53 protein-coding genes (2 of these 53 only partly in view) are annotated in these 56,631 nt (G+C 71.9%); 29 read left to right on the forward strand and 24 right to left on the reverse strand.

All coding sequences use genetic code 11. The annotated features are described in order from the left end of the window. The 4 genes from ACH35V_RS37680 to deoC all read right to left on the reverse strand — a co-directional run. Positions 1–946, reverse strand: the 5' portion of a protein-coding gene (locus ACH35V_RS37680) for a hypothetical protein (RefSeq protein ID WP_395979661.1). It extends 2 nt beyond the left edge of the window; 946 of the gene's 948 nt are visible here — the first part of the coding sequence; it begins with the start codon at positions 944–946; its stop codon straddles the left edge of the window (only 1 of its three bases is visible, at position 1). 82 nt (positions 947–1,028) lie between these two features. Next, entirely contained in the window at positions 1,029–1,883 is an 855-nt protein-coding gene (locus tag ACH35V_RS37685) for an aldehyde dehydrogenase family protein (protein WP_395979662.1), read from the reverse strand. Then, on the reverse strand, positions 1,876–3,306 hold the full coding sequence (locus ACH35V_RS37690; protein WP_395979663.1) for an aldehyde dehydrogenase family protein: 1,431 nt from the start codon (positions 3,304–3,306) through the stop codon (positions 1,876–1,878). The genes ACH35V_RS37685 and ACH35V_RS37690 overlap by 8 nt, the downstream gene beginning before the upstream one ends. 2 nt (positions 3,307–3,308) lie before the next feature. Continuing rightward, positions 3,309–4,232, reverse strand: coding sequence for a deoxyribose-phosphate aldolase (deoC, locus tag ACH35V_RS37695; protein ID WP_395979721.1), 924 nt, complete (start codon positions 4,230–4,232; stop codon positions 3,309–3,311). 148 nt (positions 4,233–4,380) lie between these two features. Between deoC and ACH35V_RS37700 the strand changes: the two genes are divergently transcribed. Genes ACH35V_RS37700 through ACH35V_RS37710 form a run of 3 tightly spaced genes read left to right on the forward strand, consistent with a single transcriptional unit; the run spans position 4,381 to position 6,721 of the window. Then, a complete protein-coding gene (locus ACH35V_RS37700) occupies positions 4,381–4,785 on the forward strand; it encodes a GntR family transcriptional regulator (RefSeq protein ID WP_207934182.1) in 405 nt (134 codons plus the stop codon). Continuing rightward, positions 4,782–5,660 carry an ABC transporter ATP-binding protein gene (locus ACH35V_RS37705; RefSeq protein WP_395979664.1) on the forward strand — a complete coding sequence of 293 codons (879 nt, stop codon included), beginning with the start codon at positions 4,782–4,784 and terminating at the stop codon, positions 5,658–5,660. Before ACH35V_RS37700 ends, ACH35V_RS37705 begins: the two co-directional genes overlap by 4 nt. After that, entirely contained in the window at positions 5,657–6,721 is a 1,065-nt protein-coding gene (locus tag ACH35V_RS37710; protein WP_395979665.1) for an ABC transporter permease subunit, read from the forward strand. The genes ACH35V_RS37705 and ACH35V_RS37710 overlap by 4 nt, the downstream gene beginning before the upstream one ends. A gap of 55 nt (positions 6,722–6,776) precedes the next feature. On the opposite strand, the gene ACH35V_RS37715 is transcribed toward ACH35V_RS37710, so the two are convergent. Continuing rightward, complete coding sequence (locus tag ACH35V_RS37715; RefSeq protein ID WP_395979666.1) at positions 6,777–7,535, reverse strand: IclR family transcriptional regulator; 759 nt, start codon at positions 7,533–7,535, stop codon at positions 6,777–6,779. Positions 7,536–7,692: 157 nt separating this feature from the next. Between ACH35V_RS37715 and ACH35V_RS37720 the strand changes: the two genes are divergently transcribed. Continuing rightward, positions 7,693–9,657 carry an acyl-CoA dehydrogenase family protein gene (locus ACH35V_RS37720; RefSeq protein ID WP_395979667.1) on the forward strand — a complete coding sequence of 655 codons (1,965 nt, stop codon included), beginning with the start codon at positions 7,693–7,695 and terminating at the stop codon, positions 9,655–9,657. A 178-nt stretch (positions 9,658–9,835) separates the two neighbouring features. Beyond that, on the forward strand, positions 9,836–10,657 hold the full coding sequence (locus ACH35V_RS37725) for a class I SAM-dependent methyltransferase (RefSeq protein ID WP_395979668.1): 822 nt from the start codon (positions 9,836–9,838) through the stop codon (positions 10,655–10,657). 272 nt (positions 10,658–10,929) lie between these two features. Here ACH35V_RS37725 and ACH35V_RS37730 read toward each other — a convergent pair whose 3' ends face one another. Then, positions 10,930–13,842 carry a helix-turn-helix transcriptional regulator gene (locus ACH35V_RS37730; protein WP_395979669.1) on the reverse strand — a complete coding sequence of 971 codons (2,913 nt, stop codon included), beginning with the start codon at positions 13,840–13,842 and terminating at the stop codon, positions 10,930–10,932. 164 nt (positions 13,843–14,006) lie between these two features. Here ACH35V_RS37730 and ACH35V_RS37735 point away from each other — a divergent pair, with 164 nt between their 5' ends. Both ACH35V_RS37735 and ACH35V_RS37740 read left to right on the forward strand, forming a co-directional pair. Then, positions 14,007–15,716, forward strand: coding sequence for an LLM class flavin-dependent oxidoreductase (locus ACH35V_RS37735; protein ID WP_395979670.1), 1,710 nt, complete (start codon positions 14,007–14,009; stop codon positions 15,714–15,716). A 106-nt stretch (positions 15,717–15,822) separates the two neighbouring features. After that, positions 15,823–16,779, forward strand: a complete 957-nt coding sequence (locus ACH35V_RS37740) for a DUF1152 domain-containing protein (protein ID WP_395979671.1) — start codon at positions 15,823–15,825, stop codon at positions 16,777–16,779. Positions 16,780–16,783: 4 nt separating this feature from the next. On the opposite strand, the gene ACH35V_RS37745 is transcribed toward ACH35V_RS37740, so the two are convergent. Together ACH35V_RS37745 and ACH35V_RS37750 are read right to left on the reverse strand one after the other, a co-directional pair. Continuing rightward, positions 16,784–17,518, reverse strand: coding sequence for a hypothetical protein (locus tag ACH35V_RS37745; protein ID WP_395979672.1), 735 nt, complete (start codon positions 17,516–17,518; stop codon positions 16,784–16,786). A 214-nt stretch (positions 17,519–17,732) separates the two neighbouring features. Beyond that, positions 17,733–18,092, reverse strand: coding sequence for a MerR family transcriptional regulator (locus ACH35V_RS37750; protein ID WP_395979673.1), 360 nt, complete (start codon positions 18,090–18,092; stop codon positions 17,733–17,735). Between the two features lie 52 nt (positions 18,093–18,144). On the opposite strand from ACH35V_RS37750, the gene ACH35V_RS37755 reads away from it, so the two are divergent. From ACH35V_RS37755 to ACH35V_RS37780, 6 genes are all read left to right on the forward strand, one after another. Then, the gene (locus ACH35V_RS37755) at positions 18,145–18,978 is read left to right on the forward strand and encodes an NAD(P)-dependent oxidoreductase (RefSeq protein WP_395979674.1); all 834 of its coding nucleotides are present in this window, start codon (positions 18,145–18,147) and stop codon (positions 18,976–18,978) included. 206 nt (positions 18,979–19,184) lie between these two features. Beyond that, on the forward strand, positions 19,185–20,003 hold the full coding sequence (locus tag ACH35V_RS37760; protein WP_395979675.1) for an endonuclease/exonuclease/phosphatase family protein: 819 nt from the start codon (positions 19,185–19,187) through the stop codon (positions 20,001–20,003). A 41-nt stretch (positions 20,004–20,044) separates the two neighbouring features. Continuing rightward, positions 20,045–20,473, forward strand: a complete 429-nt coding sequence (locus ACH35V_RS37765) for a MerR family transcriptional regulator (protein ID WP_395979676.1) — start codon at positions 20,045–20,047, stop codon at positions 20,471–20,473. Between the two features lie 66 nt (positions 20,474–20,539). Continuing rightward, positions 20,540–20,908 carry an ArsR/SmtB family transcription factor gene (locus tag ACH35V_RS37770; RefSeq protein ID WP_395979677.1) on the forward strand — a complete coding sequence of 123 codons (369 nt, stop codon included), beginning with the start codon at positions 20,540–20,542 and terminating at the stop codon, positions 20,906–20,908. Continuing rightward, a complete protein-coding gene (locus tag ACH35V_RS37775) occupies positions 20,905–21,402 on the forward strand; it encodes an SRPBCC family protein (protein WP_395979678.1) in 498 nt (165 codons plus the stop codon). The genes ACH35V_RS37770 and ACH35V_RS37775 overlap by 4 nt, the downstream gene beginning before the upstream one ends. Before the next feature lie 169 nt (positions 21,403–21,571). Then, positions 21,572–22,168, forward strand: coding sequence for a GNAT family N-acetyltransferase (locus ACH35V_RS37780; protein WP_395979679.1), 597 nt, complete (start codon positions 21,572–21,574; stop codon positions 22,166–22,168). On the opposite strand, the gene ACH35V_RS37785 is transcribed toward ACH35V_RS37780, so the two are convergent. Further along, the gene (locus tag ACH35V_RS37785) at positions 22,149–22,706 is read right to left on the reverse strand and encodes a TIGR03086 family metal-binding protein (RefSeq protein WP_395979680.1); all 558 of its coding nucleotides are present in this window, start codon (positions 22,704–22,706) and stop codon (positions 22,149–22,151) included. The two genes, ACH35V_RS37780 and ACH35V_RS37785, sit on opposite strands and share 20 nt — an antisense overlap. 202 nt (positions 22,707–22,908) lie before the next feature. Between ACH35V_RS37785 and ACH35V_RS37790 the strand changes: the two genes are divergently transcribed. From ACH35V_RS37790 to ACH35V_RS37815, 6 genes are all read left to right on the forward strand, one after another. Continuing rightward, the gene (locus tag ACH35V_RS37790; protein WP_395979681.1) at positions 22,909–23,442 is read left to right on the forward strand and encodes a 2,4'-dihydroxyacetophenone dioxygenase family protein; all 534 of its coding nucleotides are present in this window, start codon (positions 22,909–22,911) and stop codon (positions 23,440–23,442) included. A 3-nt stretch (positions 23,443–23,445) separates the two neighbouring features. Continuing rightward, the gene (locus ACH35V_RS37795) at positions 23,446–24,711 is read left to right on the forward strand and encodes an MFS transporter (protein WP_395979682.1); all 1,266 of its coding nucleotides are present in this window, start codon (positions 23,446–23,448) and stop codon (positions 24,709–24,711) included. Next, entirely contained in the window at positions 24,708–25,724 is a 1,017-nt protein-coding gene (locus tag ACH35V_RS37800) for a 2,3-butanediol dehydrogenase (RefSeq protein ID WP_395979683.1), read from the forward strand. Before ACH35V_RS37795 ends, ACH35V_RS37800 begins: the two co-directional genes overlap by 4 nt. Next, complete coding sequence (locus ACH35V_RS37805) at positions 25,721–26,455, forward strand: SDR family NAD(P)-dependent oxidoreductase (RefSeq protein ID WP_395979684.1); 735 nt, start codon at positions 25,721–25,723, stop codon at positions 26,453–26,455. The genes ACH35V_RS37800 and ACH35V_RS37805 overlap by 4 nt, the downstream gene beginning before the upstream one ends. 57 nt (positions 26,456–26,512) lie before the next feature. Continuing rightward, the gene (locus ACH35V_RS37810; RefSeq protein WP_395979685.1) at positions 26,513–27,466 is read left to right on the forward strand and encodes a helix-turn-helix domain-containing protein; all 954 of its coding nucleotides are present in this window, start codon (positions 26,513–26,515) and stop codon (positions 27,464–27,466) included. Between the two features lie 94 nt (positions 27,467–27,560). Then, positions 27,561–28,055 carry a YcxB family protein gene (locus ACH35V_RS37815; RefSeq protein ID WP_395979686.1) on the forward strand — a complete coding sequence of 165 codons (495 nt, stop codon included), beginning with the start codon at positions 27,561–27,563 and terminating at the stop codon, positions 28,053–28,055. Positions 28,056–28,068: 13 nt separating this feature from the next. On the opposite strand, the gene ACH35V_RS37820 is transcribed toward ACH35V_RS37815, so the two are convergent. From ACH35V_RS37820 to ACH35V_RS37835, 4 genes are all read right to left on the reverse strand, one after another. Beyond that, a complete protein-coding gene (locus tag ACH35V_RS37820) occupies positions 28,069–28,845 on the reverse strand; it encodes an enoyl-CoA hydratase/isomerase family protein (protein WP_395979687.1) in 777 nt (258 codons plus the stop codon). Positions 28,846–29,008: 163 nt separating this feature from the next. Beyond that, complete coding sequence (locus tag ACH35V_RS37825) at positions 29,009–30,142, reverse strand: acetyl-CoA C-acetyltransferase (RefSeq protein WP_395979688.1); 1,134 nt, start codon at positions 30,140–30,142, stop codon at positions 29,009–29,011. Between the two features lie 104 nt (positions 30,143–30,246). Continuing rightward, complete coding sequence (locus ACH35V_RS37830; RefSeq protein ID WP_395979689.1) at positions 30,247–32,301, reverse strand: MFS transporter; 2,055 nt, start codon at positions 32,299–32,301, stop codon at positions 30,247–30,249. Positions 32,302–32,402: 101 nt separating this feature from the next. Continuing rightward, positions 32,403–32,822 carry a hypothetical protein gene (locus ACH35V_RS37835; RefSeq protein ID WP_395979690.1) on the reverse strand — a complete coding sequence of 140 codons (420 nt, stop codon included), beginning with the start codon at positions 32,820–32,822 and terminating at the stop codon, positions 32,403–32,405. A gap of 126 nt (positions 32,823–32,948) precedes the next feature. Here ACH35V_RS37835 and ACH35V_RS37840 point away from each other — a divergent pair, with 126 nt between their 5' ends. Then, positions 32,949–33,119, forward strand: coding sequence for a hypothetical protein (locus tag ACH35V_RS37840; protein ID WP_395979691.1), 171 nt, complete (start codon positions 32,949–32,951; stop codon positions 33,117–33,119). A 154-nt stretch (positions 33,120–33,273) separates the two neighbouring features. Beyond that, positions 33,274–34,128 (forward strand): class I SAM-dependent methyltransferase, encoded by an 855-nt coding sequence (locus ACH35V_RS37845; RefSeq protein ID WP_395979692.1) that lies wholly within the window; start codon positions 33,274–33,276, stop codon positions 34,126–34,128. A 4-nt stretch (positions 34,129–34,132) separates the two neighbouring features. Here ACH35V_RS37845 and ACH35V_RS37850 read toward each other — a convergent pair whose 3' ends face one another. The 3 genes from ACH35V_RS37850 to ACH35V_RS37860 form a co-directional block, all read right to left on the reverse strand. Next, entirely contained in the window at positions 34,133–35,128 is a 996-nt protein-coding gene (locus ACH35V_RS37850) for a zinc-dependent alcohol dehydrogenase family protein (protein ID WP_395979693.1), read from the reverse strand. A gap of 4 nt (positions 35,129–35,132) precedes the next feature. Further along, a complete protein-coding gene (locus ACH35V_RS37855; RefSeq protein WP_395979694.1) occupies positions 35,133–37,508 on the reverse strand; it encodes a SpoIIE family protein phosphatase in 2,376 nt (791 codons plus the stop codon). Positions 37,509–37,814: 306 nt separating this feature from the next. Then, a complete protein-coding gene (locus tag ACH35V_RS37860; protein ID WP_131969453.1) occupies positions 37,815–38,516 on the reverse strand; it encodes a metal-dependent transcriptional regulator in 702 nt (233 codons plus the stop codon). Positions 38,517–38,614: 98 nt separating this feature from the next. Between ACH35V_RS37860 and ACH35V_RS37865 the strand changes: the two genes are divergently transcribed. Then, the gene (locus tag ACH35V_RS37865; RefSeq protein WP_395979695.1) at positions 38,615–39,340 is read left to right on the forward strand and encodes a UdgX family uracil-DNA binding protein; all 726 of its coding nucleotides are present in this window, start codon (positions 38,615–38,617) and stop codon (positions 39,338–39,340) included. A gap of 6 nt (positions 39,341–39,346) precedes the next feature. On the opposite strand, the gene ACH35V_RS37870 is transcribed toward ACH35V_RS37865, so the two are convergent. After that, a complete protein-coding gene (locus tag ACH35V_RS37870; protein ID WP_395979696.1) occupies positions 39,347–40,651 on the reverse strand; it encodes an MFS transporter in 1,305 nt (434 codons plus the stop codon). Then, on the reverse strand, positions 40,648–41,301 hold the full coding sequence (pdxH, locus tag ACH35V_RS37875; RefSeq protein ID WP_395979697.1) for a pyridoxamine 5'-phosphate oxidase: 654 nt from the start codon (positions 41,299–41,301) through the stop codon (positions 40,648–40,650). The genes ACH35V_RS37870 and pdxH overlap by 4 nt, the downstream gene beginning before the upstream one ends. A 183-nt stretch (positions 41,302–41,484) precedes the next feature. Between pdxH and ACH35V_RS37880 the strand changes: the two genes are divergently transcribed. Next, positions 41,485–42,597, forward strand: coding sequence for a citrate synthase 2 (locus tag ACH35V_RS37880; protein WP_395979698.1), 1,113 nt, complete (start codon positions 41,485–41,487; stop codon positions 42,595–42,597). 95 nt (positions 42,598–42,692) lie between these two features. On the opposite strand, the gene ACH35V_RS37885 is transcribed toward ACH35V_RS37880, so the two are convergent. Continuing rightward, entirely contained in the window at positions 42,693–45,575 is a 2,883-nt protein-coding gene (locus ACH35V_RS37885; protein WP_395979699.1) for an ABC transporter substrate-binding protein, read from the reverse strand. Positions 45,576–45,740: 165 nt separating this feature from the next. Here ACH35V_RS37885 and ACH35V_RS37890 point away from each other — a divergent pair, with 165 nt between their 5' ends. Together ACH35V_RS37890 and serC are read left to right on the forward strand one after the other, a co-directional pair. Further along, entirely contained in the window at positions 45,741–46,082 is a 342-nt protein-coding gene (locus ACH35V_RS37890; RefSeq protein ID WP_395979700.1) for a hypothetical protein, read from the forward strand. Between the two features lie 10 nt (positions 46,083–46,092). Then, positions 46,093–47,229 carry a phosphoserine transaminase gene (gene serC, locus ACH35V_RS37895; RefSeq protein WP_395979701.1) on the forward strand — a complete coding sequence of 379 codons (1,137 nt, stop codon included), beginning with the start codon at positions 46,093–46,095 and terminating at the stop codon, positions 47,227–47,229. 70 nt (positions 47,230–47,299) lie between these two features. Here serC and ACH35V_RS37900 read toward each other — a convergent pair whose 3' ends face one another. Further along, entirely contained in the window at positions 47,300–48,292 is a 993-nt protein-coding gene (locus ACH35V_RS37900; RefSeq protein WP_395979702.1) for a hypothetical protein, read from the reverse strand. Between the two features lie 196 nt (positions 48,293–48,488). Between ACH35V_RS37900 and ACH35V_RS37905 the strand changes: the two genes are divergently transcribed. Continuing rightward, a complete protein-coding gene (locus ACH35V_RS37905; protein ID WP_395979703.1) occupies positions 48,489–49,541 on the forward strand; it encodes a hypothetical protein in 1,053 nt (350 codons plus the stop codon). Between the two features lie 115 nt (positions 49,542–49,656). Beyond that, positions 49,657–51,819, forward strand: coding sequence for a hypothetical protein (locus ACH35V_RS37910; RefSeq protein ID WP_395979704.1), 2,163 nt, complete (start codon positions 49,657–49,659; stop codon positions 51,817–51,819). On the opposite strand, the gene thpR is transcribed toward ACH35V_RS37910, so the two are convergent. The 3 genes from thpR to ACH35V_RS37925 form a co-directional block, all read right to left on the reverse strand. Further along, entirely contained in the window at positions 51,756–52,379 is a 624-nt protein-coding gene (gene thpR, locus ACH35V_RS37915; protein ID WP_395979705.1) for an RNA 2',3'-cyclic phosphodiesterase, read from the reverse strand. The two genes, ACH35V_RS37910 and thpR, sit on opposite strands and share 64 nt — an antisense overlap. Before the next feature lie 60 nt (positions 52,380–52,439). Continuing rightward, a complete protein-coding gene (locus ACH35V_RS37920) occupies positions 52,440–53,732 on the reverse strand; it encodes an MFS transporter (protein WP_395979722.1) in 1,293 nt (430 codons plus the stop codon). Between the two features lie 480 nt (positions 53,733–54,212). After that, a complete protein-coding gene (locus tag ACH35V_RS37925) occupies positions 54,213–54,686 on the reverse strand; it encodes a MarR family transcriptional regulator (protein ID WP_395979723.1) in 474 nt (157 codons plus the stop codon). A 108-nt stretch (positions 54,687–54,794) separates the two neighbouring features. Between ACH35V_RS37925 and ACH35V_RS37930 the strand changes: the two genes are divergently transcribed. Continuing rightward, positions 54,795–55,364, forward strand: coding sequence for a TetR-like C-terminal domain-containing protein (locus tag ACH35V_RS37930; protein ID WP_395979706.1), 570 nt, complete (start codon positions 54,795–54,797; stop codon positions 55,362–55,364). 4 nt (positions 55,365–55,368) lie between these two features. Continuing rightward, positions 55,369–55,704: a DUF2530 domain-containing protein gene (locus ACH35V_RS37935; protein ID WP_395979707.1), complete on the forward strand. Its 336-nt coding sequence runs from the start codon at positions 55,369–55,371 to the stop codon at positions 55,702–55,704. A 6-nt stretch (positions 55,705–55,710) separates the two neighbouring features. On the opposite strand, the gene ACH35V_RS37940 is transcribed toward ACH35V_RS37935, so the two are convergent. Further along, a protein-coding gene (locus ACH35V_RS37940; protein ID WP_395979708.1) for a sacsin N-terminal ATP-binding-like domain-containing protein crosses the window boundary here: on the reverse strand, positions 55,711–56,631 show its 3' portion. 2,052 nt of this gene lie beyond the right edge of the window; only the last 921 of its 2,973 coding nucleotides appear in the window; the start codon falls outside the window, past its right edge; it ends in the stop codon at positions 55,711–55,713.

Below are 56,631 nucleotides of genomic sequence, written 5' to 3' on the forward strand. Positions count from 1 at the left end.
AGCGCCCGCGGCCGGAGCCGGTGAGCCCGCTCAGGAACCCGCCGTCCGTCCGCGTCGAGTGCTGGAGCGAGCCGGTCTTCGGCTCGACCATCGGCGAGGCCGCGGTCGCGGCGGCGCTCCGCGCGGCGTCCACCGCCCGGCCGGCGGGCGACTTGCGGGCCGCCGGCCGGGACGTGCCGGACTTGGCGGCCGTCCGCCCGCCGGACCGCTTCGCGGCGCCGGTCCTGGCGCTCGCGGTCGTCCGCGACGCCGGCTTGCGGGCCGCGGCCGTCCGCGACTTCGGCGCGGTCTTCTTCGCCGTGCCGCTCTTGGCGGTGCTCTTCGACGCGGTCGACTTCCGCGCCGTGGAACCCGTCCGCGCCGACGCCGTCGTCCGGGACCGGCTGGCCGCCGCCGTCGACTTGCGCGCCGTCCCGGACCTGGACGCCGTGCTCTTCTTCGCGGCCGTGCTCTTCTTCGCCGCCGTGCTCCTGGTCCCCGCGGACCTGGCCGTCGTCGACTTGGCCGTGGTGGTGATGACCTTCGCGGCGGCGTCCATCGCCTTGGCGGCGTCGGACATCGCCTTGGTGGCGCTGGTCATGGCCTTGGTCATCGCCGTCATGGCCTTCGCCGACGTGGACGCCTTGGTCGCCACCGACTTCATCTGCGTCGCGGCGGTCTTGGCCTGGCTCGCGGCCTTGGTGACCCGGGTCGCGGCCGCCGACGACGACCGGCTCGACGCCGCCGTCGTCTTGCGCGCCGTCCCGGACTTGGCGGCGGGCCGCTTCGTGGTGCCGCGCTTCGCCGCGGCGGTCCGGCTGGTCGTCCGGCTGGCCGTCGCCCGCGTGGGCGACTTCGCGGCCGACGTGCGCTTGGCCGCCGGCTTCCGGGTCGTGGTGGACTTGGTGGCTGATGTGCTCTTGTTCGCTGACGTGCTCTTCGTACGTGAAGCTGTCTTGGTAGGCACTGATCTCCCCCCAGTGATGATCAGTTACGGGGAGATCTATTCCACGGTTTGTGATGCTCTACACACGCCGAGTCATATCAGCTCAGAGGCCCACGGGATGCCAGACGGTCTTGGTCTCCAGGAACGCGGTCATGCGGGCGGTTCCGGGGTCGTCCGTCCAGGCTCCGTTTCCGGGTCGCAGGACGCGTTTCAGGTTCTCGGCCGCCTTGCCCTCCAGGTCGGGGACGTCGCCCGAGTCCGCGCCGGCGAGGTCGACGCCGTTGACGTCCATGTGGGACGCGAGCCACGGCGCGATCTCGTCCCGCCGCCCGGTGAGGACGTTGACGACCCCGCCCGGCAGGTCGGACGTGGCCAGCACCTCCGCCAGAGTGACGGACGGCAGCGGCGCCGGCTCGGACGCGACGACGACGCACGTGTTCCCCGACACGATCACCGGGGCCACCACGGAGACGAGCCCGAGCAGCGGCGAGTCCGGCGCGATGACGGCGACGACGCCGGACGGCTCAGGCGTCGAGAAGTTGAAGAACGGCCCCGACACCGGGTTCGACGCGCCCGCCACCGCCGCCAGCTTGTCGGCCCATCCGGCGTACCAGACCCACCGGTCGATGGCCGCGTCCACCTCCGCCGCGGCGCCGCTCTTGGACGCGCCCGCACGCCGGACCTCGTCCGCGAACTGGTCGCGGCGGCCCTCCAGCATCTCCGCGACGCGGTAGAGGATCTGGCCGCGGTTGTAGGCGGTGCGCCCGGACCAGCCGGGGAACGCCTTGCGGGCGGCGGTGACGGCGTCGCGGGCGTCCTTGCGGGACGCCTGCGAGGCGTTGGCCACGAACCGTCCCTTCGCATCCGTCACCGCGTACGACCTGCCAGATTCGGATCGGGGGAACGCGCCCCCGATGAACAGCTTGTACGTCTTGCGAACCGCCAGCCGCTCAGACATCGAGGTAGCCCTCCAGCCCGTGGCGTCCGCCCTCGCGGCCGAACCCCGATTCCTTGTAGCCGCCGAACGGGGAGGCCGGGTCGAACTTGTTGAACGTGTTGGCCCACACGACCCCGGCGCGCAGCCGCTGCGCCGTCCACAGGATCTGCGAGCCCTTCTCCGTCCAGACGCCTGCCGACAGCCCGTACGGGGTGTTGTTGGCCTTGGTCACGGCCTCGTCGGGCGTCCGGAACGTCAGCACCGACAGGACGGGCCCGAAGATCTCCTCCCGCGCGATCCGGTGCGACTGGGCCACGCCCGTGAACACGGTCGGCGCGAACCAGAACCCCTGCGCGGGCAGCTCGCACGGCGGCGACCAGCCGGTCGCGCCCTCGGCCTCCCCGGCGGCCGACAGCTCGCGGATCCTGGCGAGCTGCTCGGCCGAGTTGATCGCCCCGACGTCGGTGTTCTTGTCGAGCGGGTCGCCGACCCGCAGCGTCGCCATCCGCGCCTTCAGCCGCTCCAGGACCTCCTCCGCGACCGATTCCTGGACGAGCAGCCGCGACCCCGCGCAGCACACGTGCCCCTGGTTGAAGAAGATCCCGTTGACGATGCCCTCGACGGCCTGGTCCAGGGCGGCGTCCGCGTAGACGATGTTGGCGGCCTTCCCGCCCAGCTCCAGCGTCAGCTTCGTGCCGCGGCCCGCCAGGACGCGGGCGATCTGCCGTCCGACCTCGGTGGACCCGGTGAACGCGACCTTGTCGATCCCGCCGTGCGCGACGAGCGCGCGGCCGGTCTCCCCCGCGCCGGTGACGATGTTGACGACGCCGGGCGGCAGCTCCGCCTGGCGGCAGATGTCGGCGAACAGCAGCGCGGTCAGCGGCGTCGTCTCGGCGGGCTTCAACACCACCGTGTTGCCGCACGCCAGCGCGGGCGCGATCTTCCACGCCAGCATCAGCAGCGGGAAGTTCCACGGGATCACCTGCGCGGCCACGCCCACCGGCTTGGGATCGGGCCCGAACCCGGCGTACGGGAGCTTGTCGGCCCATCCGGCGTAGTAGAAGAACCACGCGGCGACCAGCGGGACGTCCACGTCCCGGGACTCGCGGATCGGCTTGCCGTTGTCGATCGACTCCAGCACGGCCAGTTCCCGCGACCGCTCCTGGATGATGCGGGCGATGCGGTACAGGTATTTGGCGCGTTCCCGTCCGGGCATCGGGCCCCAGACCGTGTCGTAGGCCGTCCGGGCGGCGGCGACGGCGCGGTCCACGTCGGCCTCGTCGGCGCAGGCGATGTCGGCCAGGACGGTCTCGTCGGCGGGGTTGATCGACTTGAAGGGCTCGCCGCGGCCGTCCACGAACTCGCCGTCGATGAACAGCCCGTAGGAGGCGCGGATGTCGACGACGGACCGTGACTCCGGCGCGGGCGCGTACTCGAAAACCATGATCAGTCCAGCGTGAAGTAGTCGGGACCGGAATACACGCCGGTGGCGAGCTTGCGGCGCTGCATGAGCAGGTCGTTGACCAGGCTCGACGCGCCGAGGCGGAACCATTCCGGCGTCAGCCAGTCCGGCCCGGCGGTCTCGTTGACCAGCACGAGGTAGCGGATCGCGTCCTTGGTGGTGCGGATGCCGCCCGCCGGTTTGACGCCGACCTGGCGTCCCGTCCGGGCCCGGTAGTCGCGGACGGCCTCCAGCATCACCAGCGTGACCGGCAGCGTCGCCGCCGGGGACACCTTGCCCGTCGAGGTCTTGATGAAGTCGGCCCCGGCCCGCATCGCCAGCCACGACGCCCGCCGGACGTTGTCGAGCGTGGCCAGCTCGCCCGTCTCCAGGATCACCTTCAGATGCGCCGTCCCGCATGCCTGCTTGACCGCCGTGATCTCGTCGAACACCTTCCCGACGTCCCCGGCGAGGAAGGCGCCCCGGTCGATCACCATGTCGATCTCGGCCGCGCCCGCCGCGACCGCCGCCCGGGTGTCGGCCAGCTTGGCCTCCAGCGGCGCCCGCCCGGACGGGAACGACGTCGCGACGCTCGCCACCCCGATCCCCGTCCCCTCAAGGGACCGGACGGCGACGTCCACCAGGTCCGAGTACACGCACACGGCCGCCACCCGCGGCACCGACGCGTCGGACGGATCGGGACGGGCCGCCTTCGCGCACAGCGCCCGCACCTTCCCCGGCGTGTCCGCGCCCTCCAGCGTGGTCAGGTCCACCATCGAGATCGCCAGGTCGATGGCCTCGGCCTTCGCCGTCGTCTTGATCGACCGGGTCGCCAGCCGCGCGGCCCGCTCCTCGGCCCCCACCTGGTCGACGCCCGGCAGGCCATGCAGGAATGCGCGCAGTTCAGCGGCGCCGTTCAGCGTCGTCATCGACGCGGTCTCCGTTGACACGCTCCCAGCATCGCCGAACGACGTCCCGTGCACAAAGCGGATGTTCGTTGACAGCCCTGTTCGTTGACAGCGCTGTCCGTTGACAGCCGCCAGTGCCATACAGCTAAAGTACTAACATGATAGTTCAATGGAGGTTGCGGTGATCGAGTTCCATCTGGACTCCGGCTCGGGGGTATCGCCGTACATGCAGCTCGTCCAGCAGGTGAAGCACGCGCTGCGGCTCGACCTGCTCCAGGAGGGCGAGCAGCTCCCCACCGTCAAGGACGTGGTCGCGCAGCTCGCGATCAACCCGAACACCGTGCTCAAGGCGTACCGGGAGCTGGAGCGCGAGGGGCTCGTCGCGCCGCGCCCCGGCCTCGGGACGTTCGTGACGCGCACGCTGGCGGGCGAGTCGCTCGCCGCCCACGGCCCGCTCCGCAAGGACCTGGAGCGCTGGCTCGCCAAGGCCCGGCTCGCCGGGATGGACGACGAGAGCATCGAGGCGCTGTTCATGACGACCTTTCGGTCCGCCCGTCAGGAGGACATAGCATGACCGCGCTTGAGGCCCAGGGCCTGGGCAAGAAGTACGGGCAACGGTGGGCGCTGTCCGACTGCACGCTCGACATCCCGGCCGGGCGGGTCGTCGGCCTCGTCGGGCCGAACGGGGCCGGGAAGACGACGCTGCTGAACCTGGCCGTCGGGCAGATCCGGCCGACCGCGGGCAGCATCCGGGTGCTCGGGGGCCGCCCGGCCGAGGGTCCCGCGCAGCTCGCCAAGGTCGGGTACGTCGCCCAGGACACCCCCACCTACGCCGGATTGAGCGTCGCCGACCACCTCAAACTCGGCGCGCGGCTGAACGCCACCTGGGACGACGCCCTCGCCCGCGAGCGCATCTCGCGCCTCCGCCTCGACCCCGCGCACAAGGCCGGGAAGCTGTCCGGCGGGCAGCGCGCCCAGCTCGCCCTGACGCTCGGCATCGCGAAGCGCCCCGAGCTGCTGATCCTGGACGAGCCCGTCGCCGCGCTCGACCCGCTCGCCCGCCGCGAGTTCCTCCAGGGCCTCATGGAGGCCGCCGTGGAGCACTCGCTCAGCGTCGTCCTGTCGTCCCACCTGGTGTCCGACCTGGAACGGACGTGCGACTACCTGATCGTCCTCGTGGACTCCCGGGTGCGGGTGGCCGGAGACGTCGACCACCTGCTCGCCACCCACCACCGGCTGACGGGGCCGCGCCGCGACTCGTCCAGCCTGCCCGCGGACCAGCACGTCGTGTCCGAGAGCCACACCGACCGGCAGAGCACCCTCATCGTCCGGACGGACGCCCCGATCCACGACCCCGCGTGGACCGTCGGGCAGATCGGGCTGGAAGACCTCGTCCTCGCCTACATGAGCGCCCAGGAGGCGCGTCCCGCCCTGGAGGCCGTCCGATGATCTGGCTGACGCTACGGCAGTTCCGCGTGCAGGGCGCGATCGTGTTCGGCGGGCTCGCCGTCCTCGCCGCCGCCCTGCTGATCACCGGCCCCGGCCTGGCGGACGAGTACTCCAGCGGAGTCGCGTCCTGCGGAACGCCGGACAACTGCTCGCAGTTCTACAGGTCCTTCTTCATCGACCACCAGTACTACTTCGGCGGGCTGCTCGCAGTCGTCGTGTTCCTCCCGGGCATCATCGGGGTCTTCTGGGGCGCGCCGCTCATCACCCGCGAGCTGGAGCACGGCACGCACCGGCTCGTCTGGAACCAGAGCATCACCCGGACCCGCTGGCTCGCCGCCAAATTCGGGCTGGTCGGCCTGGCCGCCGTGGTCGCCGCGGCCGTCGCGGTGGTCGCCGTGGACTGGTGGACCGACCCGATCGACGAGACGGCGCTCAACGACACCACGATCAACGGCATCGCGCGCGTCTCGCCGATCGTCTTCGCGGCGCGCGGCATCGCCCCGCTCGGGTACGCGGCGTTCGCGTTCGCGCTCGGCGTCACGGCCGGCGTCCTCGTCCGCCGGACCCTCCCCGCCATGACGATCACTCTGGTCGTGTTCGCCGCCGTCCAGATCCTGATGCCGGTGTTCGTCCGGCCCCACCTGGTGTCGCCCGTGCACAAGACCATCGAGATCACGGCGGACAACCACGGGGACTTCATGCTGGACCACAGCTCCGGGGAGGCGCGCCTGCAGGTGGACGTGGACCCGGAACGAGGAGCCTGGACGATCACGAACGACACGGTCGACGCGTCCGGGAACAAGGTCGGCGAGATCGAGATCCCCAAGGGCGCCGGGGACCCGTGCAATCCGCCGCCCCCGGAGCCGACCGGCGAAGCTCCCAAGGGCCCGCCCCAGGCATGCTTCGACTACATCAAGGAGCAGGGGTTCCGGCAGGAGGTCGTCTACCATCCTGCCGATCACTTCTGGCGGCTGCAGTGGGCCGAGACCGGGCTGTTCACCGTCCTCGCCCTGGGGCTGACGGGCTTCTGCTTCTACTGGACGCGCCGCCGCAACTTCTAGCCGCCGCCCGGCCCCCGTCCCGCCGAAAGGGACGGTCCCGCCGGCGGGACGGGGGTCAGGCCGAGAGCGTCAGGGCGCGCTGGAGGCGGTCGGCGCTCGCGCGCATCCGGTGCGCCAGCATCTCGATCCTGCCGAGCCTGCCGGGACGGCAGGAGATGGCCAGGGCGCCGAGAACGGCCCCGGACGCGTCCGTGACCGGGACGGCGGCGCAGCCGGTGCCGAGGGCGTACTCCTCGCGGTCGAACAGCAGCCCGCCGGGCGAGTCGAGCGAGCGGATCAGCCGTCCGGGCTCGGTGATGGTGTGCGGGGTCAGGTCGACGAGCGGATGCCGGGACAGGTAGTCGCGGCGGCGGGCGTCGTCGAACTGGCTCAGCACGCACTTGCCGAGGGCGGTGGCGTGCGCGGCGTCCTCGAACCCGACCCACAGGTCCACGCGCGGGGCGCGCGGGCCGTCGGCGACGTCGATGAGCTGGATCTCGTCGTCCACGTTCATGCTGAAGTAGGCGGCGGCGCCGAGCTCGTCCCGCAGCGCCATCAGGGACGGGCGGACGTGGGCGAGCAGCCGCTGCGTCCGGCTCCGCCCGTGCAGGGCCTCGACGCGGTCGCCGAGCACCCAGGCGCCGTCCGACAGCCGGGTCGCGTAGCCCTCGTGCGCGAGCGTGCGCAGCAGGTGGTAGGTGGTCGCGAGCGGGAGCCCGGCCTCTCGGGCCAGCAGCTTGGCGGGCGCTCCGCTCGGATGCGACGCCACAGCCTCCATCAGATGCAGGGCACGCTGCACCGAGGCTATGAGTGTCGGTTTGCGTGTCTCACTCATCACGCACAGCGAACCCTTCAGCCCTGGTCCGGTCAAGGGCTTCGGTGACAGTCCAGCCCATTGGATCACTTCTGCTGTCCGGCGGGGCAGTGTTTCCCGATCCCGCCACGGGAAAGGCCGTGCTCATGTAAGGACCACTCGGCGGCAGGGAGCACGCATGAGCCAGACGCAGCGGAGCCGCGGGCACGTCGACGAGCGGACGGCCCGGAAGGTCGCCGAAGAGGCGCGCGAGGCCGAATGGCGGCTGCCGAGCTTCGGCAAGCAGCTCTTCCTCGGCGACTTCCGGCTCGACCTCGTCCATCCGCATCCCCGCCCGGACACGGAGGCACGGCGCAAGGGCGAGGATTTCCTGGCCGCGCTGACCGAGTTCTGCGCCACCAAAATCGACCCGGCGGCGATCGAGCGGGAGTCGCGCATCCCGGACGACGTCGTCGCGGGCCTGCGGGACCTCGGCGCGCTCGGCATGAAGATCCCGGAGAAGCACGGCGGGCTCGGCCTCAGCCAGCTCTACTACGGCCGCGCGTTGATGATCGTCGGGTCCGTCAACCCCGCCCTCGCCGCGCTGCTGTCGGCGCACCAGTCCATCGGCGTCCCGCAGCCGGTCAAGCTGTTCGGGACGCGCGAGCAGAAGGACGAGTGGCTCCCCCGCTGCGCCCGGCAGGTCAGCGCGTTCCTGCTCACCGAGCCCGACGTCGGCTCCGACCCGGCCCGGCTGCGCGCCACCGCCGCCCCCGACGGGGACGACTACGTCCTCAACGGCGTCAAGCTGTGGACGACCAACGGCGTCATCGCCGACCTGGTCGTCGTCATGGCCCGCGTCCCGAAGTCGGAAGGACATCGCGGCGGCATCTCCGCGTTCATCGTCGACATGGCCGCGCCGGGCATCACCGTGGAGAACCGCAACGCGTTCATGGGGCTGCGCGGGATCGAGAACGGCGTCACGCGCTTCCACGACGTCCGCGTCCCGAAGGCGAACCTGATCGGCTCGGAGGGCGCGGGCCTCAAGATCGCCCTGACCACCCTCAACACCGGGCGCCTCTCCCTCCCCGCGATCTGCGCGGCGAGCGGCAAGTGGGCCGCCAAGATCGCGCGCGAGTGGTCCCGGGAGCGGGTGCAGTGGGGCCGTCCGGTCGGCGAGCACGAGGCCGTGTCCAGGAAGATCGCGTTCATCGCGGCGACCGCGTACGCGATGGAGGCGATGCTGGACCTGTCCGGCCAGCTCGCGGACGACGAGCGCAACGACATCCGGATCGAGGCGGCGCTCGCGAAGCTGTGGACGTCGGAGATGGCCTGCCGCGCCGCCGACGAGCTGATCCAGCTGCGCGGCGGCCGCGGCTACGAGACCGCCGAATCCCTCGCGGCGCGCGGCGAGCGGGGCGTGCCCGCCGAGCAGCTGCTCCGCGACCTGCGCATCAACCGGATCTTCGAGGGCTCCACCGAGATCATGCACCTGCTGATCGCGCGGGAGGCCGTGGACGCGCACCTGTCGGTCGCCGGCGACATCATCGACCCGGACGCGTCCACCGGCCAGAAGGCGCGGGCGGCGGCCAAGGCCGGCGGCTTCTACGCCCGCTGGCTCCCGACGCTGGTCACCGGCGCCGGGCACCGCCCGTCGTCCTACGGCGAGTTCGGGCCGCTGGCCAGGCACCTCCGCTACGTCGAGCGCGCGTCCCGCAAGCTCGCCAGGTCGATCTTCTACGCGGCCGGACGCTGGCAGGGCGGCCTCGAACACCGCCAGGGCTTCCTGGCCCGGATGGTCGACATCGGCGCCGAACTGTACGCGATGAGCGCGGTATGCGTCCGCGCCCAGGCCGACTCGTCCGCCGAGGGCCCCTTCCTTTCTGACGGCACCGGCATTTCTGACGGCACGGGCCCTGGGATGTCGGCCGTCCGGCTGGCGGACGCCTTCTGCCGCCAGTCACGCGTCCGCGTCGAGGAACTGTTCGACGGCCTATGGCGCAACACCGACGCGACGGACGTGAAACTGGCCCGCGCCGTCCTGGCGGGCGACTTCGCCTGGGTGGAGGAGGGCGTCCTGGACCCGTCCATCCCCGGCCCCTGGATCGCCCCCTCCGACCCAGGCCCAAGCCAAAAGGACGACGTCCACCGCACCATCCCCTAGCCCAGGCCCGGGCGCGGCTCGCGCGCCGCGCGGCTCGCGTGCCGTCCGGAGGAGGGATCTACGCGGGGGTAGACTGTGGCGCGACCTTCGCGCCGGAGATCGAACCGTCCTTAGCGGATCGGGTCATTCGGTCCGGCGAACGAGAGCCGAACGCCAACGCACCCAGCGAGCGGGAAGTATGCAGTCACCTGGTCAGAAGAAGTCCATCGCAGCAACCCTCCTGAACCTCGTCGGGAGCCGTCCGAAGAAGGCGGGGCCCGCGCAGGGGCCCGCGCCGGACGGCGACGTCGTCCAGCCGGCCGCCGGGGAGGGGTCGCTGGAGAACCACCTGGGCGGGGACGAGGCCCGCAACTACCGCAAGTACGAGTTCGACACCGTCGCGCCGCACGTCGGACGGTCGATGCTGGAGGTCGGGTCCGGCCTCGGGCACTTCTCCGAGCAGTTCGCCGGGCGGCTCGACTACCTCGTCGTCAGCGACAACGACCCGTACTGCGTCGGGGAGCTGCGCAAGCGCTACGACGGCAGCGACGACGTCGAGGTCATCGACCTGGCCCTGCCCGCCGAGATCGAGATCCGGCAGAAGGTCGACACGGTCGTGATGATGAACGTCCTGGAGCACATCAAGGACGACGCGCAGGCGCTGCGCGACCTCGCCGCCGTCACCCAGCCCGGCGGCCGCATCGTGATCTGGGTGCCCGGCTACATGCAGCTGTACGGGGACTTCGACCGGAAGGTCGGGCACGTCACCCGGTACACGCCGTCGACGCTGGAGGAGGCCGTCCGCGCGGCGGGGCTCGTGCCGGAGGTGCTCAAGCCGATCAACTTCCTCGGCGGGATCGCGTGGTGGTTCGCGGTCCGGCGCGGCGGCGCGGGCTACCCCGACCCGAAGCTCGTCAAGATCTACGACCGGACGGTCGTGCCGGTCACGCGCACCATCGAGCGGTTCGTCCGGCCGCCGTTCGGCCAGACGGTGTTCTGCGTCGCGCGCGTGCCCCGCTGACGAGGAGCTTTTCGGCGACGGGAACGGATCACGAAAAGCGGTCCGTTCCCGTCGCCTTTTTCCGTCCGGTCAAGCGGTATGTCTTTCGGCGCGGCGGGGCGGCCCGGCCACGAGACTGGGCGGTGGCCGGAACGGTCCCGGGCCCGCCTCTCCGGGCGGAGAAGCACCGCCCGCTTCCGCGTGCCGCGATCGCGCCGGCCGGCCACGAAGTTCCCGTGTGGTCCGACGGTCCGGAGGCGGGGATCATGGGAGGGGAGATCCCCGCCGCCGGATCAGGCGCGTACCCGCCCGTTCCCTGTGAACAGCGACAGGCGGTGCGCGGTGGCGGCGGCCTCGCCGCGGCTCGTCACGTCCAGCTTCCCGAGGATGTTGGAGACGTGGACGCTGGCCGTCTTCGCCGAGATGAACAGCGCCGCCGCGATGTCGCGGTTGCTGCGGCCCTCCGCGACCAGGCGCAGGACCTCGAACTCGCGGGGCGTCAGGCCGAGCGGCGCGGAGTCGTCGGGACGGCGGGTCCGGGTGCGGCGCTGCAGGTCGGCGATGTGCTCGCCGAGCGGCGCGGCGCCGAGGCGGTCCGCCAGTTCGGCGGCGACGCGCAGCCGTTCGGCCGCGCCGTCGTGGTCGCCCCCCGCCACCGCCGCCTCCGCCGCGCGGAACAGGGCGCTCGCCCGGTAGTACGGGCTGCGGAGCGCGTCCCACGCGGCCGCGGCGTCGTCCCAGGCCCCGAGGTCGAGGACGCCGCGGGCGCGCGCGTGCTCGGCGTCGAACGTGAGGCGGTGCGCGTGCTGGAGCGGGCCGCTGACGTGGAGCCGGGCGGCGCGTTCCTCGATGCGCCGCAAGTCGGCGGCGGCGCTGTCGCCCAGCTCAGCGCAGACCGACGCGCCGACGACCAGCGCGGGCAGGGAGTAGCGGGCGTCGTCGGGCAGGTCGCCGAGATCGAGGATGGGGCGGACGGCGTCCAGCGCGGCCTCCGGACGCCCCTCGGCGAGCGCGAGCTGCGCCTCGAGCCAGAGCGTGGAGAAGTAGTCCTGCGCCTTGAGCCACTTCATCTTGAGGTTCATGATCTCGCGGGACATGACGAGCTGCTTCGACGCCGTCGCCAGGTCGCCGCGCGCCAGCGCCACCCACCCGGACAGGACGAGCAGCGACGTGCGGGTGGTGACTGCGGGGTCCTGATCCATGGCGTGGTGCAGGACGGCCATGGCCTCGTCCCACCGGCCGAGCGACACCAGCGGCTCGGCCTGGTTGATGGACATGAACGTGCCCTGCGTGCGGGCGACGCCGTACTCGCGGGCGAGTTCCTTGCCGCGTCCGGCGATGGCGGCGGCCCGCTCGTGCCGCCCGCCGCCCTCCAGGAAGTGCGACTTGATCACGTGGTAGCGGAGCAGCACCTGGTGGTGGCCGCTGCGCTCCACGGCCTCCTCGACCTCGGCGAGCGCGGCGTGGTTGTCGTAGTCGATGTCGGCGCAGAACCGGCTGATCAGGGCCTCGGCCTCGGTGACGGGGTCGTCCAGGCGGCGCGCGATGGCCAGCGACTCGGCCGCCGCCCTGCGGGCCTCGCCGATGTCGCTGGTGACGCGGATGTAGTTCCCCAGCGTCGCCAGCGCCCGCGCCCGCAGCGCGCTCGGCGGGTCGGCGGGCAGCGCGTCGATGGCGGCGCGCATGTCCTCGACGAAGCCCGGACGCGCCATCTGGTAGCGCATCCTGCCGCGCAGCTCCAGCAGTGTCGCCAGCAGCGACGGGTCGTCCGGGGCGCCGTCCTCGACCGCGGCCTCGGCCTCGCGGAGCGCGGCGGTGACGAGCTTGATGCCGCGTTCGTACTCCCCGGCCTTGTCGGCGGCGGTCGCGGCGTCCTGCAGCACCTTGATGTGGTTCGCGTCGATGCGTTCCTCGGCGTCCGGGACCTGGTCCCACAGTTCCAGGACGCGCGATAGCATGGCCAGGCACTCGGCGTAGGCGAGCGCTTTGCGGGCCTCGGCGGCGGCGCGCCAGGACGCGACCAGCGCCCACGTACTGTCGTGTGCTGCGTTCCAGTGGTAGCTCAGCTCGACCCAAAGCCGACCGGCCGGAACGAGCCCGGCGTCGTCTTCCAGGGCTTCGGCGTAGCGCTTGTGCAGCCGCGTGTACTCGCCGGGCAGCAAATCGTCGTGGACGGCCTCGCGAATCAGAGCGTGCCGGAACGCGTAGCCGTCGCCGTCCACGACCAGGATGTTCGCTGCCACAGCAGGGCGGAGTACACGGGTCAATGCCGCGTCCTCAAGCCCGGTCACGGCCGCGAGCAGCGCGTGCTCGATGCGGGTGCCGCCGCCGCTGGCGTCGCGCAGCACTTCCTGCGTCTCCTCGGGAAGCCGCTGGACGCCCGCGAGCAGCAGGTCACGCAGGGATTCGGGCAGCTCGCACGCGAGCGTCCCGTCGTCGTCGAGCAGGGCCTCGATGAACAGCGGATTGCCCTCGCTCCGCGCCGCGATCCGGTCGACGAGCCCGGCCGGCAGGAGCTGCCTGTCGTCCAGCAGCTCGGTGACGAGGTCGGCGACGTCGGCCCTGGACAGCGGCGCGAGCTCCATCCGCCGGACGCGTTCGACCCGTTCCAGCCCGGCCAGCAGCGGACGCAGCGGATGGGTGCGGTGCAGCTCGTCCGACCGGTACGTCATGACGATCAGCACCGGCGACGTGCCGAGGTTGCGGATCAGGAACGCCATCAGGTCGCGGGTGGACCGGTCGGCCCAGTGCGCGTCCTCGATCACCAGCACGACCGGGCCGCGCTCCGCCAGCCGCTCCAGCAGCGTCAGCATGACCTCGAACAGCCGCGCGCGCTCCTCGCCCGACGCGGCGTCGGTCTCGGGCTCCCCGAACTCCGGCAGCAGCCGGGCGAGGCCGCCGGTGTCGCCGCGCGGCACGAGCCCGGCGACGCCGCCGATGCCGATGTCGCGGACGAGGCCCCGCAGCACGGTCGTGAACGGCGCGAACGGCAGCCCGTCGGAGCCGAGCTCCAGGCAGCCCCCGGCGAGCACCCTGGCCCGCTCCCCGTCGACGGTGGTGGTGAACTCGCGGATCAGCCGGGTCTTGCCGAGCCCCGCGTCCCCGCCGACGAGCACGGCCCCCGGCGCGCCGGCGAGGGCGGTCCGCAGCTCCGCCAGCTCGGCCGACCTGCCGATCAGGACGGGACTCATCGCACGTGGGCTCACGCCCCAAGCATGCCAAACGGATCGGACATTCCCACCTGAATATCGCTCCGTGAGACGCGCCTCGCACCCGACCGCCTTGTTTACGCACCCGACCGCCTTGTTCTCGCACCCGACCGCCTTGTTGACGCCGCGTCCAATCCGCGTGAGGCTGGTCCGACCGGGAGGTGATCGCGATTCGGTTCTCATTGTTCTACGAGCACCAGTTGCCGCGGCCGTGGGAGGACGGGCAGGAGCTGAGGCTCTATCAGGACGCGCTGGACCAGGTGGAGATCGCCGACCGGGTCGGCTTCGACTACGTGTGGGAGGTCGAGCACCACTTCCTGGAGGAGTATTCGCACTCGTCGGCGCCGGAAGTGTTCCTCGCCGCCGCGTCGCAGCGGACCAAGCGGATCCGGCTCGGGCACGGGATCGTCCAATTGCCGCCCGCCGTCAATCACCCGGCCCGCATCGCCGAACGCGTCGCGACGCTCGATCTCGTCTCCAACGGGCGGGTGGATTTCGGGACGGGCGAGTCGAGTTCGAGCGCGGAACTCGGCGGGTTCGGCGTCCGCCGCGCCGACAAGCGCGCCCAATGGCAGGACGCGATCGACGCCATCACCCGGATGTTCGTCGAGGAACCGTTCGCCGGATGGAACTCCGCCGACATCAGGATGCCGCCGCGGAACGTCCTGCCGAAGCCGGTGCAGAAGCCGCATCCGCCGCTGTGGGTGGCGTGCTCGCGCCGGGAGACGATCCAGTTCGCGGCGCGGAACGGCATCGGCGCGCTGTCGTTCTCGTTCGTCGAGCCGGAGGACGCCGGCCAATGGGTGGACGACTACTACCGCATCATCGCGTCCGAAGAATGCGTCCCGGCGGGCTTCGCGGTGAACCCGAACGTGTCGGTGGTCCTGCCGATGATGCTTCATGAGGACGAGGCCACGGCCATCGACCGGGGCATCGACGGTGCGCACTTCTTCGCCTTCGCGCTAGCGCACTATTACGGGACGACCCCGCACGACCCCGGACGTACCAGTGTCTGGGACGAGTTCCTGGAACGGCGCGATTCCCGCGGCTTCTCCCGCGAGGAGATCATCGCCAATGCGGAGAGCCTCAACGTCAATGTCGGGTCGCTTCGCGGCGCCGTCGGCACACCGGACCAGGTCGCCGAACTGATCCGGCGGTACGAGTCGGTCGGCGTCGACCAGATCTCCTTCGTTCTGCAGGCGGGGCCGAACAAGCACGAGCACATCTGCGAATCCCTCGAACTGTTCGGGAAATCGGTGCTGCCGCGCTTCGCCGAAGGACGCGACGAACGCGAAGCGGCCAAGGCGGAACGCCTCGCGCCCGCCATCGAAGCGGCTCTCGCCCGCCGCGAACCGGCGCGGAAACTGCCGCCCGGCTACCGCATCGACGAGGACGCGGAAGTCGCCCGCGTGCATCGCCCGTCCCGGCGGACTCTCCGCCCGGACCTCCGCACGGCGGCGCGGCGGCGGTTCCAGCGGGGCTTCTACAAACTCGTCCACGGACGCTCCGACACGCAGATCGAAAAGCGCTTCGGCCCCGGCGCGCAACGCGTGTTCTTCGCCGGGATGGCCCGCGCCTTCGACCCGTCCGCGTCGGCCGGATTCACCGGCGAACTGGAGTTCCGCCTCACCCGCGCCGAAGGCCGGACCGTGTGGACGCTGCAAATCGAAAAGTCCCGCGCCCGCGCCCGATCGGGCCCGGCACAGGACCCGGCGCTCACCCTCACGGTGGCGACGGCCGATTTCCTGCGAATCCTCGCGGGCGACGCCAACCCGGCGTCACTCCTCATGGACGGCCGCCTCGAACTGCGCGGCGACCACTATCTGGCGCCGCGCCTGAGCGAGATGTTCGGCGGTCCTTCGCCCTACTGATCTGGGGTGGCCGTGGTCCCCCGATGTCCACGGCCACCACACAGTCAGACGTCCACACCCCCTGTAATAGTTCGCGGTCCTTCCAGAAAAGATCTACGGTCACGGGATGTTCTCCCTCCAGGAGCCCCCGCTGTTCACCCGCCTGAAGAAGGCCCAGCGAATCCTGGTGGCCGGCGCCGGCGGCGGATTCGACGTGTACGCGGGCCTGCCCCTCGCCCTGGCGCTGATGAACGAGGGCAAGGACGTCCACCTGGCCAACCTGTCGTTCAGCGCCCTCTACGGCCTGCCGTCCGACACGTGGCTGGAAGCGGACGTCGCCGCCGTGACCCCCGAGACCTTGTCCCGCGCCGACTATTTCCCTGAAGCGACCCTTGCCTGCTGGCTCGACCGCCACGGCCTTCCGTCGACGGTCTACGCCTTTCCGAAACTGGGCGTCCAGCCGCTCCGCGACGCCTACCGCCACCTCGTCGGCCACCTGAACCTGGACGCCATTGTCCTCGTGGACGGCGGCACGGACATCTTCATGCGCGGCGACGAATCCGGCCTCGGCACGCCCCAGGAGGACATGGCCAGCCTCGCCGCCGTCCACGGCTTGGACGTCGCTGAGAAAATCGTCGTCTCTCTCGGTTTCGGAGTGGACGCTTATCACGGCGTGAATCACGTCCACGTCCTGGAAAATCTCGCCGCCCTGGCCGAGGACGGCTCATACCTGGGCGCGTTCTCGATTCCCCGCGACAGCCGCGAAGCTTCCCTCTACCTGGACGCGGTCGAATACGCCCAAGCCTCCACCCCCGCCCGTCCGAGCATCGTGAACGGTTCCATCTCGGCCGCCCTGCGGGGCCTGTTCGGCGACGTCCGCTTCACCGACCGGACCAGCAACAGCGAACTGTTCATCAACCCGCTCATGGCGATGTACTTCGCCGTCGACCTCGACGGCCTGGCCCGCCGCAACCTCTACCTCGACCGCCTGGAGAACACGCGCGTCATCCGCCAGATCAGCTCCATCATCGAGGAATTCCGCGACGAGGTCCGACGACGCACACCCCGCCAATACCCCCATTGACACGCTAGCCCGACGGACGTCCGGCTACGAGGTCGCTCAGCCAATCCCCGAACCGCTGGACGGGCCGCCGATACCGTCGCTCACGCGCCTTCGCGCGCCGCTCCTTCCGCGAGCCCTCCGCGTACCGGCGCTGAGCCCACAAAGAGTCAGGACGAGCCAGCCGGACGGCCCCGACGAACGCCACCACCCCGATGAACAACCCGAAGATCCCGGTCCAGACCTTGCCCTTCAGAAGCGCGATGAAGGCCAGGCACAAATCGAAGACGAGGATGAACGCGATCGTCCACATCCCGTCCCCGGCAAGGTCGTCCATGCCCACAGGCCGCAGCCCCAGCAGCAGCAATCCGCACAACGCGATGGTGATGAACACGACCTCGACCGACAGGCGGCCCTGCTCGCTCCAGTAGACGTCCTTCAAATGCAGGACGAGCGCGAACTCGTCCAGCACCAGCGCCGTCCCGACCCCGAACACCGCCGCGGTGACCCCCGCCCACCCGGACGACGCGTCCTCGACGGACAGCCCGCCCACACCGCCGACGCACATGAAGACCAGCCCGAACACGACGTGATGGATGTGCTGCCCGCCCGGCGAGACGTTCCCCGGCCACCACCGCACCTGCTTGCGGATCATCCGGACGCTGAACCGGATGAACAGGAACCCGACGATGAACGCCGCGAGGAAGCAGGACAACCGCAGCCGCCCGGTGTCCGCGATCTCCCGCGAGAACCACTCCTCCACAAGGCAGACCTTCCCGCCGCCGCGCCCAAAGCACACCCCGCGCTTGGCTACCGACGCTTTGCCTTCACCACCGCCCAGCCGCTCTTCCCCTCGAACTCCGTCCGCACCCCGCGCTCCTCGGACAGGCACTCGACGATCCCAAGCCCCCACCCGCCCGGATCGGGGCCGTCATCCGCCGGCGCCTCGTCCCCCGCAAAGCCTCCACTTCGGGTCCTCAGACTGCTCGCGGTTGGTTGGCGATGAGGGTTTCCAGGTTGGCTTGGGTGGCTGCGAGCTCGTCGATGGCCGCGCCGATGCGATCTCGGTGTTTCACCAGTTCGTCGACCAGTTCGGGGCAGCTGGGGATCAGCAGGCCGTCGTCGTCCACGATGCATGGCAGGACCTGGGAGATCTGCGTCGTGCTCAGGCCGGCCGCGAGCAGGATCCTGATCCGCCGCACCGCCGCCACGTCCGCGTCGCCGTATATGCGGTAGCCGCTCGGCCGCCGTTCCGGACGCAACAGCCCTTGCTCCTCGTAGTACCGCAGCGAGCGTTCGCTGACGCCCGTCCGCCGCGCGAGTTCCCCGATCCGCATTCCGCCTCCCGAGTTGACTCTGACATCAACGTGAAGGTTTAGCTTAACCGGCATGACACCCGTGACCGTTCTGGGGCTCGGCCCCATGGGGCGTGCGCTGGCCGCCGCCTTCGCCGTCCACCATCCGACCACCGTGTGGAACCGCACGCCCGGCAAGGGAAACGGCCTCGGCGCCACCGTCGCCGAGACCGCCGTTGAGGCGATCGCCGCCAGTCCGCTCGTCGTCGTGTGCGTCTTGGATTATCAGGCCGTGCGGTCCCTCCTCGACGCCGACGCCCTGAAGGGGCGCACGCTGGTGAACCTCACAGGCGGCTCACCGCAGCAGGCCCGCGAGCTCGCCGCCTGGGCCGCCGGGCACGGCATCGGCTACCTGGACGGTCTGATCATGGGCGCGCCCGCGGACATCGGCGGCCCGGACGCGACCCTGCTGTTCAGCGGGCCGGAGGACGTCTACCAGGCGCATCGGCCCACGCTCGCCGCGCTGGGCGAGAACGCGACCCACGTCGGAGAGGACCCGGGGCGGGCCGCGGGGTTCGACGCGGCCATGCTCGACGCCTTCTGGACGTCGCTGATCGGCATCGTGCATTCTTTCCAGCTCGCCGCCGCGGAGAACATCGCCCCTGCCGACATCGCCGGATATGTGAAAGTGGCGACCGGGCTGCTTCCAGAATTGATCGACGTGGTCGCCGAGCACCTGATCGCCGACCGGTATCCGGGCGACGCGTCCACGATGGCGTCCGCCGGGGCGAGTATGGACCACGTCCTGCACACCATTCGAGCCAACGGCCTCGACAACGGTGTGCTCAGCTCCGCGCGGGCCGTCGTGCAGCGAGCGATCGACGCCGGGCACGGGGAGGCGGGGTTCACCCGTCTCGCTGTGCTCTAGGGGTTTAGGGCCTTTCGGAGTTTGTCGATTTCGGCTTGCCAGGTCTGCAGGCCGTCGCCGGATTCGGCCCAGAGGTCTCGGGACTCCGACGGGCGGATCCGGCCGGCGGTCACCCGGGAGGCGTTGCGGCTGGAGCAGGCCGCCCGGGTCGTCACGGTATGCGTAAAGTGCCTTTCGGCGGGTGACGTGAATGGATCGGGGCTGGCGTGCGGGTCTTGACGTGGAATGTGTGGTGGCGGTTCGGTCCGTGGGAGGCGCGCAGGCGGGCGATCGCGGCGACCCTCGCGGAACTCGGCCCCGACATCGTCGGGCTGCAGGAGGTCTGGGCCGAGGGCGACGAGAACCTGGCCGGATGGCTCGCCGATCGGCTCGGCATGCACTGGACGTGGGCGGCCTCCGACCGGCCCGGCCGCTGGCATGACCGGCTCGACGGCTCGACGGCCGATGTCGGGGACGCCGTCCTCAGCCGATGGCCGATCATCGAAAAGGACGTCCTGCGGCTGCCCAACGGGGACGGCCGCGACGACGGCCATCGGGCCTTGTTCGCCCTGGTGGACGCCCCCGTCCACCCGGTGCCGTTCTTCACCACGCATCTCAATTCCGCGCCGCACGAATCCGCCGTCCGCCGCGCGCAGGTGACTGCCCTGGCAGAGTTCGTCGCGTCCCGCCGCGGCCGCGGCCCGTTCCCGCCTGTGGTCACCGGCGACTACAACGCCCATCCCGACTCGGACGAAATGCGCCTGTTCGGCGGGTACCGGACGGCGCCCGCCGTCCCCGGCCAGGTCCTGATCGACGCCTGGGAGTACGCCGACCCGGCCGCGCCCGCCGTCACCTGGGACCCGGCCAACCCCTACGCGGCGCTGACCCTCGAACCACCGGGGCGCATCGACTACGTCCACGTCGGGCTGCCGGGGCCGGGCGGGCTCGGGCATGTCCGGTCCGTGCGCCGTGCCGGGGACCGGCCCGTGGACGGCGTGTGGCCCTCCGACCACGCGGCCGTTCTCGCCGAACTGGCCTGTCCGTAGGCCGGGCGGCGGCGACGGGGGCGAGTACGCTCGGAGCCACGATGCCGGACGACCTGTTGACGATCGGCGAGCTGGCGAAACGCACCGGCGTCGCCGCCTCCGCGCTGCGGTACTGGGAAGACCTCGGCCTGCTCACGCCGCCGGTCCGCGTCTCGGGCCAGCGGCGCTATCCGCCGTCGGCGGCCGGGCAGGTCGGCGCGATCCTCCTGATGCGGGACGCCGGGTTCACGCTGCGCGACCTCAAGGCGCTCCTCAACCCCTCACCGCCGCCAGGTGGCGGCCGCCAGGAGATCCTCCGGCGCAAGCTCATCGAGCTGGACGAGCGGATCGCCCAGGCCCAAGCGGCGCGGACCGCCGTCGCCCACGGCCTGTCCTGCCCCCACGAGAACATTCTCGACTGCCCTCACTTCACCGCCGGAGTCGCGGCCCGCCTTGCGGGAGCGTCCCTCGAAGAGGTCCATCAGCACTGAATCCGGGGCGCGCCGCGCCCGGTACCCCGCTGGACAAACGCGTAACATATAGGTTACACATCTGGGGTGGACGTCTTCGCAGCCCTGGCCGACCCCGTGCGCCGCCGCATCGTGGTGCTGCTCGGCGGCGGCCCCCTGACGGCCGGGGCGCTGGCCGCCGCGTTCCCGGACATCAGCCGTCCGGCGGTGAGCCGCCACCTGCGCGTCCTGCGCGAGGCGGGGCTGGTCGCGGCCGAGACCGTGGGACGCGAGCGGTACTACCGGGCCGACCACGGCGCGCTGCGGGAGATCGACCGGTGGCTGGCCACCGTCCGCAGGCAGGCGTGGAACCAGCGCCTGGACGCCCTGGGCACGGAAGTCCACCGCACGCGCCGCGAACGCCCGGCGGAACTCCGGACGACCGGCGAGGAACCACCCACGAGGAGCACGGGATGAAACCGACACCCACCGGCAGGCTGCTCGCCACGGCGACCGGCACGGACCTGCAACTGACACGCCAGTACAAAGCCACGATCGACGACGTCTGGGCGAGCATCACCGAGCCGGAGCGGACGGCCCGATGGTTCGCGCACTGGAGCGGCGACGGCAGGCCAGGCGCGACAGTCCGGCTCACGCTGGTGCACGAGGACGGCCAGCCCGAGAGCGACATGACGATCATCGCCTGCGAGCCGCCCCGGCGGCTCGAGGTCGAGACCGTCGACGAGTACGGGCGCTGGCACCTGGAGGCGCGCCTCGCCGAAGCCGACGGCGTGACGACGCTGACCTTCCTGCACCATCTGGACCCCGGCACGGACGTGACCACGACCGGTCCGGGCTGGGAGTACTACCTCGACCGCCTTTCCACCTCCAGGGAAGGAACGCCCGCACCAGACTTCGACGACTACTACCCCGCGCAAGTGGAGTACTACAGAAACCTCACCACCGGGTGATTCCGTGAGCGAACAAGAAATGGTGCGGGGTCTCCAGGAGAGGGCGGCCCGAGCTTTCCCGGCGGAGCATGTCCAAGACATTGACGGATGGAGGCTGCGCCATGCCCCCAACTGCTCCTGGTGGATGGGAACCGTCCTTCCACACGGCGAAGCCGCACCGGACGAATTGGTGCGCAAGGTCGTCCAGGCCGAGGATTTCTACACCGGGCATGGCGCGGAAGCACGGTTCCAGATCACTCCGGGTGCGTGCCCGGACGCGCTCGACCCCATCCTCGAAGAGCGCGGCTACCAGCGCAGAAGCCCCACCTCATTGCAGGCGGCGACCGCCGAGCGCGTCCTGGAGCGAACGCCGCATTCGCCGCGGGTCCGGTTGGACGATCACCCGACCGACTCGTGGTTCGACGCCTGGCACGCCGTGCACGGCGGCGACCTCCGTTCCGAGCGGAACATGCTCGCGCGGGTGAAAGGGCCGTCCGTCTACGTCCGCGCGATGGTCGGGGACGATGTCGCCGCGGTCGGCCGGGCGGTCGCCGACTCCGGCTGGACGGGTGTGTTCAACATGGCCACCATTCCCGAGGCACGCGGAAAGGGCGCCGCCCGAACCGTCCTGGCCGCATTGGCAGGCTGGGCCGAATCCCAGAAAGCCGACCGCATGTACCTTCAGGTCGAGCGCGGCAACGGCCCGGCCCTCCGGCTTTACGCACGCTCAGGATTCGACGAGATCAGCGCCTACCACTACCGGATCGCTACGGGGTCCGGCCGGTGATGGCCACCACCCGGTCGATCAGCGGGGCGTCGGCGGGGACCTCGACGGCGGGGCCCCACAGGGCCGGGACGGGGGCGTTCGGGACGAACACCGCCACGTGATCGAGGCAGTGCCGCACCGTGTCCTCGGGCATGTCGACGGGCTGGCCGGTGGCCTTGGCGAGGTCCCAGCCGTGCACCACGATCTCGGTCAGCGCGATCTTGCCCCACACGTCGTTCGCCAGTTCCAGGCCGCCGCCGGCGTCGGTGCCGCCCTCCCACGCGGCCGGATCGTCCCAGGCCTCGCCGAGCGCCCACAGATGCTCGACGAGGACGTTCCGCCAGCCGGACCCGAGGTTCGCCGCGCTCGGCTCGCGGTCGGCGGTCTCGCTGGTCTTCCTCAGGGCCAGCGCGGTGAACCCGTCCGCGACCACGTCGACGTGATCGATCAGGTCGCCGACGCTGTAGTCGGCGCAGGGCGTGGCGCGGGACAGGTGGGCGTCGTCCACGCCCGTCAGGATCTCGATCATGCGGTGGCAGGGGGGCCTCAGGTCGATCATCGAACCCTCTTCTCTCGGGAGCCATGGCGGGCCGCGACGCGGCCTTGAAGATACGGACATCTCAGGCCCCCGGAACTCATCGGTCAAGGCGGCGGGGCGCCGAATGTCTGGGATCTGCAAAGGGCGGCGTCCGGCACGGGAAAGACGGGGGCGGTGAGCAGGGGGTTCACTCACGGCAACACGTCGTGAGAGGAGCGTTCACATGCCCGAAACCCCCGGTTCGGAGTTCTGGAAGGACCTCAAGCCGATCGAGAACTCGCAGAAGCCGGACGCGCTGCCGGAGGTGTACCTGTCGAAGGTCGCCACCGACGACGACCGGTACTACGTGCCGTTCACCGAGACGGTCGGATCCCGGCCGCTGTGGATCAACGTGAAGGACAACACGTGGTCCGACATCCTGCGGTCCAAGGAGGCCGGGCTCGTCAACCGGCACTACCACCCGCACGAGGTGTTCGCCTACACGATCTCCGGCAAGTGGGGCTACCTGGAACGTCCCTGGACGGCCACCGCGGGCGACTTCATCTACGAGGCGCCGGGCGAGGGCCACACGCTCGTCGCCTACGAGAGCGACGAGCCGATGAAGACGCTGTTCATCGTGAAGGGTCCGCTTGTCTGGCTGGACGAGAACGGTGAGCCCGAGGGGTTCTTCGACGTCCACGACTACATCGACATGTGCCGCAAGCACTACGACAAAGTGGGGCTGGGCGCGGACTACGTCAACGCACTGTTCCGCTAAGCCATGACGACCCTGCTCAAGCGGGCCGCTCCCGCCGTCACCCCCGACCGGTACGAGAACCGGCTGCTGGTCATCCTGTTCCTGGCCTTCGGCTTCGTGTTCTTCGACCGGCAAGCCCTGGCGTTCCTCGCCCCCTACATGGACGACGATTTCGGCCTGTCGAACTCGCAGCTCGGCGTCCTGTCCGGCGTGCTCGCGCTGACGTGGGCGCTGGCCGGGATGTTCGCCGGGAGCCTGTCGGACCGGCTGGGACGGCGCAAGCCCATCCTCATCGCCGCCGTGCTGCTGTTCTCGCTGTTCTCGTCGGCGTCCGGGCTGATGACCGGGTTCGTCGGCCTGCTCGCGGCGCGCGCGCTGATGGGCACGGCGGAGGGCGCGGTGCTGCCGATGTCGCAGTCGCTGATGGTGGAGGCGTCCCGCGAGTCGCGACGCGGGCTGAACATGGGGCTGCTGCAGGGGTCGTCGGCCGGCCTGCTCGGCGGCATCGTCGCGCCGGTCGTCGTGGTGTGGCTCGCGGACAACTTCGGCTGGCGGACGGCGTTCTTCGTCACCATCGTCCCCGGGCTGATCATCGCGGGGCTGATCGCGAAGTTCGTCCTCGAACGCCCGCCGCGCAAAGCCGAGGCCGAGGCCGAGGCGGCGGCGGCGGCGAAGGCGCCGAAGGTCCCGGTGAAGGACGTGCTGCGCCTGCGCAACGTCGTGATCTGCATGCTGATCGCGCCCTGCTACCTGACGTGGTTCGTCACGCTGATCACGTTCACGCCGAAGTACCTCACGGACGAGAAGGACTGGGGTTCCGGGACGATGAGCGCCGTCATGACGTGCCTGGGCGTCGCGTGGGTGCTGTGGGGGTTCGCGACGCCGGGGATCTCCGACCGGATCGGGCGGCGGAAGGCGCTGACGGGCTTCACCGTCCTCGCCGTGTTCTGCCCGATCGCCGTCGTGTACGTGGACAGCCCGGTGCTGCTCGGCACGCTGATGATCCTCACCTACACGGGCCTCGGCTGCTTCACGCTGTTCATGGCGACGATCCCGGCCGAGACGGTGCCGCACGCCGCGCTCGCCACCGCGCTCGGCGTGATCATGGGCGTGGGCGAGCTGGCCGGCGGGTTCCTCGGGCCGCTCGTCGCGGGCCGCGCGTCCGACGTCTGGGGGCTGCAGGCGGCCATGTTCATCGCGGCCGGGGGCGCGGCGATGGTCGTGGCGCTATCGTTCGGGCTCCGCGAGACGGCCCCCGCCGTCCTGCGGCGGAGAGGAGCCTCCATATGAGGGCAGCGGTCTGGTACGGAGCGCGGGACGTCAGGGTCGAGGACATCGCGCCGGGCGCCCCGGGACGCGGAGAGGTCGCGATCACGGTCGCCTACTGCGGGATCTGCGGCAGCGACCTGCACGAATACGCCGACGGGCCGCACGGGATCCCGGTCGGGGAACCGCATCCGGAGTCGGGACGGGCCGCGCCGCTGACGCTCGGGCACGAGTTCAGCGGGACGGTCGCCGAGGTCGGCCCGGACGTGACGGGGTTCCGTCCGGGCGACCGGGTCGCGGTCGAGCCGCACTACCGCTGCGGCGACTGCGCCCGCTGCCTGGCGGGCGAGTACAACCTGTGCCGCCATTTCGGGTTCGCCGGGCTGATGGGCGACGGCGGGCTCGCCGAGCGGGCCGTCCTGCCGTCCTACATGCTGCACCGGCTGCCGGACGGCATCTCGCTGAAGCAGGCGGCCGTGTTCGAGCCCGCGGCGGTCGCGCTGCACGGCATCCGCCGGTCGGGGCTGCGGGACGGGGAGACGGCCGCGGTCGTCGGGCTCGGGCCGATCGGGCTCCTCGTGGTGCAGCTCGCCGTCCGGTACGGGGCGGGAAAGGTGATCGCGTGCGACCCGTCGCCGACCCGCCGCGCGCTGGCGAGCCGTCTCGGCGCGGCCGAGACCGCGGACGCCGGGGAGCTGCCGCCCGGAACCGCCGACGTGGCGTTCGAGGCGGTCGGCGCCGAGCGGACGGTGCACGACTGCCTGGACGCGACCCGCCGCGGGGGCCGGGTCGTGCTGCTCGGCCTCGGCGGCATCCTCGCCGTGGACGCGTTCGGCCTGGTCAAGAACGAGCACTCGATCATCGGGTCGGTCGGGTACCGGGACTGCCATCCCGAGCTGATCCGGCTCGCCGCCGAGGAGGGCATGGACTTCACCTCCATCGTCACCTCGGTCGTCCCGCTGAACGACGTCGTCCGCGGCGGGTTCGAGACGCTGATGAACACCATGGAGGAGATCAAGGTGCTGGTGCGGCCATGACCGAGGGGTTCGCGGCGGGCCTGTTCGCGGGGCGGCGCGCGTTCGTGACCGGCGGGACGTCCGGGATCGGGGCCGCGACCGCCGTGCTGTTCGCCGAGCTCGGCGCCGAGGTCGTCGCGCTCGGGCTGCGCCCGGCCGACGCGGGCGAGCTGCCGGACCATCCCGGCGTCCGCGTGGTGGAGCACGACGTGCTGGACGGCGGCGGCCTCACCGGGCTGATCGCGGACGCCGGGCCGCTGGACGCCCTGGTGAACTGCGCGGGCGTCAGCCACGACCGCGACGAGTACGACCTCGAACGCTGGCGCCGCGTCCTGGAGATCAACCTGACCGCGACGATGGTGGCCTGCCAGGCCGCCCGCCCCGGCCTCGCCCGCGCCGACGGGTCGATCGTGAACGTCTCGTCGATGTTCGCCTACTCCGGCAGCCGGGACCGGCCCGCCTACAGCGCGAGCAAGGGCGGGATCTCTCAGCTCACCCGGTCGCTGGCGGCCGAGTACGCCGCCGACGGCGTCCGGGTGAACGCGGTCGCGCCCGGGTTCGTCGTCACGCCGCTGGCCCGCGGGCTGCTGGACGACCCGCCCGCCGCGGAGGCCGTGCTGGCGCGGATCCCGGCCGGACGGTACGGGCGGCCGCGGGAGATCGCGTCCGCGGCGGCGTTCCTGTGCTCGCCCGCCGCGTCCTACGTCACCGGCGCGATCCTTCCGGTGGATGGAGGCTATCTGGCGGTTTGACGCGTTCCACCACATAGGCTCCACCAGGAGGGCACGCCGACCCGGGGAGGAGCGACCATGCCGGCACCAGCACAGATGATCTCCCAGGCCAGCACGGAGGACGTCGACCCGCGCGAGCGCATCGAGTTCTGGGAGGACTACAACCGCAGGGCGCTGGTCGGGCTGTCCTGCTCCTCCTACTCCGAGCGGGGGCTGCTCGCCCGGCAGGCCAACTTCCGGCTCGGGGACGTCCGGCTCGCCGAGATCAGCGGCAACGCGCACGCCATCGAGCGCACCCCGCAGGTGGCCAGGTCGACGCCGAAGGACTCGGTGTTCGCGACGCTGCTGGTCAAGGGCGACGCCGTCTTCCTCCACGAGAACGGCTGCCTCGCCGCCACCGCCGGTGACCTCGTCGTGTACGACACGCGCCGTCCCTACCTGTTCGGGTTCTCGTCGTCCATGCGGCAGTTCCTGGTCGACATCCCGCGCGACCGGTTCGTGGAGGAGTGCATGGCGGGCGGCGTCCAGGCGCCCATGCTGTTCGGGCGCGGGACGGCCCGCGAGGGCGAACTCGTCGTGGCGCTGCGGTCCGTGTTGGAGAATCCCGGCGCGTCCGAGCCGGTCAGTGCTCGCGGGACAGTCCTCGACCTGATCCGGCTGCTGGCCACAGAGCGTTCCGGCGGACGCGCCGCGCCCGCCGCGTACCAGACGCAGCTCATCGTCGCCGAGGACTACATCGACCGGCACCTGCACGACGCCTGCCTCACGCCCGGGCAGGTCGCGGGGGTGATGGGCGTGTCCGTCCGGCATCTGGGACGGATCTTCGAGTCGGCGGGGACGACGCCGTCCAGGCACATCCTGGAACGCCGCCTCCAGCGCGCCCACGACGACCTCACCGCCCCCGGCGCCGCGCGGACGACCATCGCCGACATCGCCTACCGCTGGGGCTTCTCCAGCCAGGCCCATTTCGCCCGCCATTTCCGCACCCGCTTCGGCCGCACCCCCACCGAAACCCGCGCCACCGCCCACTGACCTGTTGACCTGCGCGCACGGGGTTGCGCGTCCGTGCGAAGCGCTGAATGATGATCCCCCGCGCTGGACGACGACGAAAAGTGGACAGAGCGAAGTGAATATCGGCGACGGTGGAATCACGGTCAGTTATGAGCCCGCGCCCGACGAGGTGGCCCGCGCGTTCTTTCATGGTCTGAGGCGGCAGCTCGCGGTCACCTACACGGTGGTCGTGGTGTTTCTGATCGGCGCCACGATCTTCTGCTTCGCCGTCGGACAGGCGTGGGTGGGCGCGGCCCTGCTGGTGTCGACGGTCGCGGCCCCGCTCGGCTCGGCCTGGTGGCTTCGGCTGCGGTTGCGCAAAATGCTCGCGTTCCTGTGCGTGCCCACGACGATGCGGCTGACCGCCGACGGGTACGAATGCCGAACCGACAAGTCGACGACCACGATGCGGTGGTCCATGTTCTCCAGCGTCGTGACCACCGGGGAATTCTGGCTGTTCTTCCTGAACGGGCAGCCCGCGGCGTTCCTGCCGAAGGGCGCGTTCGACGCCGGGCAGCAGGCGCGGATCGCCGGATTCCTCGCCGCCCGGGAGCCCGCCAAGACCCGCTGAAAGGCGGCCGGGGTCAGCGGCCTTGAAAGTTCGGGGGACGGTTCTCCAGAAAAGCCGTGATGCCTTCCTTCGCGTCCTCGGTTCCGGCCAGCTCGACCAATTCTGAGAGCAGATAGGCGACCTGGTCGTCCAGCGGACGGCCCTCGATCGCGAAGAACGCGTCGCGGCCGCGGCGCAGGCCGAGCGGGCTCTTGGACGCGATCACTCCGGCCAGCTCGTCCACGCGGGCGTCCAGGTCCGCGCGGGGGACGACCTCGGTGACCAGGCCGATCTCGCGGCCCTCGGCGGCGGTGATCCGGGAGCCGGTGTAGTACAGCTTGAACGCGTGCTTCGGCGCGACGTTCCGGTTGATGATCGCCATGATCATCATGGGCCAGAGCCCGACGTTGACCTCCGGGGTGGCGAGTTTGACGTCGTCCGCCGCGATCACCAGGTCGCAGGCGGCGGCGAGGCCCAGGCCGCCCGCGACGGCGTGCCCGGCGAGCCGCGCGATGATCGGCTTGCCGAGCGTGGGGAACGCCGTGAACAGGCGGAACGGCGCGCTGCCGCGGATCTCGTCGACGTCCAGGCCGTCGCGGTCGAGGCCGCCCAGGTCGGCTCCGGCGCAGAACGCCCGGTCCCCCGCGCCGGTCAGGACGATCACCCGCACGTCGTCGTCGTTCTTCGCCCGGTCGAAGGCGTCCAGCAGCTCGCCGATCATCTGGTCGTCGAGCGCGTTGCGGGCGCCGGGCCTGTTCAGCGTGATGCGCGCGATCCGGTCGGAGACCTCGTACAAGATCGTGTCGTACATCCCTAGCCGACTCCTCACCACGCGGCAAGCTCAGCCACCGCGAGCGCGTTAACGGGCCCTGGAGCTTCGCCTTCGGCTCGCTCCAGGGCCCGATCGCGAAGCGATGCCGCGCTCGCAGCTTTGGCGATTCGCCCCTGAGCCGCCAGGCGAGGGGGCGAGGTCGTCAAAGCCTTTCAATGACGGTGGCGTTGGCCTGGCCGCCGCCCTCGCACATGGTCTGGAGGCCGTAGCGGCCGCCGGTGCGCTCCAGCTCGTGGAGCAGCTTGGTCATCAGCACGCCGCCGGTGGCGCCGAGCGGGTGGCCGAGCGCGATCGCGCCGCCGTTCGGGTTGGTCTTCTCCAGGGACGCGCCGGTGTCGTGCGCCCAGGCCATCGGGACCGGCGCGAACGCCTCGTTGACCTCGAAGACGTCGATGTCGCCGATCTTCAGCCCGGCGCGGTCGAGGGCCTTCTCCGTCGCGGGGATGGGGCCGGTCAGCATGTAGACCGGGTCGGAGCCGGTCACCGCGAGGGTGTGGATGCGGGCGCGCGGGGTGAGGCCGTGCCGCTTGACGGCCTCCTCGGACGCGATCAGCACCGCGGACGAGCCGATCGAGATCTGCGAGGCCACGGCGGCGGTCATCCGGCCGCCCTCGCGCAGCGCCTTCAGGCCCGCCATCTTCTCCAGGCTGGTGTCGGGGCGGGCGCCCTCGTCCTTGGTCACGCCGGCGATGGGCGCGATCTCCCGGTCGAAGTAGCCGGCCTCGATCGCCTTGGCGGCGCGCTGATGGCTCTCCAGCGCGAACCTCTCCAGGTCCTCGCGGCTGTAGCCCCACTTCTCCGCCATCATCTCGGCGCCGCGGAACTGGGAGATCTCCTGCGTGCCGTACCGCTCGATCCAGCCCTCGCCGAACGGGAAGTCCATGCCCTGGACGATGCTGGAGCCCATCGGCACCTTCGCCATCTGCTCGACGCCGGACGCGACGACGAGGTCCTGGGTGCCGGACAGCACGCCCTGCGCGGCGAAGTGGATCGCCTGCTGGGACGACCCGCACTGCCGGTCGATGGTCACGCCCGGCACGGACTCCGGCAGCCCCGCCGACAGCCACGCCGTGCGGGCGATGTCGAGGGTCTGCGGGCCGACCTGCATGACACAGCCCATGATCACGTCCTCGACCGCGGACGGGTCGACGCCGGTGCGGTTGACGAGCTCCTTGAGCACGTGGGCCCCGAGGTCGGCGGGGTGGACGTCCTTCAGGCCGCCCTTCTTGGCGCCGACGGGGGTACGGACCGCGCCGACGATGTACGCCTCGGCCACTGCGCCTCCAAATTCTGGGTTCCGTCCCGAAACCGAGCGAGATTCGGTTAGTTGGTTACGAGATTACATCGCCTGGCGTCCGAAGCGATATGAGGCAGGCCACGCTACGCTCCGCTGCCGGCGGGCCTCGCATCAGGGTTTGGTTCGGGGCGCAGGCAGCGCTCGCCGTCCGCCTCGTCGCCGAGCGACTCCGCCGCGAGTTTCCGCAGGACGTCCGCCAGCTCGGGATGCTCCTCGGGCGACCATCCGTCCAGGTGGCGGGCCAGGCCCTCGCGGCGGACGGCGAAGAGGCGCTCCGCCGCGTCCTGCCCGGCGCCGGTGATCGCGAGCGTCCCGTCGGCGCGGCTGACGTAGCCGGAGTCCACGAGCCGGTCGACGTGCGGGCGCCCGTCCTCGACGGTGACGCCCGCGCGTTCGGCGAGGTCCTGGCCGGTGACCGTCCCGTCCCTGGCGATCCGGCACAGCGCCCAGACGCTGCCCGGCGGCAGCGCGACACCCGAGAGCGAACCCAGCCGGTCGTAGAGTTCGAGGGCCTTCGGGTCCTTCCGCATGAGTTCGCTCAGCGCGCGCTCTATCTCGTGCCTGGACGACCGCACCGTAGGCGCAGCGCCGAACCCTTCACCGTAGTCGCGCGTCTGCGAGGTGGCCCGCAACGGAACCTCACGCAAGAACCACGTCAGGACGAACGCAACCGACGCCACCGGAACGGCCCACAAGAACACGGAATCGATCGACTGCGCATAGGCGTGCAGGACGCCGTCCTTCACCTCGGCCGGATACCTGTCGAGCATCCCGGGATTCCCCTGGACGGCGGACGGGTCGAAGCCGGGCGGCAGCGTCCGCGCCAGGTCCTCGATATGGCCGGCGAGCTGGTTGCTGAACACGGAACCGAACACCGCGACGCCGAACGACCCGCCGATCTGCCGGAAGAACGTCACCCCGGACGTAGCCGCACCAAGGTCTTTGTAAGACACCGAATTCTGGACGGCGATGACGAGCACCTGCAGCACCAATCCAAGCCCGAAGCCGAGCAGGGCGAACCGCAGGCTCATCGTCAGGGTGGACGCGTCCTCGTCCAGCCGCGAGCACAGGTACAGGGCCAGCGCGATCAGCGGCGTCCCGATCACCGGGAAGACCTTGTAGCGGCCGGTACGGCTGATCAGCTGCCCGGACCCGATCGAGGCGACCAGCATGCCGAGCATCATCGGCAGCAGGTGCACGCCGGACAGCGTCGGCGACACCCCGTGCACGACCTGCAGGAAGATCGGCAGGAACGTCAGCGCGCCGAACATCGCGAAGCCGACCGCGAAGCTGATCGCCGCGCCCAGCGAGAACACCGAGTTCGCCAGCAGCCGTGGCGGCATGATCGGCTCGGCGGCGCGGCGCTCCACCAGCAGCCACACCGCGATCAGCACGACCGACCCGGCCGCGAGGACGACGATCGGCGCGGACACCCAGTCGTAGGTCGTCCCGCCCCACGTCGTCACCAGGACGAGCCCGACCGCCCAGCCGACGATCAGCAGCGTCCCGAGGTAGTCGATGCGGTGCCGCTCGCGCTCGCCCGTCGCGTGCAGCACCGCCGCGATCACCAGCAGCGCGACGATCCCGACCGGCACGTTGATGTAGAACACCCAGCGCCACGACAGGTTGTCGACGAACCAGCCGCCGAGCAGCGGGCCGCACACGCTGGCCACGCCGAACACCGCGCCGAACAGGCCCTGGTAGCGGCCGCGATCGCGGGGCGGCACCACGTCCCCGACGATCGCGACGGCGAGCACCATCAGCCCGCCGCCGCCGAGGCCCTGCAGGGCGCGGAAGACGATCAGCTCCGTCATGTCCCGCGCGATGCCGCACAGCGCCGACCCGATCAGGAAGATCACGATGGACGACTGGAACAGCCGCTTGCGCCCGTACTGGTCGCCGAGCTTGCCCCACAGCGGCGTCGACGCGGTCGCGGCGAGCAGGTACGACGTCACGACCCACGACAGGTGGTTCAGCCCGCCGAGATCGCTGACGATCGTCGGCAGCGCCGTGGACACGATCGTCTGGTCCAGCGCGGCCAGCAGCATGCCGAGCATGAGCGCGCCGAGGATGACGTAGAGGTCCCTGCCCTTGGGCATGACCCGCTCGTCCGCTTCCGGCGCCGCTCCTGCCGTCATGCCGTCGCACCTCCCGAACGAACGCAGGAGGAGTGCCTACCCACGAACCCGGCGGGATCACCCGCGGGCGAGGGGCCACGTCAGCCAAGGAGGTCGCGGGGTCAGCCGAGGAGGTCGCGGGCGACCTTCGCGGCGCCGAGTCCCGCGGCCCCGCCCGCGACGCCCACCGCGCCGGCGGTGACCCACAGCGGGAGGCCGGGACGGGTCTTGACGGCGCTCAGCGTGTCCAGGGCGTCGACGGCGAGGCCGAGCCGCGTCCACAGGCGGCGGCCGGACTCGTCGCCGCTGAGCAGGTATCCGGCGCCGAGGGCGACCTCGCGGGCGCCGAACGCCCGGACCAGGTAGTCGCGTCCCGCGTCGGCGCCGGAGCCCATGCCCATGAGCCGCACGGTCAGCTTCGGGGCGGCCAGCGCCGCGAGCCCGAGCGCGATCCGGCCGCGCGCCAGGTTCGTCATCACGCCGTCGAGCTTGTCCCCGTCGTCGGACTTGCCCCGTCCGTCTATTTCAATCGCATCTGCCACAACTGGAGGTTATATGTGCCGCCCCGCGCTGCCGAGACCCGGGTAACCCCGTCCTTACACGTCTATCGTTTCAAGGAGGCGGCACCCCCATGCACTCCCCCGGTACTCCCCCCTCGGAAGGTGACCATGGTGACCACGGAAGGCCTCCTCGCCCTCGGCGTGGTGTCACTCCTCGCCGCGTTCTGCGTGCGCTGGGTCGCGGTGCGGCTCCGGCTCCCCATGCCCACCAGGGTCGCGGTGCTCACCGTGTTCGTCCTGGTCGTGCTGACGTTGTACGGGGATCAGCTGCGCACTTGAGTGAACGGTCAACGAATTCGTGCGGCGCGTCCCGAACCAACCGGCCCGGCAGAGAGTCATAACTGGCGAAACCGGCTTCACGCCCGTTCGCCGTCCCGCCTGACGCGAGCGGGACCCCGTCCGGCGAGGCCGGCCCGAGCGAGGGAGTCCACCAGTGCCGCATCAGGCGACCGCGATCCAGGGCACCGGCGGCGCGATCGCCCCGCATCTCAGACGGCTGCTGGAGTTCGTCGAGCCCGACCAGAACGACGTCTGCCTGGACGTGGCGCGCGGCCACGGACCCATGCCCGCCGCGCTCGCCCCGCAGGTCCGCCACATGACCGCCGTGGACGCGATGCCCGTGCCCGCCGACCCCGTGCCGGGCTCGTCGCGGCGCATGGCGACGGTCGAGTTCGGCACGGGACCGGTCCGCATCACCGACGGCGACTCGCCGCCGCCCGCCCGCGGCGTCGCCACCGCCCGCGGGACCGCGACCACCCGCGAGGACCCGCGGCCCCGTTCGATCGACCCCGACCGTCCGACGATCAAGGCGGACGCCACCGCGCTGCCGTACAGGGACAACACGTTCTCCCTGGTGACGGCCCGGTTCTCGCTCTACAACCTGGGCGATCCCGATCATGTGCTGCGCGAGCTGCTGCGGGTGTGCCGCCCCGGCGGACGGGTGGTCATCGCCGATCTCGTCCGCGGCAACCTCGCCGCCCCCGACCGGGACCGCATCGAGCGGCTCCGCGACCCCGACCATCCCGGCACCCCGTCCATCGCCCGGCTCACCGAGATGATCACTTCGGCGGGCGGGAGCATCCGCCGCCTGGACGTGTTCACCGTGGAGCGTCCGGTGGAGCCGTGGCTCGCCGGGGCGTGCGACGACGCGACGGCCGAGCGCATCCGCACGGCCCTCGTGGACGAGGTGGACGGCGGCCCGAAGACCGGCGCGAAACCCCGCATCATCGGCGGCGAACTGTGGTTCACCCAGTCGTGGGCGCACGTCGCCGCCGAACCGATCCCCTGACCGGTCAGGGAACCAGGACGGCGGCGCCGGTGAAGCGGTCCGCGGCCAGGTCGGCGAGGGCGCGGTCGGCGTCGTCCAGCCCGTATTCGCGGGTCGTGACCGCGACGTCCAGGCGGGCGGCCAGCGTCAGGAACTCCTCGCCGTCCGCGCGCGTGTTCGCCGTCACCGACCGGACCTGGCGCTCCTGGAACAGGTGCCGCCGGTAGTCCAGGGACGGGACGTCGCTCAGATGGATGCCCGCGACGGCGCACGTCCCGCCGCGGTCGAGGCGTTCCAGCGCGGCCGGGACCAGCTCCCCCGCGGGCGCGAAGACGATCGCCGAGTCGAGCGGGGCGGGCGCGGCGTCGGACGAGTCGCCCGCCCAGGACGCGCCGAGCTCGCGCGCCAGTTCGCGGGCGGCCGGGCTGCGGGTGAAGACATGCACGTCCGCGCCCTCCGCGATCGCGATCTGCGCGGCGAGGTGCGCGGACCCGCCGAACCCCCAGATGCCGAGCCGTCCCCCGGGCGGGACGTCGGCGCGGCGCAGCGCCCGGTAGCCGATGATGCCCGCGCACAGCAGCGGCGCCGCGCGGACGTCGTCCAGTTCGCGCGGCAGCGCGTAGGCGTAGGCGTCGACGGCCAAGGCGTATTCGGCGTATCCGCCGTGCGCGTCCCACCCGGTGTAGACGGACGACGGACACAGGTTCTCGGCGCCGCGACGGCAGAACCGGCACGCTCCGCACGTCCCGCGCAGCCACGCCACGCCGACGCGGTCTCCGGCCCCGTGCAGGGCCCCGACACCGGCGGCGACGACCTCGCCGACGATCTCGTGGCCCGGTGTCACGCCGGGCAGGTGGACGGGCAGGTCGCCCTCGGCAACGTGCAGGTCCGTCCGGCAGACGCCGCAGGCCAGGACGCGCACCAGCAGCTCACCCGGCCCAGGGGACGGCACGTCGCGGTCGGCACGCCGAAGCGGGCCCGACGCGATCGGAGCCGGACCCTCGACCGCCCACGCCCGCATGGGATCAGGGCGTCAGCGGGAGCTCGAACCAGACGGCCTTGCCGTCGGCCGTCGGCCGCGCGCCCCAGCGGGTGGCGAGCTGGTCGACGAGGTAGAGCCCGCGCCCGCCCTCGTCGGTCTCGCCTGCGCTGCGGATGCGCGGCAGCCGCATGTCGGAGTCGAACACCTCGACCCAGATCGCGTCCGCGCCGCGGCGCAGCCGGAGCCGGAAGTCCTTGGTGGACGGCTCGCGGCGGCCGAGATCGGCGCCGAGATTCCAGTCGTCCTCGTCGAACGGCCCGCCGTCGTACGAGCCCCCGTCGTACGGCGCGCCGTCGAACGGGCGGCCCTCGAACGGGTCGCCGTCGAGCGGGTCCGCGGCGAAGTCGGTGTTGAACTGGACGGCGGGCGGCGCGCTGAGCGGCTCCCCGCCGCGCCCCGGCTGCCCGGCCGGGACCGGGACGACCATCTCGCGGCGCGGCTGCGGGGTGGCGGTGGCGTGCAGGACGACGTTCGTGACGACCTCGGAGACGAGGAGGCAGGCCAGCTCGGACTGCTCGTCCAGCATCCCCCAGGACGCGAACGCGTCGGCGGCCATCCGGCGGGCCTCCGACACCATGATCGGCTCGGCGGTGAAGGTGCGCTCCTCGACGGCCAGCTCGTCGCCGGCGGTGCGGATCACGACGATCGCGACGTCGTCGTCGACGTCACCGGGGACGGCCTCGTAGGCGGCGTTCGCGATCGCCTCGACGCCGCTGCGCGCGACCTTGGCGACGGCCGCGCGGACCCTCTCCCGCGACTCCTCGCGCGTGTGGTGCTCGCCGTCCTCCCGGGGCCTGCGGTCGATGAGGCCGTCGGTGTAGAGGACGAGCGTGGAGCCCGGCTTCAGCTCCGTCGTCTCCTCGTTGAACAGGATCTCGCCGCCCATGCCGGGGGCGCGGAGGCCGAGCATGCCGCCCTGGCTCTCGAACGTCAGCTCGCTGACCTCGCCGTCCACGATCAGCATCGGCGGGTCGTGCCCGGCGTTGGCGAACTCCAGCACCCGCGACCACGCGTCGTACACGAAGTAGGTGCAGGACACGAGCGGCGGGCGGACGAGGTCGTCGCTGTTCCAGCCGGACCGCATCCGCTCGGGCCGCGTCATCGTGCGGACCCACTCGTCCAGCTTGCGGAGGATGTCGGCGGGCGGCTTGTCGTCCTGCGCGAAGGCGCGCAGCGCGGCGCGGAGCTGGCCCATCACGGCGGCGGCGCGGGCGCCGCGGCCCTCGACGTCGCCGATGACGAGGCCGACGCGGCCCGCCGACAGCGGGATGACGTCGTACCAGTCGCCGCCGACCTGCGTCTGGATGCCGTGCCCGTGCGACTCCAGCGGGCGGGCCGGCTCGTACCGCCAGGCGATCTGGAGGCCGTCCAGCCGGGGCGGCCGGTCGCCGGGCAGCAGGTGCTTCTGGAACGCCAGCGCGGTGTCGCGCTCCTCCTCGAACAGCAGCGCGTTGTCGACGGCGAGCGCGACGCGGCTGGCGATGGCGCCGAGCAGGTCGCGGTCGAAGCCGTCGTAGTGCGGGTCGGGCCGCTTGGACAGGTTCGACAGCGCGAGGCTCATCACGCCGAGCAGCTCGCCGCGCACCAGCAGCGGCGCGGAGATCACCGAGGTGATGCCCATCGCGTCGCCGAGCCGCCTGGACGACTCGTTCGGCGCGGAGAACCGGTGCTGGAGCATGTCCTCGACGAGGACGGCGTCGCGGCGGCTCATCGCCTTCTCGCTGAAGTGCCCGGGCGGGTAGTGGACGGGCTCGCCGACCTCCGCCCACGTGCCGGGCGGCGGCTCCCACCCGCCCGCGTGCCGCGACACGCGCCGGTAGAGCCGGTCGCCGCTGTACAGGTCGATGAAGCAGTGGTCGGCGAACTGCGGGACGAGCGTGTCGGCGACGCGGCGGAGCGTGCTCTCCAGCTCAAGCGACCCGGCGAGCCGCTCCCCGATGCGCTCCATCAGGCCGTAGCGGTCCTGCTCGCGCTGGTTGGAGCGGAGCGCCTCGCGCGCGAAGATGACGACGCCGTCGACCGCGCCGGACGGGTGGCGCAGCGGGACGGCGTGCGCGCGGGTGTAGACGGTGGTGCCGTCCACGCGCAGGTTGCAGAACGTGCCCTCCCACACGCCGCCCTTGAGGACGTGCTTGGCCAGCTCGGTCGCCTGCTCGTGGTCTTCTTCGGCGATGCCCAGGGAGAGGATGGAGTGGCCGATGATCTCGTCGCCGCCGAACCCGAACAGCTGCCGGGCGAACGCGTTGCCGTAGATGACGTTGCTGAAGCGGTCGCAGACGATGACCGCCATCTCCATCTGGTTGAGGACGGTCTCGGGCGGCAGATGCGCCTCGTCAGGCGCTTCCCCCCAGTGATTCATCTCCCCATCCCGATCGCAGTGGCGGGCCCGCCGGTTACCGCTTTCTCCCGGCACGGCCACCCGCCGCCGTCCGCCGCGGTGCGCACCGAATCGATGATCACCGGGCGTCGCGGCGCGGCTGCCGCGTGTACCTCTTCCGTCGTATTGAACGACGAACCCGCCGCCGGGATACGCCCGAAAGGCCCGCTGCTATGGAGATCTTCGGTATAGACCGTCGAGACGGCACCCCGTGCGCCCGACAACACGCCCGCCGGAACGGCCGCCCATGCGCCCGCACGCACCCCCGCAGAACACACGCCCGCGGTGTCAGCGCCTGCTGACGAAGACGTGTTCGGCGATGTCGCGCGGCAGTTCCGTCGCGGGACTGTCGGCCTCGTCGTCACTGATCACCTGCACCCCGTCATCGGTCGCCCGAAGCGTCACCTCTCGTCCCGGTTGTATCCCTATTTGCTTGAGTCTAAGCATCAGGTCGCTGTCGCTCTGCACCTGCTCGCTGATCCGCCGGATCACGGCCCCGGCGCCCCCGGGGCTGGCGACGGCGGTCATCACCGACAGCGGTGCGGAGTCGGCGTCGTCCCCGTGCCCGCCCAGTTCGTCCAGGCCGGGGATCGGGTTGCCGTGCGGGCAGGTGGTCGGGTTGTCAAGCAGGGAGACCAGGCGGCGCTCCACGTCCTCCGACATCACGTGCTCCCAGCGGCACGCCTCGATGTGGACGTCCTCCCAGGGCAGCCCGATCACGTTGACCAGCAGGCATTCGGCGAGCCTGTGCTTGCGCATGACGCGGGTCGCGAGACCGCGGCCGTTCTCGGTCAGTTCGAGATGCCGATCGCCCTCGACCCGCAGCAGCCCGTCGCGCTCCATCCGCGCGACCGTCTGGCTCACCGTCGGGCCGCTCTGGGAGAGCCGCTCCGCGATGCGCGCGCGAAGAGGGATGATCCCCTCTTCTTCGAGCTCGAAAACCGTCCGGAGATACATCTCCGTGGTATCGATCAGGCCGTGTGAGGTCACAGCTCCCTCCAGTCTTATGAACGGGAGTCTACTTGCTCGGACCTCGCAACGCCGGGCCCGGCGAATATCCCCCCGATGCCGGGTAAGGGGAACGCACGATGAACGCGAGAACTTCCCAGGACGCGAGAACTTCCCAGGACGCCGGGCCCTTCCTCCCCGGCACGGCCGAGGGGCGGTCCGATCTCGACGAGCTGCGCCGCGCGGCGGCCGGCTGCCGGGGCTGCGGCCTCTACGAGAACGCCACGCAGACCGTCTTCGGCGAGGGCTCGCCCGGCGGCCGGGTCATGTTCGTCGGCGAGCAGCCCGGCGACCAGGAGGACCGCAAGGGGCAGCCGTTCGTCGGCCCGGCCGGACGCGTCCTCGACCGGGCGCTCGCGGAGGCGGGGATCGAGCGCGGCGACGTCTACGTCACCAACGCCGTCAAGCACTTCAAGTTCAAGCGGCGGGAGGGCGGCGGGAAGCGGCGCATCCACGAGCCGCCGAGCGCGGCCGAGGTCCGCGCGTGCCGTCCCTGGCTGCTGGCGGAACTGCGGCTCCTGGACCCGGACGTCGTGGTCGTGCTCGGCGCCACGGCGGGCAGGGCGCTGTTCGGCTCGTCGTTCCGCGTGACCAAGCAGCGCGGGCGGCTCCTCCCGCTCCCCGACCTGGAGACGATCGGCACCCCGGCCGCCGGACGCGAACTCGGCGACGAGCCGCCGGAGCGGGCCGACACGCAGATCGTCGCGACGATCCACCCGTCTGCCGTGCTGCGCGCCGAGGACCGCGACGCGATGTACGCCGGATTCGTCGAAGACCTCAAGGTGGCGGCGTCAGCGCTCGGCTGAAAGGCGTCAGCGCTCGCCTAAGGGGCCTTCTGCTGTGCGGGTGTCGTAGCGGAGCAGCGCCGGGACGGCGAACGCGGCCACGACGACCAGGACGGCGCAGGCCAGCCCGCCCCCCACCCAGGACGCGGTGGCCCCGGTGACGCTGGCGGTCGCGCCCGCGCGGACGTCCCCGAGCCGCGGCCCGCCCGCGACGACGACGGTGAAGACTCCTTGGAGGCGGCCGCGCATCTCGTCGGGCGCGTACGTCTGGAGCATCGACTGGCGGAACACCGCCGACACCAGGTCGGCCGCCCCGCCGACGGCGAGGAAGGCCACCGCGAGCCACAGGCGTCCGGTCAGCCCCGCCGCGGCCACCGCGAGGCCCCACACCACGATGGACACGACGAGCGCGATGCCCTGCTTGCGGACGCGTCCGATCCAGCCGGACGACAGCCCGCCGAGGAACGCGCCGATCGCCATCGCGGCGAACAGGTAGCCGACCGCGCCCTCGCCGCCGTACCGCGTCTCGGCCACCTCGGGGAACAGGGCGCGCGGCATCGCGACCGCCATCGCGATGATGTCCACGACGAACGACATCATCAGCACCGGCTGCCCGGCCAGGTAGCGCAGGCCGTCGAACACCGACCGCAGGCCGGGCGCGCCGACGACGTCGCCGAGCGGCGGTATCGGCGGAAGGCGGAGCGCCGCGTACAGCGCCAGCGTGAACAGGACGGCGTCGAGCGCGTAGGCCGCCGCGTAGTTCCAGCGGGCCAGCAGCACCCCGGCGAACAGCGGCCCGGCCAGCATCCCGAACGTGCTGGCGGTGAAGGCGAGCGTGTTGGCGGCGGGGACGAGGGGCCTGTCGAGCAGCCGGGGGATGATCGCGCTGCGGGTCGGCGAGGACACCGCGAACCCGACGGCCTGGACCGCCACCACCGCCATGATCAGCGTGAGGCTGCCGAGGCCGAGGAGCGCCTGCGCCAGCAGCAGCAGGGTCGCCACCCACATCACGCAGGACGACGCGAACAGCAGCCTGCGCCGGTCCATGTGGTCGGCGACCGCGCCGCCCCACAGGCCGAACACGATCAGCGGGACGAGGTTGACGAAGCCGAGCACGCCGACCCAGAGCGACGACCTGGTCATGTCGTACACCTGGACGGGCACGGCGACGGCGGTGACCTGGAACCCGACGAACGACATGCCCTGCCCGAGCCACAGCCGCCGGAACGCGGGGTAGGCCAGCGGGCGGGTGTCGATCGCCAGGCTCCGCAGCCTCCCGCGACGCGACCTCTTCTCATCGCGCGGCTTGTCATCGCGCGGCGCCGGGGTCACGGAGACAGTCTCTCCATCACCCACTCCCCCTGCTCGTCCTCCCCCTTCTCAAGCGGGGTTCCCCGGCGGTACCGGATCCGGTCGTGGAGGCGGTCGCGGCGGCCCTGCCAGAATTCGATCGACTCCGGGACGAGGCGGTACCCGCCCCAGAAGTCCGGCAGCGGGATGGAGCCCTCCAGCGGCGCGGGCGCGTCCGGCGGCTCCTCGGGCCAGCGCTCGGCGAGCTCGGCGAAGCGGCGCTCCAGGACGTCCCGTCCCGGGATGACGCCCGACTGCCGCTCGCTCGCCCACGCGCCGAGCCGCGAACCGTGCGGGCGCGTCCGGAAATAGGCGGCCGACTCGTCCCGCGACAGCTCTTCCACCGGGCCCGCGACGCGGACCTGCCGATGCATCGCGTGCCAGGGGAACACGAGCGCCGCCCGCGGGTTCTCCGCGAGGTCCCGGCCCTTCCGCGACGTCAGGTTCGTGAAGAAGCGGAACCCCCGCGGCCCGTACCCCTTCAGCAGGACGGTCCGCGCGCTCGGGACCCCGTCCCCGGACGCCGTGGCCAGCACCATCGCGTTCGGCTCGGGCAGCCCGAACGCGTGCACGTCGGCGAACCACCCGGCGAACACCGCGAGCGGGTCGGCAGGGAGCGCCAACTCGGACAATTCGCCCCCCTCGTAGGATCTCCGGAGCCGGGCCGGGTCGGGCGTTGGGGCATCCACAGCGTCAGAGCCTCTCACCTGGACCTTGTGCAACTCGCACGACCCCTGGGTACTGGTCGGTAAAACCGACAGGGTTCAATGGCACGGCACCGCCTTATCACTCTTGGAGACGAAAGGCAGGACGACATGTCCGACTTCAAACCTGGTCTCGAGGGGGTCGTGGCCTTCGAGACCGAGATCGCCGAACCGGACAAGGAGGGCGGAGCCCTCCGCTACCGGGGCGTCGACATCGAGGAACTCGTCGGCCGCGTCTCCTTCGGCGACGCGTGGGGTCTCCTCGTGGACGACAGCTTCGACCCGGGACTCACCCCCGCCGAACCGCACGTCCTGCCGGTCACGTCCGGCGACGTGCGGGTGGACGTGCAGAGCGCCCTCCCCACCCTCGCCCCCGCCTACGGGATGCGGCCCCTCCTCGACATCTCCGACGACGAGGCCCGCGCCGACCTGGCCCGGGTCTCGGTGACGGCGCTGTCGTTCGTCGCCCAGTCGGCGCGCGGCATCGGCGTCCCGATGGTCCCGCAGGAGCGGATCAACGCCGCCGGGACGATCACCGAGCGGTTCATGGTCCGCTGGCGCGGTGAGCCCGATCCGAAGCACGTCCGGGCCATCGACGCGTACTGGGTCTCCGCCGCCGAGCACGGCATGAACGCCTCCACCTTCACCGCGCGGGTGATCGCCTCCACCGGCGCGGACGTCGCGGCCAGCATCTCCGGCGCGATCGGCGCGATGTCGGGCCCGCTGCACGGCGGCGCACCCGCCCGCGTCCTCCCGATGATCGAGAACGTGGAGCGGATCGGCGACGCCCGCAAGGTCGTCACCGACATCCTCGACTCCGGCGAGCGGCTGATGGGCTTCGGCCACCGCGTCTACCGCGCCGAGGACCCGCGCGCCCGCGTGCTGCGCCGCACCGCCAGGGAACTCGGCGCGCCGCGGTTCGAGGCCGCGAAGGCGCTGGAGGACGCCGCGCTGGCCGTGCTGCGCGAGCGCCGTCCGGACCGTCCGATCGAGACGAACGTGGAGTTCTGGGCCGCGGTCGTCCTGGACTTCGCCGAGGTCCCGACGGCGATGATGCCCGCCATGTTCACCTGCGGCCGCACCGCCGGTTGGGCCGCGCACATCATGGAGCAGAAGCGCACGGGCCGTCTCGTCCGGCCGAGCGCGAAGTACACCGGCCCGGGAACCCGCTCCATCGACGACGTCGCCGGGGCCGGCGAGGCCCTCAAGCGTCACACCAACTGATCTTCCCCCCGTCCCCCCGTCCCCCCGTCCCCCCGAACAGGCTTGAGGCCCCCGGATCTGATCCGGGGGCCTTTCTCATTGCCGGATCGGCGGGGTCATCGGGGCGGCGCGGCGGGGCGCGGGTCTCCCGGCGGGCAGTCGGCCTTGCCCTGGGGGCCGGTGATCAGGCGGCCGCAGAGCTGCGTGACCTCCGTCCTCCCGTCCGGCGTGATCCTCGCGAGGATCACCGGCTTGTCCAGCACCTGGTGGCCGGTGGAGCGCGGGCCGAACCGGATGACGCCGCTCGCGCCGTTGCGCAGGACGTCGTCGTCCGGGTCGTCCAGCGCCGCGAACACCGATCCCGCCGACGGCAGCGCCTTCTCCCGCCAGTACACGGTGCGCGCCACGGTCGCGACGAGGGTGGCCGCGTCGTAGGCGACGGCGGCGCGGGTGATCGACGGCCACTGGACCGAGTCGCCGTCCTGGACGGTCATCTCCCCCGCGACGGGGTCGTAGTCCGAGTAGAACGTCTGCGGCGACTGGTCGCCGACCCACCGCTCGTGCCACGCCTCGCGCGCCGCGAGCGGCGTGAAGTACAGCTCGAAGGTGCTCTTGCGGCCCAGCTCCGCGGCGTTGTCGCTGACGTACTTGGCGATCTCGTCGTCCGTCAGGACCAGCCGGGGTTCCGGGCAGGACAGCTCCAGGACGTTCGCGAACGAGCGGAACTCGTCCGACCGGCCGGCGTAGTAGAACATGTCGGGCTCGTCCCGGCACGCCTCCCGGACGGACTTGTTCAGGTCCCCCGCGTTCCGGTACGGCCGCATGCGCGTCACGCCGGGACGGAACGCCTTCTGGAACTCGAGTGCGAGGTCCTTGCTGTACAGGTCGTTGGGGTCGCCGTCGTAGATGACGACCGCGTCGTCCGCCTTCTTGCCGCCGACGTGGCCGTTGCGGGCCCAGTGCGCGGCGTGCCTGGCGGTCCGCGCGTTCGGCGACGCCAGCCGGAAGTAGTACGGCGAGTAGCCCGCCTCGCCGTCGAGCATGGCCGTCCCGCCGAAGCTGTTGGCGGTGCTGACCAGCGGAAGCGCCGACTTGGCCAGCAGCCTGATCGCCTCCTGCGTCTGCCGGCGGCTCTGCTCGAAGCCGACCACCGCGACGATGGTGCGGTCCTCCAGCGCCCGCTCGCGGATCTGCCCCGCGACGTGCTCGGCGTAGCGGAACTTGGCGCCCGCGTTCGCGATCAGCACGCGCAGCCGCAGGTCCTCGCCCTCGGCGGCGTCGTTGAACCGCTTCTGCGCGATCGACAGGCCGATCAGCTCGCCCTGGACGCCCGCGAGCAGCTCGATCCGCCGGTTCTTGATCGACGGGTCGGCGGTCACCGGGCCGAGGTAGACGACCGTCGCGTACGGCTTGCCGGACTCCTTGACGTGGTCGTTCTGCGACTCGATCTCGTCCAGGACCTCGCTGAGCCGGCCGTCGTTGTTCTTTCCGCCGGAGTTCTCCCCGAAGGAGAACGACCCGTCGGTGATGCCGATGCACTCGCCGTTCTCCATCCGCCTGATGTCGACCGGCGAGCAGTACTTCTGCACCTGGACGGAGATCACCGCGATGGACGCCGCCGCGACCGCGACCATCGCGATCCACGGCAGCGCCGGATGCGCGAACCGGGGGCGGCGCCGCACCGGCCGGACGGGCGGCAGGTCGCCGCCCGGGTCGCGGGTGATGTCGACGCGGATCTCCCGGCGCGAGCCGAGCGCGTCGATGCGCCGCTGCTCGCGGGCGTACCGGTCCCAGAGCCCGCGCGCGGCGATGACGCTCTGCGGGTCGCCGGCCGACATGTCGACGCGGACGGCCTGCGCGATCCGGTCGACGAGCGACCCGCCCGCGGGCGCCGACGGGTCGTCCTCGGCGGGCGCGTTCGGGTCGACGCCGGCGACGACGACGAGCGGGTCGAAGCAGGGCAGCCGCCCGCCCGCCTGGCTGTCGGCGCGGACCCGCTCGGCCAGCTCCACGAACGCCACCCCGGGATGCCCGGCCGACAGCTGCTCGAAGATGAGCACCGGGAAGCGGACCCGCGCCCACGCGGCCCGCCGGTAGTCGCGCCGGTAGCAGCGCCGCAGGTCCTCCAGGAACGCGGCGACCAGCAGCAGGTCGAGCTGCTCGCAGTGGCCGTCCGGCTCGACCGGACGCGGGTCGAACACGCCCAGCGCGAAGCCGAGGAACCCTGTGGAGTCGCGGTCGACGTACGGCTGCCGGAGGAACCAGCCGAACCGGCGGACCCCGTACCAGCCGCGCGTCCGCGCCACGATCTGCACGGTCACGAACGCCACGCCGATGATCGCGGCGAACACGGCCGCCGCGAGGTCGAGGGCCGCCGCCGTCCCGGCGCTGATCAGCGCGACGACCGCGATCCCGATCGGGGCGGTCTGCTCCAGGAACGCCAGGAACGTCGCGGGCCGTCCGCGCGGCGCCTCCAGATCGCGCAGGACGTCCCGGCCGCGGCCGCGGATGACCCGGTTCAGCTCGCGGCGGCGAGCGTTCTCGTTGTCGCCGACGGGCGGGTGCGTCAGCCGCCGCACCAGCTGGTGGTTCTCCCGCTCGGCGGACGACGCGCCGCGCGGGGCCGGACGGTCCCCCGCCAGCCGGATCTCGCGCAGGTCGCGCAGCCACAGCGCCATCTCCAGCAGCGGGAACCGCAGCGGCGGCTCGCCCCGGGCATGGCTGCTCGGCTGCGACAGCTCCCGCTTCGCCTCCCGCAGGACGCCCGCGACGTCGGCGGCGGGCGTGTCGGCGGCGATGTGCGACACCGGGGCGCGCTCGTCCTCGCACCGGGTCTTCAGGATCTCCGCGACGTGGGAGGTGGCGCGGCCGGGGCCGAGCAGCAGGAGCAGCGGTCTCAGCCGCGCCCGCCAGCGCGGCCGCTCCCGCAGCCGTTCGAAGAGGTCGAGCACTCCGCGCAGCCGATCCTCGGTCGGGATCCGGTCGCCGTCGCCCGCCATGGGTCATGCCTCACTTCCGCGTCGTCCAGTTGCTGGCCGCTCCCCCGGCTGGTTCTCCCACCGCCCTTATCGGCATTGGACGCGGCGGACCGCGGAAAGGATCGAAACTTTCCAATCGTCGTGCGTCCGTGCGCGAAACTCGGCCACTTTGTCATCATTGGCGGCATGGGTGAAGACCGCGACGAGCCGCTGGACGGCGACATAGGCCCGGCCGCGTCCCGTCCCGCCTCTTCGCCGGGGACGGCCTCGCCGGACGCGGCCGAGGAGTCGCGGCGGTACGAGGCGGAGCGCGAGGAGCGGCGGCGCGACGCCAACGCGGTGTCGGGACGGATCGCCGTAGTGCTCGCCGCGCTCTTCCTGACGTTCCTGATCTACGACTCCGTCACCACCGCCGTGGAGGCCCATGACCGGGGCGACGACTGGATCTACCCGCCCGCGGTGATCGCCGCCGTCTGCGCGATCGCGCTGGTGACCCTGGTTGCCTGGGCCGTGCGGAGGGTGAAGTAGCCTTTGGTGAGTGACCGAAAGCGCTAATCCAGCCATTGACATTCCCGCCGATCTGAAGCCCGCGGACGGCCGCTTCGGATGCGGTCCGTCGAAGGTCCGCCCGGAGCAGCTCGCGGCTCTCGCGGAGTCCGGCTCGACGTACATGGGGACCTCGCACCGGCAGAAGCCGGTGAAGTCGCTCGTCGCCCGCGTCCGGGAAGGGCTCGGCCAGCTGTTCTCGCTGCCCGAGGGGTACGAGGTCGTGCTCGGCAACGGCGGCACCACCGCCTTCTGGGACGCGGCCGCGTTCGGGCTCGTCCGGCAGCGGTCGCAGCACCTGACGTTCGGCGAGTTCTCCAGCAAGTTCGCCAAGGTCACCACGAGCGCGCCGTGGCTGGGGGACCCGACCGTCATCACCGGCCCGCCCGGGACGCACCCGGAAGCGTCGGCCGAGGAGGACGCGGACGCCTACGCCCTCACCCACAACGAGACCTCGACCGGCGTCGCGATGAAGATCCGGCGCCCGGCGGGCACGATCGCCCGCGACGGGCTCGTGCTCGTGGACGCCACGTCCGGCGCGGGCGGCCTCCCCGTGGACGTGACGGAGACGGACGTCTACTACTTCGCGCCGCAGAAGTGCTTCGCCGCGGACGGCGGCCTCTGGATCGCGCTCGCGTCCCCGGCCGCGCTGGAGCGGATCGACGAGATCGCCGGCTCCGACAGGTACATCCCTGAGTCCCTCAACCTGAAGACGGCCGTCGACAACTCCGCCAAGGACCAGACGTACAACACCCCGGCCGTGGCGACGCTGCTGCTGCTCGCCGAGCAGATCGAGTGGATGAACGGGCAGGGCGGCCTGGCGTGGACGACGTCCCGCACGGCCGACTCGTCCCAGCGGCTCTACACGTGGGCGGAGAAGACGTCGTACACGACGCCGTTCGTCGTGGACCCGGCGCAGCGCTCGCAGGTGGTCGGGACGATCGACTTCAACGACGACGTCGACGCGGCGGCCGTCGCCAAGACGCTGCGCGCCAACGGCATCGTGGACACCGAGCCGTACCGGAAGCTCGGCCGCAACCAGCTCCGCATCGGCATGTTCCCGGCGATCGACCCGTCCGACGTCGAGGCGCTGACCGCGTCCGTCGACTACGTCGTCGAGCGCCTCTAGTCCCTGCGGGTCTCGACCCTCGGGGGTGCCACGCCGCACCCCCGAGGGCCCGCTTCGTTAGGCGAAAGGTTCAGGCGACGGACAGCAGACCGTCCGTGCCGCCGAGCCGCTCCTCCACGCGATGGCGCAGCCCGGCGCGGTCGCATTCCTCGTCGGCGCTGGTGAAGCCCGTCCAGACGCGGGGGTCCATGTCGGTGTCGCGGGCCGTGGGCAGGAAAGTCGCCGTCGCGAGCACCTCGGGCAGGTCGCGCCGTCCTGGACGGCGTTCCATGCCGACCTTCAGGTAGGTGCCCTCGCGGAGCATGACCACGGTCGCGAACTCCACGCGCGTATGCCGTTCGGCCTCGCGGAACCAGCGCGGGTTGGACGCCCAGTAGATGTTCTGCTCGGTGTCCACGGCCACGGTCAGCGGGCTGAGCGCGGCGCGGGCCAGATGCACCTCGGTCGGACGGTCGCGGTGGACCCAGACCAGCGCGGCCCGTCCGACCAGGGCCTCCAGGACGTCCGTCACGCCGGACGGTCCGTCGCAGCCCGCGAGGAGCTGGAAGATCGGCTCGCTGTCGGTCGTCCCGGCCGCGGGCGGCGGCGCGAAGCGCGACCGCAGTCCGGCGGCGTCGACGTCGCCGTTGTGGGTGGCGACGACGCCGGCGGACGGGCCGCCCGCCGCGGCCGTCCCGGGGACGACCATCGGGCTGGCGTTGTCCGCCTCGGCGGGCGAGCCCTGCGTCGCCCAGCGGGTGTGCCCGAGAACGACCGGCGCGCGGTCGAGCTCGGGAAGGAACTCGGGCCGCCAGATCCCCGAGAAGCGCCCGAGCCCCTTCACCACGCGGCAGCCCACCGCGAGGCCCCCGCCGCGCTCCGGGCCGCCGAGCCCCGGCCCGCCGCCCGGCCACCCGACACCGGCCGGGCACCCGGCGAGGCCCGGCCAGCCGCCGAGGAGCGCCAGCCCCGCCGAGTCCGTGCCGCGCTCCTCCGCGAGCGCGCCCAGCGTGATGAACACGTCCGAGGCGGGCCCCGGGTCGTCGGCGAACGGCGAGCGCACCATCCCGAACAATCCGCACATGCCAGATGAGATGCATTTCATGGGCGGACGGTTCGAGTCGCTCATGGCGCCGAATAGGCTCGGACCGTGAACCGCGCGCCCCGCTGGCTGCTTCCCACCGTGCTGACCGCGCTCGTCCTGGCCGTGGTCTTCGGTGCGCTGCTGAAGTGACGCGGGCCGTATGATCGACGGGGCGCGGAACGGGGATGATCAAGGGATGTCGCTCAGCCGCGTCGCCCGCGCCGGCACCGTGATGATCCGCGCCGGCGCCGCTCTCGTCCTCGCCGGGACGTCCGTCTGCGTCCTGGCCCCCGCGGCATCCGGCGCGGCGCGGGACGACCAGGTCGCCTTCAAGATCTCCGATCCGCGGATCACCGAGTCCAGCGGGCTCGCGGCCAGCAGGCGGCACCCCGGCGTCGTCTACACGCACAACGACTCGGGCGGCGTCCCGAAGATCTACGCGCTGGACGCGGGCGGGCGCGTCCGGGCGGTGCTGACGCTCGGCGGGGCGGGCGCCCGCGACTGGGAGGGCATCGCGCTCGGCAAGGACGGGCGCGGCCGTCCGGCGATCTTCGTGGCGGACATCGGCGACAATCTCGGCGGCGCGTGGCCCTACGTGACGGTGTACCGGATCACGGAGCCGTCCCAGGTCAGGAGCCAGACGCTGCAGGCGACCGCCTTCAGGGTCAAGTATCCGGACGGCCCGCGCAACGCCGAGACCCTCATGATCAACCCGCGGACGAACCGGCTCTACATCGCCAGCAAGCTGTTCGGCGGCAAGGTGTACGAGGCCCCGGCGAAGCTCAGGACCAGCGGATTTAACGTGATGCGCAAGGTCGCGGACGCCCCGGCGATGGCGACCGACGGCGCGTTCTCCCCCGATGGGCGCACCTGTGTCATCCGGTCCTACTTCGGTGCGCGTCTCTATTCGGTAGGCCCGGACGGCCGTCCGGGCAAGACGATGAAATCGATCGGCATCCCGATGCAGTCGCAGGGCGAGTCGCTGAGCTACACGGCGGACGGCACGTCCCTGCTGGTGGGGTCCGAGGGCCAGAACCAGCCGGTCTACCGGGTGCCGCTGCCGGACGAGGCGCGGCCGTCGCCGTCCGGCGGGAAGGAGCCGAAGAACGCGGGCACGGCGGGCGACGTCGAGGGACACGCCGCCGACACCCGCAACACCCGGATGGGGCTGTTCCTGGCGCTCGCCATCGCCGCGGCCGTCGGCTTCGGGCTGCTGCGCAGGCGCGGGGGCTCGTCGGGAGACGGATGACAAGAGGCTGGCGGACGGGGCGGAAAGGCCGACCTGACCGGCACGATGGAAGTCGGTTCCGGACGGCGACGGGATGGTGGAAGGAGGCGACGGGCCCGCGGGGACCCGTGTGAGGATGCGGACTGTGGAGCATGAGCTCGTGGGCCTGGCGGGCCCCGGCGGCCGGTGGCGTCCCGTCGCCGCCGGCCCGTTCGCCCTGCTCGCGGTGGCGCTGGCGCTGCTGCCGATCCGTCCGGTGTGGCTGTGGGCCGCGCTGATCGGCGCCGTCGCGGCGGTCCCGTGGCTGCTCGGCGCGGCCCCGGAGGCGCGCCGCCGCCGTCCGCGGCCGTACTGGCGGCTGTCCGCGGCCGGCCTGGAGAAGGTCGGGCCGGGCGGGCTGAGCATGGTGTCCTACGAGCGGTCCCGGATCGACGCGCTGGCCATCACGACCGGCGACGGCATGCTGACCGTGTTCCACCGGTTCGGCCGCACCGCCGTGGGCGGGATGACCGCGATGGGCCTGGAGCCGCTCACCGTCTTCGTGACGGCGAGACGGCTCGGCATACCCATGCACGTCCTGGACGGCGAGGCGACCGACCTGCTCGATCCCGCGCTGGACGACGCGCTGCGCATCCCGACGATCGACGACGACGTCCCGGGAGGCGGCCCGCTGCCGCGCGACCACGCGGCGGAGAAGCGGCTGCTGGACCAGGAGGCGGCCCTCCTGGCCGCGGCGCACGAACCGTCCCCGCCCAAGGCCGACGAACGTCCCGGCAGAGGCAGGGCGCGCAGGCAGGCGGGCAACGAGCAGCGGCTGGACACGCCCGAGCCGCTGCCCAGCCGCCGCCGCGTCGTGCTCCTCGGGGTGCTGACCGCCCTGCTCGGCGCCGTCATGATCGTCAGGATCGCGGTGGACGGCACCGGCGAGTTCGGCGCCCGGCTCGCGGCCGGCTGCTGGGCGCTCGCCGCGATCGCGGGCGTCCTCGCGGCGCGCCGCCGGCTGCTGCGGGCCGCGCAGGTCCGCTGGACGATCAACGCGGAGCGGCTGCGGGTGCGGGCCCGTCCCGGCCGCCGCCGCGAGGTGCAGGACCTGCGGGCCGGGGACGTCGCCGCGGTCGTCGTCGGTCCCGGCCTGCGGCTCGACCCGGTGAGCGGCGAGCCGCGCCGCGCCGACCTCGCCGCGCTCGCGTTCGGGCACCGGCTGGAGCTCGTCGCCCGGCTGCCCGCGCACGGCCTGGACGGCTTCCAGCTCGCGCACGCCCTCGACGACCACGGCTACCGGGTGATCACGCCGGGCGCGCGGGCGCCGCGCGGCCCGCAGTACGGCCTGGAGGGGCTGCCCGAGATCTTCGCGCAGGTCCCCGGCGGGCGGCTGGTCGTCGCGGACGGCGGGCTCGGCTGGGCCGACGCCGCCGGCGACGTCGTGCTGAAGATGCCGGAGGACCGCATCGGCGGCATCGAGCTGCTGACCATCGCCGGGCACGCCTGGGTCCGGCTCTACGACACCGACGGCGACGAGTTCTTCGCCGCGCCCCTGTCGGCGCTGCGGATCTCCCGCACCGACCTGCGCGACTCGGCCCGCCGCGCCGGGCTGCCGGTCAACGACGCCGAGTACGACGCCTACCTCAGCGCCGCGTTCCACTCCGCCGTCTCCACGCTGACCGACTCCGAACCGGCGACCGCGTCCGTGCCCTCGCAGAGCACCGCCGGGCAGGACGCCGGAGAGCAGACCGGCGAGACGGCCGCGTCCGCGCAACCGGCCCCACTGGACGAGCACGACCTCGCGTTCACCGTCTCCGCGCCGCCCGACCCCATGACCGCGCCGGGCACGCTCCTGGACGCGACCCGCCGCTCCCGTGCCGGGACGTACGGAATGAGCGTCCTGCTGTGCGAGGCAGTGGCGCTGCTGGGCGCGGTGTGGCTCGGGCCCGAGCTGGGCGGGTTCAACACGACGGCGTCCTGGTCGGTGCCCGCGGGGCTGCTCATCGGCCTCGTCGGCTACTGGCTGTACGACCGCAACCGTCCGCAGCTTCGCGTGTCGTCCGCCGGGGTCGCGGTCGTCACCCGGCGCGGCAAGGTCGAGTGGGACCTGGCCCGCGACCGCGTCGGCGGCGTCGGCATCGACGAGGCGACCGAGCGGATGCCGCGCCTGGTGGTGTGGAGCCCGTCCGGGCGGGTGCTGCGGCAGGTGACGTTCCCGCCCGACCTGGACGAGCTGCGCCGCGCCTGCGAGCGCTACGGCCTGCCCTGGGGGCCGCCGGACGCCGACCGTCCCGCGCCCCCGCCGCCCGAGCTCTGACGCAGCGACCACGTCTTCAGCGACTCGTACGTCAGCTGGCTGTAGTCCTTGCCCGGCAGGTGGCTGAGCATCAGGTGGACGGAAGCGGCCGTCCACGGCGCCCCGGCGAACGCCGACAGCGATTCCATGAGCGGGCGCACGTCGACCGGGCTTCTGGACCGCGCCAAAGTGAGGTGCGGACGGAAGCCCCGGTGCTTGTCGGGCAGTGTTCCGACGCGGCGTCCGGCGGCCGTGGTGGACGCGGCGAGCCGGGCCATGCCGCGGCGGTCGCCGTACAGGCCCGTCCACAGGACGCGGGCGTGCGTGCCGCTGCCGGGGAACGACCCCGCGCCCGCCAGCGACAGCGACATCCGCTCGTGCCGGCCGACGGCGCGCTCCAGCCTGGGAAGCAGCCGGTCCAGGGTGCGGTCGTCCACCTCGCCGAGGAACGTCAGCGTGACGTGGAGCAGCTCGCGCCGCACCCATTTCAGCTCGGGCACCGCCTCACGGTGCGGCAGGACGGCCTCCTCAAGCTCGTCCAGAATGTCCGGTGGCGGCACGAGTGCCAGGAAAAGCCTCATGGGAGCGTCCGGAGGGCCACCAGGCCAGCATTTCAGCAGATGGCACCCCTTGTCACGCCGTCACGCCGAACCACCCGAACCGGTCGCGGCGCCCGAAGCGGCGGCGGGTGCGGGCCGCCGCCGGATCCGGTCGAGCGCCGGCCGGATCGCCCCGTCCTCGCCCGGCGCGCCCCGCGCGGCCACCACGCCGACGGCGGCCGCGGCGACGACGGAGATCAGCCCGCCGCCGACGAGGCCCGTCCGCGCGCCGAAGTGCTCGGCCAGCCAGCCGATCGTGGGCGCGCCCAGCGGGTTCGTCCCGAGGAAGACGAACATGTAGAGGCCCATCACGCGCCCGCGCATCTCCGGCGCGACCGTCAGCTGCATGGTCGCGTTCGCCGCCGTCATGATCGTCATCATCGCGATGCCGGTCGGGACGAGCAGCGCCAGGAACGTCCAGTACGTCGGCATCAGGCCGGTGGCGACCTCCAGCGCGCCGAACGCCAGGCCCACCAGCACCAGGAACCGCAGCCGCGGCTTGGTCACGCGCCGCGCCGCCAGCAGGGCGCCGCCGAGCGCGCCGAGCGCGAGCATGCTGGACGCGAGCCCGAACGCGGACGCGTCGGTGTGGAAGACCTCCTTGGCGACGAGCGCGACCGTGGTGGCGAAGTTCATGCCGAACATGGCGAGGAACCCGATGAGGACCAGGACCAGCATCAGGTCACGGCGCCCGCGGACGTAGCGCAGGCCCTCGCGGAGCTGCCCCTTGGCGCGCTTGACGGGGTCGGCCGGGTGCAGCTCGTCCGCCCGCATCGCGTAGAGGCCGAACAGGACGGCGCCGAACGACGCCGCGTTCACCAGGAACACCGGGCCCGTGCCGATCAGCGCGATCAGCACGCCGGCGACGGCCGGGCCGAGGAGCCTGGCCCCGTTGAACGAGGCGCTGTTCAGCGCGATCGCGTTCGGCAGGTCGCGCCTGCCGACCATCTCGACCACGAACGACTGGCGGGTCGGATTGTCGACGACGGTCGCGAGGCCGAGCCCGAACGCCAGCACGTACACGTGCCACACCTGCGCGGCGCCGGTCACCGCGAGCAGTCCGAGGATGAGCGCGAGCACGCCCATCGACGCCTGCGCGAGCATCATCACGCGGCGTTTGGGATACCGGTCGGCGATGACGCCGCCCCAAAGTCCGAACAGCAGCATCGGCAGGAACTGCAGGCCGGTGGTGATGCCGAGCGCGGTGCCGCTGCCGTGCGCCAGCTCCAGGACGAGCCAGTCCTGCGCGATCCGCTGCATCCACGTGCCGGTATTGGACACGACCTGCCCCGCCGCATACAGCCGGTAGTTGCGGTTCCGCAACGACCGGAACATGCCCCCAGCACGCACGTCGTCAGCCTCGCCGCCCTCCCAAGTTTCAAACGCCTCCCCGAGCTCACCAGACCCGCGGGGTTCATCTGGGTCGTCGGGCTCGTCGGGTTTGCGAGGCTCATCGTCGTCCGCCTGCCCGTTTGTCTGGGCGGCGGCCGGGGGTGTGGCGAGCTTCATTAGCGACGGCTCGGTGTCGGCGTCGTTGTCGGCGCATGGGGGCTGGGTCGCGGCTCTGGTGCGTCCGGACGGGCGGGCGGCAGGGCGGCGGCAGGCCCGGCCGGCGGACGTAGGCGCGGGTGCGGGGCCGGGCGTGGGGGTGAGGGGGCGGGCGGCGGCGGCCTGGGCGGGGTGCGCGGGTTTGCGGCCGCGGGGGCCGCGCGGCGCGGTCCCCTCGGGCTCACGGGGTCGTTCATCAGCGGAAGTCATTAACAGCGCTAACGATAATCGCGGCCCCGGCATTCCGGCAAATCCGGTGCGGCCGGGTCAGGAGCGGCTGAGCCTGTCGATGATCGGGGCGGCCCGGCGGAGGATCTCCCGCTCGTCGTCGGTCAGCTCGCCGAGCCTCCTGGCCAGCCACGCCTCCTTGCGGCGCCGCTCGTCCGCCAGCAGCGCCGCGCCCGCGTCGGTCGCGTTCAGGACGACCTGGCGCCCGTCGGTCGGATGCGGGCTGCGCGCGACCAGGCCCCGCTCCTCCAGGTAGGCGATCACGCGCGTCATCGACGGCGGCTGCACCTTCTCGTGGTCGGCCAGCTCGCGGGGCGTCATCGACCCGTGCCGCTCGATCGCGGCGAGCGCGGCGAACTGGGTGAGCGACAGCGGGCCCCCGCCGCCGTGGTCGCCCTCGGTGGCGGGACGCAGCGTGCGCAGCCGCCGCGACAGCCGGGCGATCGAGATGCGCAGCTCTTCGGCCAGCCCGGGGACGGACACGGCACGGCGTGGGGTGGGTGGCGTTGTCATCGTCATCGGTCTCCCATGCTGCCATGCCGTGCCTTGACATTGCGCCGTGCCTTGACACTGCGGCTAGGCTAATTAGCCATTGAGCTATCTAAATTAGAGGAGTGTGGAATGCCTCGTGCCGGACTGTCGCCGGCCGCCGTCGTCGACGCCGCCGTCGCCATCGTGGACGCCGAGGGCCCCGGCGCCCTGACGCTGGCCGCGGTGGCGGGAAGGGCCGGGGTCGCGACGCCCTCCCTGTACAAGCATGTCCGCAACCTGGCCGAGTTGCGACAGCTGGTCACCGTCCGCGTGCTCGAAGAACTTACAGAACGGCTCGGCGAGGCCGCGCTGGGACGCTCCGGGGACGACGCCGTCCGCGCCCTGATGCGCGCCTACCGGTCGTACGTGGTGGAGCATCCCGGACGGTACGCGGCCATGGAGCAGTCGGCGGACGTCCAGCCGGAGGACAACGCTGCGGGCGAACGCCTCCTGGCCATCATCTACGCGGCGTTGCGCGGCTACGCCCTGGAGGGTTCGGAGCTGGTCCACGCGGCCCGCTGCCTGCGTTCGGCCGTGCACGGGTTCGCCGTCCTGGAGGCGGCGGGCGGCTTCGGCCTGCCCGAGGACCTGGAGGCCAGCTACGAGCTGCTCATCGGCATGGTCGTCGGAGGGTTGCCCGGCGCCCGCGGCGTAACCTGATCGCATGACCCGACCGCGCCGCCCGGACCCGCCGCCCATGCAGACCAACGATGTCCGCATCGCGGCCGCGGGCGCCGCCGCCTGGGCGGTCGCCTTCGTCGTGCTGCTCATCGTCGGGCTGCCGGACGATGACCAGTGGTGGCTGTGGGTGTGCGTCACGGGCTTCGCCAGTGGTGTGTTCGGCGTCTGGTACGTCCCGAGGCTGCAGGCCCGCCGCGCCGGGCAGGAGGCCGCCCGCGCCGCCCAACGCGAGGCCGAGGCGAAGCCTGATGCCGATGCCGATGCCGATGCTGATGCTGACAAGCCTGCGGAGACGGCGGAGCGTGGGCGCGGCGACTAGGGCGACTTAGGGCTCCAGGTCTGCTTCGGCCAGGAGGTCTGGCAGCGCATCGGGGGCGCGTAGCACCGCTTCGACCATGAGCCGGTCGGCCCAGTGTCCCGTCGACCATGCGAGCGCGCGGGCGAGGCCGTGCACTCCGCTTGCGCGTACTTCGCCGTCTCTGGTCCACCACGGCACGTCCTGGCCGTCCACGACTAGTTGTTCATGTGCGAGGTAGTCGGCGGGGGCGTCTGGCAGGACGGCCCTGACGGCGTCCGGTACGGGACGTTTTTCGCCCTCCGATTGGACGACGCCAGGGATTTCGTCTCCGGCCAGAGGCAGATCGAGGAGTTCGGCTAGGCGTTCGTCTCGTCCTTGCGCGGCGATGACGAGCGGCTGGCCTCGGAGGAGCGGGAGGACGTCCGGGGCGTCCAGGACTAGGGCGTCGGCCGCATCTACGACCTCGACGTCGCCGTCCACGACCGTTCGGACACGGTCGGGTGGTTCGACGGCTCGGTCGTGGGTGTCGGCCAGGGCCGTCCATAGGCCGCCCAGCTGTGCTCGGGTGACGGATCGTGCTGGGTCACCGAGCCGGTTGAGCAACTCTTGCGCGCCTCCGGGCTCGTCCAGCAAATCGGCTAGGGACGTGCGGACGCCCAAGGCGAGCAGGAGCCGCTCGTCAAAGCCCGTTGGGGCAACGTCGTAGAGCCCTGCCAGGGCCTCGTCCCCGCTCAGCCTGAACTCGCCGGGGCTACGGCCGTCCAGGACGCGCTGACGGCTCAGCCACCACGCCGTATAGGACGGCACGGCAACCCGCCGACCGTTGTGCAAGGTCACATGGGCGGGATCGACGATCGCGGCCCGCCACGGCGCTTGCGCAAGGACGCGCAGCGCCGCAGACCAGTCGTCGACCAGTTCGAGGTCTCGGACGGCCAGGAACTCCGGCAC

This window comes from Actinomadura sp. 1N219, from assembly GCF_044326405.1.
Classification (GTDB): Bacteria; Actinomycetota; Actinomycetes; order Streptosporangiales; family Streptosporangiaceae; genus Spirillospora.

Coding starts and splice junctions, on each gene's coding strand:
- ACH35V_RS37685 (WP_395979662.1), bottom strand. CDS start 1,883: ATGTCTGAGCGGCTGGCGGTTCGCAAGACGTACAAGCTGTTCATCGGG.
- ACH35V_RS37690 (WP_395979663.1), bottom strand. CDS start 3,306: ATGGTTTTCGAGTACGCGCCCGCGCCGGAGTCACGGTCCGTCGTCGAC.
- deoC (WP_395979721.1), bottom strand. CDS start 4,232: ATGACGACGCTGAACGGCGCCGCTGAACTGCGCGCATTCCTGCATGGC.
- ACH35V_RS37700 (WP_207934182.1), top strand. CDS start 4,381: ATGGAGGTTGCGGTGATCGAGTTCCATCTGGACTCCGGCTCGGGGGTA.
- ACH35V_RS37705 (WP_395979664.1), top strand. CDS start 4,782: ATGACCGCGCTTGAGGCCCAGGGCCTGGGCAAGAAGTACGGGCAACGG.
- ACH35V_RS37710 (WP_395979665.1), top strand. CDS start 5,657: ATGATCTGGCTGACGCTACGGCAGTTCCGCGTGCAGGGCGCGATCGTG.
- ACH35V_RS37715 (WP_395979666.1), bottom strand. CDS start 7,535: ATGAGTGAGACACGCAAACCGACACTCATAGCCTCGGTGCAGCGTGCC.
- ACH35V_RS37720 (WP_395979667.1), top strand. CDS start 7,693: ATGAGCCAGACGCAGCGGAGCCGCGGGCACGTCGACGAGCGGACGGCC.
- ACH35V_RS37725 (WP_395979668.1), top strand. CDS start 9,836: ATGCAGTCACCTGGTCAGAAGAAGTCCATCGCAGCAACCCTCCTGAAC.
- ACH35V_RS37740 (WP_395979671.1), top strand. CDS start 15,823: ATGTTCTCCCTCCAGGAGCCCCCGCTGTTCACCCGCCTGAAGAAGGCC.
- ACH35V_RS37750 (WP_395979673.1), bottom strand. CDS start 18,092: ATGCGGATCGGGGAACTCGCGCGGCGGACGGGCGTCAGCGAACGCTCG.
- ACH35V_RS37755 (WP_395979674.1), top strand. CDS start 18,145: ATGACACCCGTGACCGTTCTGGGGCTCGGCCCCATGGGGCGTGCGCTG.
- ACH35V_RS37765 (WP_395979676.1), top strand. CDS start 20,045: ATGCCGGACGACCTGTTGACGATCGGCGAGCTGGCGAAACGCACCGGC.
- ACH35V_RS37775 (WP_395979678.1), top strand. CDS start 20,905: ATGAAACCGACACCCACCGGCAGGCTGCTCGCCACGGCGACCGGCACG.
- ACH35V_RS37785 (WP_395979680.1), bottom strand. CDS start 22,706: ATGATCGACCTGAGGCCCCCCTGCCACCGCATGATCGAGATCCTGACG.
- ACH35V_RS37790 (WP_395979681.1), top strand. CDS start 22,909: ATGCCCGAAACCCCCGGTTCGGAGTTCTGGAAGGACCTCAAGCCGATC.
- ACH35V_RS37795 (WP_395979682.1), top strand. CDS start 23,446: ATGACGACCCTGCTCAAGCGGGCCGCTCCCGCCGTCACCCCCGACCGG.
- ACH35V_RS37800 (WP_395979683.1), top strand. CDS start 24,708: ATGAGGGCAGCGGTCTGGTACGGAGCGCGGGACGTCAGGGTCGAGGAC.
- ACH35V_RS37805 (WP_395979684.1), top strand. CDS start 25,721: ATGACCGAGGGGTTCGCGGCGGGCCTGTTCGCGGGGCGGCGCGCGTTC.
- ACH35V_RS37810 (WP_395979685.1), top strand. CDS start 26,513: ATGCCGGCACCAGCACAGATGATCTCCCAGGCCAGCACGGAGGACGTC.
- ACH35V_RS37820 (WP_395979687.1), bottom strand. CDS start 28,845: ATGTACGACACGATCTTGTACGAGGTCTCCGACCGGATCGCGCGCATC.
- ACH35V_RS37830 (WP_395979689.1), bottom strand. CDS start 32,301: ATGACGGCAGGAGCGGCGCCGGAAGCGGACGAGCGGGTCATGCCCAAG.
- ACH35V_RS37840 (WP_395979691.1), top strand. CDS start 32,949: ATGGTGACCACGGAAGGCCTCCTCGCCCTCGGCGTGGTGTCACTCCTC.
- ACH35V_RS37850 (WP_395979693.1), bottom strand. CDS start 35,128: ATGCGGGCGTGGGCGGTCGAGGGTCCGGCTCCGATCGCGTCGGGCCCG.
- ACH35V_RS37855 (WP_395979694.1), bottom strand. CDS start 37,508: ATGAATCACTGGGGGGAAGCGCCTGACGAGGCGCATCTGCCGCCCGAG.
- ACH35V_RS37865 (WP_395979695.1), top strand. CDS start 38,615: ATGAACGCGAGAACTTCCCAGGACGCGAGAACTTCCCAGGACGCCGGG.
- ACH35V_RS37880 (WP_395979698.1), top strand. CDS start 41,485: ATGTCCGACTTCAAACCTGGTCTCGAGGGGGTCGTGGCCTTCGAGACC.
- ACH35V_RS37885 (WP_395979699.1), bottom strand. CDS start 45,575: ATGGCGGGCGACGGCGACCGGATCCCGACCGAGGATCGGCTGCGCGGA.
- ACH35V_RS37890 (WP_395979700.1), top strand. CDS start 45,741: ATGGGTGAAGACCGCGACGAGCCGCTGGACGGCGACATAGGCCCGGCC.
- ACH35V_RS37900 (WP_395979702.1), bottom strand. CDS start 48,292: ATGTGCGGATTGTTCGGGATGGTGCGCTCGCCGTTCGCCGACGACCCG.
- ACH35V_RS37905 (WP_395979703.1), top strand. CDS start 48,489: ATGTCGCTCAGCCGCGTCGCCCGCGCCGGCACCGTGATGATCCGCGCC.
- ACH35V_RS37910 (WP_395979704.1), top strand. CDS start 49,657: ATGCGGACTGTGGAGCATGAGCTCGTGGGCCTGGCGGGCCCCGGCGGC.
- thpR (WP_395979705.1), bottom strand. CDS start 52,379: ATGAGGCTTTTCCTGGCACTCGTGCCGCCACCGGACATTCTGGACGAG.
- ACH35V_RS37920 (WP_395979722.1), bottom strand. CDS start 53,732: ATGTTCCGGTCGTTGCGGAACCGCAACTACCGGCTGTATGCGGCGGGG.
- ACH35V_RS37925 (WP_395979723.1), bottom strand. CDS start 54,686: ATGACAACGCCACCCACCCCACGCCGTGCCGTGTCCGTCCCCGGGCTG.
- ACH35V_RS37930 (WP_395979706.1), top strand. CDS start 54,795: ATGCCTCGTGCCGGACTGTCGCCGGCCGCCGTCGTCGACGCCGCCGTC.
- ACH35V_RS37935 (WP_395979707.1), top strand. CDS start 55,369: ATGACCCGACCGCGCCGCCCGGACCCGCCGCCCATGCAGACCAACGAT.